Annotated in this window: 55 protein-coding genes (2 of these 55 cut by a window edge); 35 read left to right on the top strand and 20 right to left on the bottom strand. The window is 60.3% G+C overall.

All coding sequences use genetic code 11. From position 1 onward, the window contains the following. The 6 genes from KBY08_RS04065 to KBY08_RS04040 all read left to right on the top strand — a co-directional run. A protein-coding gene (locus tag KBY08_RS04065; protein WP_104652587.1) for an FUSC family protein crosses the window boundary here: on the top strand, positions 1-1,328 show its 3' portion. Its footprint begins 760 nt before the window's first position; the window shows 1,328 of its 2,088 coding nt (coding positions 761-2,088); the start codon falls outside the window, past its left edge; its stop codon occupies positions 1,326-1,328. Further along, entirely contained in the window at positions 1,325-1,534 is a 210-nt protein-coding gene (locus tag KBY08_RS04060) for a DUF1656 domain-containing protein (RefSeq protein ID WP_003315925.1), read from the top strand. Before KBY08_RS04065 ends, KBY08_RS04060 begins: the two co-directional genes overlap by 4 nt. Beyond that, positions 1,531-2,415: an HlyD family secretion protein gene (locus KBY08_RS04055; RefSeq protein WP_054091964.1), complete on the top strand. Its 885-nt coding sequence runs from the start codon at positions 1,531-1,533 to the stop codon at positions 2,413-2,415. The genes KBY08_RS04060 and KBY08_RS04055 overlap by 4 nt, the downstream gene beginning before the upstream one ends. Next, a complete protein-coding gene (locus tag KBY08_RS04050; protein WP_024641168.1) occupies positions 2,412-3,845 on the top strand; it encodes an efflux transporter outer membrane subunit in 1,434 nt (477 codons plus the stop codon). The genes KBY08_RS04055 and KBY08_RS04050 overlap by 4 nt, the downstream gene beginning before the upstream one ends. A 756-nt stretch (positions 3,846-4,601) precedes the next feature. Beyond that, entirely contained in the window at positions 4,602-5,435 is an 834-nt protein-coding gene (locus KBY08_RS04045; protein WP_004408189.1) for an ion transporter, read from the top strand. 76 nt (positions 5,436-5,511) lie between these two features. After that, positions 5,512-6,537, top strand: coding sequence for a sulfate ABC transporter substrate-binding protein (locus KBY08_RS04040; protein WP_004408188.1), 1,026 nt, complete (start codon positions 5,512-5,514; stop codon positions 6,535-6,537). Positions 6,538-6,596: 59 nt separating this feature from the next. Here KBY08_RS04040 and KBY08_RS04035 read toward each other — a convergent pair whose 3' ends face one another. The 10 genes from KBY08_RS04035 to ccmA are packed head-to-tail and all read right to left on the bottom strand — an operon-like array spanning position 6,597 to position 13,992. Continuing rightward, complete coding sequence (locus KBY08_RS04035) at positions 6,597-7,004, bottom strand: hypothetical protein (RefSeq protein WP_004408187.1); 408 nt, start codon at positions 7,002-7,004, stop codon at positions 6,597-6,599. An 11-nt stretch (positions 7,005-7,015) separates the two neighbouring features. Further along, on the bottom strand, positions 7,016-8,209 hold the full coding sequence (ccmI, locus tag KBY08_RS04030) for a c-type cytochrome biogenesis protein CcmI (RefSeq protein WP_225651083.1): 1,194 nt from the start codon (positions 8,207-8,209) through the stop codon (positions 7,016-7,018). After that, positions 8,206-8,676, bottom strand: a complete 471-nt coding sequence (locus KBY08_RS04025) for a cytochrome c-type biogenesis protein (RefSeq protein ID WP_225651082.1) — start codon at positions 8,674-8,676, stop codon at positions 8,206-8,208. The genes ccmI and KBY08_RS04025 overlap by 4 nt, the downstream gene beginning before the upstream one ends. After that, on the bottom strand, positions 8,673-9,209 hold the full coding sequence (locus KBY08_RS04020) for a DsbE family thiol:disulfide interchange protein (protein WP_058399243.1): 537 nt from the start codon (positions 9,207-9,209) through the stop codon (positions 8,673-8,675). Before KBY08_RS04020 ends, KBY08_RS04025 begins: the two co-directional genes overlap by 4 nt. Further along, entirely contained in the window at positions 9,206-11,179 is a 1,974-nt protein-coding gene (locus KBY08_RS04015) for a heme lyase CcmF/NrfE family subunit (protein ID WP_096126909.1), read from the bottom strand. Before KBY08_RS04015 ends, KBY08_RS04020 begins: the two co-directional genes overlap by 4 nt. 3 nt (positions 11,180-11,182) lie before the next feature. Beyond that, positions 11,183-11,650, bottom strand: a complete 468-nt coding sequence (gene ccmE, locus KBY08_RS04010; RefSeq protein ID WP_011268403.1) for a cytochrome c maturation protein CcmE — start codon at positions 11,648-11,650, stop codon at positions 11,183-11,185. Continuing rightward, positions 11,647-11,823, bottom strand: a complete 177-nt coding sequence (gene ccmD, locus KBY08_RS04005) for a heme exporter protein CcmD (protein ID WP_011268404.1) — start codon at positions 11,821-11,823, stop codon at positions 11,647-11,649. The genes ccmE and ccmD overlap by 4 nt, the downstream gene beginning before the upstream one ends. Then, positions 11,820-12,623: a heme ABC transporter permease gene (locus tag KBY08_RS04000; protein ID WP_111522250.1), complete on the bottom strand. Its 804-nt coding sequence runs from the start codon at positions 12,621-12,623 to the stop codon at positions 11,820-11,822. Before KBY08_RS04000 ends, ccmD begins: the two co-directional genes overlap by 4 nt. A gap of 53 nt (positions 12,624-12,676) precedes the next feature. Continuing rightward, the gene (gene ccmB, locus KBY08_RS03995) at positions 12,677-13,348 is read right to left on the bottom strand and encodes a heme exporter protein CcmB (RefSeq protein WP_011268405.1); all 672 of its coding nucleotides are present in this window, start codon (positions 13,346-13,348) and stop codon (positions 12,677-12,679) included. Continuing rightward, positions 13,345-13,992 carry a cytochrome c biogenesis heme-transporting ATPase CcmA gene (gene ccmA, locus KBY08_RS03990; protein WP_060400328.1) on the bottom strand — a complete coding sequence of 216 codons (648 nt, stop codon included), beginning with the start codon at positions 13,990-13,992 and terminating at the stop codon, positions 13,345-13,347. The genes ccmB and ccmA overlap by 4 nt, the downstream gene beginning before the upstream one ends. Positions 13,993-14,181: 189 nt before the next feature. On the opposite strand from ccmA, the gene KBY08_RS03985 reads away from it, so the two are divergent. Both KBY08_RS03985 and KBY08_RS03980 read left to right on the top strand, forming a co-directional pair. Continuing rightward, entirely contained in the window at positions 14,182-15,807 is a 1,626-nt protein-coding gene (locus KBY08_RS03985; protein ID WP_111522249.1) for a flagellar hook-length control protein FliK, read from the top strand. Further along, positions 15,807-16,130 (top strand): EscU/YscU/HrcU family type III secretion system export apparatus switch protein, encoded by a 324-nt coding sequence (locus tag KBY08_RS03980; protein ID WP_003370273.1) that lies wholly within the window; start codon positions 15,807-15,809, stop codon positions 16,128-16,130. Before KBY08_RS03985 ends, KBY08_RS03980 begins: the two co-directional genes overlap by 1 nt. 21 nt (positions 16,131-16,151) lie before the next feature. Here the strand turns inward: KBY08_RS03980 and recR are convergent, their stop codons facing one another. Next, positions 16,152-16,754, bottom strand: coding sequence for a recombination mediator RecR (gene recR, locus KBY08_RS03975; RefSeq protein ID WP_004408165.1), 603 nt, complete (start codon positions 16,752-16,754; stop codon positions 16,152-16,154). Positions 16,755-16,864: 110 nt separating this feature from the next. Next, positions 16,865-17,749: a LysR family transcriptional regulator gene (locus tag KBY08_RS03970; protein WP_004408163.1), complete on the bottom strand. Its 885-nt coding sequence runs from the start codon at positions 17,747-17,749 to the stop codon at positions 16,865-16,867. Between the two features lie 96 nt (positions 17,750-17,845). On the opposite strand from KBY08_RS03970, the gene KBY08_RS03965 reads away from it, so the two are divergent. The 5 genes from KBY08_RS03965 to KBY08_RS03945 all read left to right on the top strand — a co-directional run bounded on the left by KBY08_RS03965 (position 17,846) and on the right by KBY08_RS03945 (position 23,109). After that, positions 17,846-18,982 carry a DSD1 family PLP-dependent enzyme gene (locus tag KBY08_RS03965; protein WP_011268408.1) on the top strand — a complete coding sequence of 379 codons (1,137 nt, stop codon included), beginning with the start codon at positions 17,846-17,848 and terminating at the stop codon, positions 18,980-18,982. Beyond that, positions 18,972-19,370, top strand: coding sequence for a RidA family protein (locus tag KBY08_RS03960; protein ID WP_011268409.1), 399 nt, complete (start codon positions 18,972-18,974; stop codon positions 19,368-19,370). Before KBY08_RS03965 ends, KBY08_RS03960 begins: the two co-directional genes overlap by 11 nt. Positions 19,371-19,383: 13 nt before the next feature. Then, the gene (locus KBY08_RS03955; RefSeq protein WP_058823352.1) at positions 19,384-20,568 is read left to right on the top strand and encodes an NAD(P)/FAD-dependent oxidoreductase; all 1,185 of its coding nucleotides are present in this window, start codon (positions 19,384-19,386) and stop codon (positions 20,566-20,568) included. Positions 20,569-20,606: 38 nt separating this feature from the next. Then, positions 20,607-21,464 (top strand): GNAT family N-acetyltransferase, encoded by an 858-nt coding sequence (locus KBY08_RS03950; RefSeq protein WP_024641647.1) that lies wholly within the window; start codon positions 20,607-20,609, stop codon positions 21,462-21,464. Between the two features lie 184 nt (positions 21,465-21,648). Then, positions 21,649-23,109 (top strand): aldehyde dehydrogenase family protein, encoded by a 1,461-nt coding sequence (locus KBY08_RS03945; RefSeq protein WP_111522248.1) that lies wholly within the window; start codon positions 21,649-21,651, stop codon positions 23,107-23,109. Positions 23,110-23,628: 519 nt separating this feature from the next. Here KBY08_RS03945 and rlmM read toward each other — a convergent pair. Then, positions 23,629-24,702 (bottom strand): 23S rRNA (cytidine(2498)-2'-O)-methyltransferase RlmM, encoded by a 1,074-nt coding sequence (rlmM, locus tag KBY08_RS03940; RefSeq protein ID WP_011268413.1) that lies wholly within the window; start codon positions 24,700-24,702, stop codon positions 23,629-23,631. Between the two features lie 192 nt (positions 24,703-24,894). Between rlmM and acnA the strand changes: the two genes are divergently transcribed. From acnA to KBY08_RS03915, 5 genes are all read left to right on the top strand, one after another. Then, entirely contained in the window at positions 24,895-27,639 is a 2,745-nt protein-coding gene (gene acnA / locus KBY08_RS03935; RefSeq protein ID WP_024652082.1) for an aconitate hydratase AcnA, read from the top strand. Between the two features lie 124 nt (positions 27,640-27,763). Continuing rightward, positions 27,764-28,561 carry a CPBP family intramembrane glutamic endopeptidase gene (locus KBY08_RS03930; protein ID WP_004408145.1) on the top strand — a complete coding sequence of 266 codons (798 nt, stop codon included), beginning with the start codon at positions 27,764-27,766 and terminating at the stop codon, positions 28,559-28,561. A gap of 91 nt (positions 28,562-28,652) precedes the next feature. Further along, the gene (locus KBY08_RS03925; RefSeq protein WP_011268416.1) at positions 28,653-30,218 is read left to right on the top strand and encodes a PAS domain-containing methyl-accepting chemotaxis protein; all 1,566 of its coding nucleotides are present in this window, start codon (positions 28,653-28,655) and stop codon (positions 30,216-30,218) included. A gap of 323 nt (positions 30,219-30,541) precedes the next feature. Then, positions 30,542-31,207: a hypothetical protein gene (locus KBY08_RS03920; RefSeq protein WP_024652080.1), complete on the top strand. Its 666-nt coding sequence runs from the start codon at positions 30,542-30,544 to the stop codon at positions 31,205-31,207. A 426-nt stretch (positions 31,208-31,633) separates the two neighbouring features. Further along, positions 31,634-32,158: a hypothetical protein gene (locus tag KBY08_RS03915; RefSeq protein ID WP_024640083.1), complete on the top strand. Its 525-nt coding sequence runs from the start codon at positions 31,634-31,636 to the stop codon at positions 32,156-32,158. A gap of 64 nt (positions 32,159-32,222) precedes the next feature. Here the strand turns inward: KBY08_RS03915 and KBY08_RS03910 are convergent, their stop codons facing one another. After that, entirely contained in the window at positions 32,223-34,166 is a 1,944-nt protein-coding gene (locus KBY08_RS03910; RefSeq protein ID WP_177410932.1) for an autotransporter outer membrane beta-barrel domain-containing protein, read from the bottom strand. 603 nt (positions 34,167-34,769) lie between these two features. Here KBY08_RS03910 and KBY08_RS03905 point away from each other — a divergent pair. From KBY08_RS03905 to KBY08_RS03895, 3 genes are all read left to right on the top strand, one after another. Continuing rightward, positions 34,770-36,599 (top strand): hypothetical protein, encoded by a 1,830-nt coding sequence (locus KBY08_RS03905; RefSeq protein WP_024660956.1) that lies wholly within the window; start codon positions 34,770-34,772, stop codon positions 36,597-36,599. A gap of 50 nt (positions 36,600-36,649) precedes the next feature. Next, the gene (locus tag KBY08_RS03900) at positions 36,650-39,283 is read left to right on the top strand and encodes a hypothetical protein (protein ID WP_111522246.1); all 2,634 of its coding nucleotides are present in this window, start codon (positions 36,650-36,652) and stop codon (positions 39,281-39,283) included. 93 nt (positions 39,284-39,376) lie between these two features. After that, the gene (locus KBY08_RS03895; protein WP_024640086.1) at positions 39,377-39,835 is read left to right on the top strand and encodes a hypothetical protein; all 459 of its coding nucleotides are present in this window, start codon (positions 39,377-39,379) and stop codon (positions 39,833-39,835) included. A 1-nt stretch (position 39,836) separates the two neighbouring features. Here KBY08_RS03895 and KBY08_RS03890 read toward each other — a convergent pair whose 3' ends face one another. Further along, positions 39,837-40,526, bottom strand: coding sequence for an alpha/beta family hydrolase (locus KBY08_RS03890; protein ID WP_225651081.1), 690 nt, complete (start codon positions 40,524-40,526; stop codon positions 39,837-39,839). Positions 40,527-41,195: 669 nt separating this feature from the next. Here KBY08_RS03890 and ccoN point away from each other — a divergent pair. The 12 genes from ccoN to hemN all read left to right on the top strand — a co-directional run bounded on the left by ccoN (position 41,196) and on the right by hemN (position 52,083). After that, positions 41,196-42,638: a cytochrome-c oxidase, cbb3-type subunit I gene (ccoN, locus tag KBY08_RS03885; protein ID WP_011268422.1), complete on the top strand. Its 1,443-nt coding sequence runs from the start codon at positions 41,196-41,198 to the stop codon at positions 42,636-42,638. Next, the gene (gene ccoO / locus KBY08_RS03880; RefSeq protein ID WP_004408121.1) at positions 42,638-43,246 is read left to right on the top strand and encodes a cytochrome-c oxidase, cbb3-type subunit II; all 609 of its coding nucleotides are present in this window, start codon (positions 42,638-42,640) and stop codon (positions 43,244-43,246) included. The genes ccoN and ccoO overlap by 1 nt, the downstream gene beginning before the upstream one ends. Positions 43,247-43,251: 5 nt before the next feature. Beyond that, the gene (locus KBY08_RS03875; protein ID WP_004408120.1) at positions 43,252-43,443 is read left to right on the top strand and encodes a CcoQ/FixQ family Cbb3-type cytochrome c oxidase assembly chaperone; all 192 of its coding nucleotides are present in this window, start codon (positions 43,252-43,254) and stop codon (positions 43,441-43,443) included. Then, positions 43,440-44,417 carry a cytochrome-c oxidase, cbb3-type subunit III gene (gene ccoP / locus KBY08_RS03870; RefSeq protein ID WP_024642994.1) on the top strand — a complete coding sequence of 326 codons (978 nt, stop codon included), beginning with the start codon at positions 43,440-43,442 and terminating at the stop codon, positions 44,415-44,417. The genes KBY08_RS03875 and ccoP overlap by 4 nt, the downstream gene beginning before the upstream one ends. Positions 44,418-44,542: 125 nt before the next feature. Next, a complete protein-coding gene (locus tag KBY08_RS03865) occupies positions 44,543-44,794 on the top strand; it encodes a type II toxin-antitoxin system prevent-host-death family antitoxin (protein ID WP_003370228.1) in 252 nt (83 codons plus the stop codon). Further along, positions 44,794-45,246, top strand: coding sequence for a type II toxin-antitoxin system VapC family toxin (locus KBY08_RS03860; protein ID WP_004408118.1), 453 nt, complete (start codon positions 44,794-44,796; stop codon positions 45,244-45,246). Before KBY08_RS03865 ends, KBY08_RS03860 begins: the two co-directional genes overlap by 1 nt. A 64-nt stretch (positions 45,247-45,310) precedes the next feature. Then, positions 45,311-46,723, top strand: coding sequence for a cytochrome c oxidase accessory protein CcoG (gene ccoG, locus KBY08_RS03855; RefSeq protein ID WP_111522244.1), 1,413 nt, complete (start codon positions 45,311-45,313; stop codon positions 46,721-46,723). Between the two features lie 10 nt (positions 46,724-46,733). After that, positions 46,734-47,270, top strand: coding sequence for a FixH family protein (locus KBY08_RS03850; protein ID WP_011268427.1), 537 nt, complete (start codon positions 46,734-46,736; stop codon positions 47,268-47,270). Between the two features lie 2 nt (positions 47,271-47,272). Next, positions 47,273-49,747 (top strand): heavy metal translocating P-type ATPase, encoded by a 2,475-nt coding sequence (locus KBY08_RS03845; RefSeq protein ID WP_111522243.1) that lies wholly within the window; start codon positions 47,273-47,275, stop codon positions 49,745-49,747. Then, the gene (ccoS, locus tag KBY08_RS03840) at positions 49,726-49,929 is read left to right on the top strand and encodes a cbb3-type cytochrome oxidase assembly protein CcoS (RefSeq protein WP_004408106.1); all 204 of its coding nucleotides are present in this window, start codon (positions 49,726-49,728) and stop codon (positions 49,927-49,929) included. The genes KBY08_RS03845 and ccoS overlap by 22 nt, the downstream gene beginning before the upstream one ends. Further along, positions 49,922-50,605, top strand: coding sequence for a sulfite exporter TauE/SafE family protein (locus tag KBY08_RS03835; RefSeq protein ID WP_004408104.1), 684 nt, complete (start codon positions 49,922-49,924; stop codon positions 50,603-50,605). The genes ccoS and KBY08_RS03835 overlap by 8 nt, the downstream gene beginning before the upstream one ends. A gap of 95 nt (positions 50,606-50,700) precedes the next feature. Then, a complete protein-coding gene (gene hemN / locus KBY08_RS03830; RefSeq protein ID WP_024660949.1) occupies positions 50,701-52,083 on the top strand; it encodes an oxygen-independent coproporphyrinogen III oxidase in 1,383 nt (460 codons plus the stop codon). Between the two features lie 14 nt (positions 52,084-52,097). On the opposite strand, the gene KBY08_RS03825 is transcribed toward hemN, so the two are convergent. Further along, positions 52,098-52,565, bottom strand: a complete 468-nt coding sequence (locus tag KBY08_RS03825; RefSeq protein ID WP_004408101.1) for a chemotaxis protein — start codon at positions 52,563-52,565, stop codon at positions 52,098-52,100. Between the two features lie 152 nt (positions 52,566-52,717). On the opposite strand from KBY08_RS03825, the gene fnr reads away from it, so the two are divergent. Further along, the gene (gene fnr, locus KBY08_RS03820) at positions 52,718-53,452 is read left to right on the top strand and encodes a fumarate/nitrate reduction transcriptional regulator Fnr (RefSeq protein WP_004408100.1); all 735 of its coding nucleotides are present in this window, start codon (positions 52,718-52,720) and stop codon (positions 53,450-53,452) included. 61 nt (positions 53,453-53,513) lie between these two features. Next, positions 53,514-54,062, top strand: coding sequence for an adenine phosphoribosyltransferase (locus KBY08_RS03815; RefSeq protein ID WP_024652073.1), 549 nt, complete (start codon positions 53,514-53,516; stop codon positions 54,060-54,062). A gap of 420 nt (positions 54,063-54,482) precedes the next feature. Here KBY08_RS03815 and KBY08_RS03810 read toward each other — a convergent pair whose 3' ends face one another. The 4 genes from KBY08_RS03810 to KBY08_RS03795 all read right to left on the bottom strand — a co-directional run. Further along, complete coding sequence (locus KBY08_RS03810; RefSeq protein WP_003316837.1) at positions 54,483-54,884, bottom strand: DUF2802 domain-containing protein; 402 nt, start codon at positions 54,882-54,884, stop codon at positions 54,483-54,485. Next, positions 54,885-55,364 (bottom strand): chemotaxis protein CheW, encoded by a 480-nt coding sequence (locus KBY08_RS03805; RefSeq protein ID WP_003370201.1) that lies wholly within the window; start codon positions 55,362-55,364, stop codon positions 54,885-54,887. It abuts the gene before it with no gap. A gap of 57 nt (positions 55,365-55,421) precedes the next feature. Beyond that, on the bottom strand, positions 55,422-56,324 hold the full coding sequence (locus KBY08_RS03800; RefSeq protein WP_024640968.1) for a CheW domain-containing protein: 903 nt from the start codon (positions 56,322-56,324) through the stop codon (positions 55,422-55,424). Between the two features lie 75 nt (positions 56,325-56,399). Next, a protein-coding gene (locus KBY08_RS03795) for a ParA family protein (RefSeq protein ID WP_003316833.1) crosses the window boundary here: on the bottom strand, positions 56,400-57,130 show its 3' portion. Its footprint extends 58 nt past the window's final position; 731 of the gene's 789 nt are visible here — the last part of the coding sequence; the start codon falls outside the window, past its right edge; its stop codon occupies positions 56,400-56,402.

Genomic DNA, 57,130 nt, shown 5'->3' with positions numbered 1-57,130 from the left:
GGGCGCTGGAGCGACGCACACCCGAGCTGCTGGCCAGCGTCAGACCCTTATTGCACAAGACTTGCGACTGGCTCGAAAGCACTGCCGACGGGCCGCAGGTGGAGCAATGGCAGCAGCTGCATCGTGATCTGCAGAGCCTGCAACCGGACTCCGCGCAACTGGACGATCGCGATCAACTGCTGCTCTCCAATACGCTGTTCAGGCTGGGCGAATGGATCGACCTGTGGCTGGATTGCCGAACCCTGCAATACGCGATCAAGACCGACGACCAGTCACAGTGGCGCGCGGTCTACCGCCATTGGCGCCTGGGCCGTCTGACCCCGTTTCTCGACCGCGGTCTGATGCTCTATTCGGTGACTTCGACGGTGCTGGCGATCATCGCCGCGTCGGTGTTGTGGATTCTGCTCGGCTGGAAAGATGGCGCAAGTGCCGTGGCACTGGCGGCGGTGTCGTGCAGCTTCTTCGCCGCCATGGACGACCCTGCTCCGCAAATCTACCGGTTCTTTTTCTGGACCCTGCTCTCGGTGGTGTTCGCCAGCCTGTACCTGTTTGTGGTGCTGCCCAACCTGCATGACTTCCCGATGCTGGTGCTGGCCTTTGCCGTGCCGTTCATTTGCGTCGGCACCCTGACCGTGCAGCCGCGCTTCTTTCTCGGCACGCTGCTGACCATCGTCAACACCTCGTCGTTCATCAGTATCCAGAGCGCTTATGACGCGGACTTCATGAACTTCCTCAACGCCAACCTGGCGGGTCCTGTCGGACTGCTGTTCGCCTTCATCTGGACCCTGGTGTTCCGCCCGTTCGGCGTCGAACTGGCGGTCAAGCGCCTGACCCGGTTCAGCTGGCGTGACATCGCCAGTCTCAGTGATAACGCGTCTCTGGCCGAGCATCGGCGCATGGGCGTGCAAATGCTCGACCGCCTGATGCAACAACTGCCGCGCCTGACGCTCACCGCCCAGGACACCGGGATTGCCCTGCGTGAACTGCGCGTCGCGCTGAACATGCTCGACCTGCTGGCCTACACCCGCCGTGCCACGCCTGCGGCCCAGGTGCTGTTGCGTCAGGTGATCGACGAAGTCAGCGGCTATTTCAAACTGTGCCGCAAGGCCGGTGAACGGCTACCCGCGCCCAGAGGCCTGCTGATGGCCATGGACCGCGCACGCCGTTCACTGACCGATCAGGAGATGGGCGACAACCCGGCCCGGCTGCACCTGCTGCATGCCCTGAGTGGCCTGCGCCTGGCTCTGCTGCCGGGGGTCGAGATCGTCACCGTGGGCGGGGAACTGACCGAGCAACTGCCGCATAACATCGATGGAGCGCCCCTGTGATCGGTGATCTGGACATCAGCGGGATCTTCATCCCCACGTTCCTGGCGATGATGGGCATCGCCTATCTGCTGTTTCTGGTCGTGCACGCGGTGCTGTCGCGTGCCCACTTCTACCGTCTGGTCTGGCACCGGGCTTTGTTCAACGTAGGTCTATACGCTTTGTTGCTCGGCGCCGTGGATACTCTAAGTCGATACCTGATGACATGAAAAAACCGATACTGACACTGGGCCGCGTGGTCCTGACTCTGCTGGTTGTCACCCTGGCCGCCGTGGTCGTATGGCGCATGGTGATGTATTACATGTATGCGCCGTGGACGCGGGACGGGCATATCCGCGCCGATGTCGTGCAGATCGCTCCGGACGTGTCCGGACTGATCCAGAAGGTTGAAGTCACTGACAACCAGCCCGTGCACAAGGGCCAGATCCTGTTCACCATCGATCAGGACCGTTTCCGTCTGGCACTGCGCCAGGCGCAGGCGACGGTCGCCGAACGTCAGGAAACCTGGGAACAGGCGCGCCGCGAGAACAAGCGTAACCGTGGTCTGGGCAATCTGGTCGCCCGCGAGCAACTGGAAGAAAGCCAGTCACGCGAAGCTCGGGCCCTTTCGGCGCTGGGCGAATCAAAGGTTGCAGTGGATGCCGCACAGTTGAACCTGGATCGCTCGGTGATCCGCAGTCCGGTGGACGGCTACCTCAACGACCGCGCGCCCCGCGAACATGAGTTCGTCACTGCCGGGCGCCCGGTGCTTTCGGTGGTCGATTCGACGTCGTTCCACATCGATGGCTATTTCGAGGAAACCAAGCTCGATGGGATTCATGTCGGCCAGGGCGTCGACATCCGCGTCATCGGCGACACAGCGCGGCTGACCGGCCATGTGGTGAGCATCGTTGCCGGTATCGAAGACCGCGACCGCAGCAGCGGCTCGAACCTGCTGCCCAACGTCAATCCGGCCTTCAGCTGGGTGCGTCTGGCGCAGCGGATTCCGGTGCGGATCGCCTTCGATGATGTGCCTGCCGACTTCCGCATGATTGCCGGGCGTACCGCGACGGTGTCGATCATCGACGACACCCAGGAGCGCAGCCGATGAAACGTGCTTTACGCGTGGCTGCTCTCGGCTTTACCGCCGTGCTGTCAGCCTGCCAGATGGTCGGCCCGGATTACCAGGTGCCCAAAGACGGCGCGATCAACCGTCCGGACCTGCAGGGTGAACTGGCTGGCCGCTCGGTCAACACGGTTTCGGCCCCGGTGCCTGCGCACTGGTGGCGCCTGTATCAGGATGCGCGTCTGGATGAGCTGGTGCGCCAGGCTATCGCGTCCAATACCGACCTGCGCATTGCCGCGGCCAACCTGCAGCGTGCCCGCTATCAGACCTCGGAAGCCGAGGCGGCTGGCGGTTTTACCAACGGCGCGAAGATCGGCGCGCAGCGCGTGCAGGAGTCAGGCGAGGCGTTTCTGCTGACCGACAAGGTGCCGGTGGCCAATGTCGGCGATGTGGGTCTGACCACTTCATACCAGTTCGATCTGTTCGGCACCTTGCAGCGTGGCATCGAAGCGGCGCAGGCCAATGTCGATGCCAATCAGGCGGCGGTGGATACGGCACGCATCACGGTGGTCGCCGATGTGGTGCGCGCCTACACGCAGATTTGTGCGGCCAACGAAGAACTCGACATCGCCCGCGCATCGCTGGACTTGCAAAAACAGAGTGTGTCCCTCAACCAGCGCCTGCGTGATGCCGGGCGTGGCGATGAAACGCAGGTCACTCGTTCACAGACACAGTTCAAGTCGTTACGCGCCGAAATGCCCCGTTACGAGGCGCGCCGTCAGGCTGCAATCTTCCGCCTGTCGATGCTGCTGGCCAAACCTGTCGAGCAACTGCCCGCCGGGGTAAGCACCTGCAACCAGCTGCCGCAGATTGCGCAGGTCATGCCTGTTGGTGACGGCGCAGCGCTGCTCAAACGCCGCCCGGATGTGCGTCAGGCTGAACGCCATCTGGCGATGTCGACTGCCGAGATCGGTGTTGCCACCGGCGAGCTGTATCCGGACATCAGCATCGGCGCGAGCATTGGCACCACCGGCCTGATCGAGAACCTTGGCAAGCCGGCGGCCAATCGCTGGGGCTTCGGGCCGCTGTTGAACTGGACCATCCCGTCCAATGGCTCACGCGCCCGCATCCATCAGGCCGAAGCCTCGGCGCAGGCGGCACTGGCGCGCTTTGACGGTGTGGTGCTCAATGCCATCCGTGAAACCCAGACCGGTCTGGCGCAATACACCGCCCTGCTCGACCGCCGCGACGCCCTCAAAGAAGCCGAGCAATCCGCCAGGGAAGCGGCTGACCAGACGCACCGCTTCTATCAGGCCGGACGCGCTTCGTTTCTCGCCGATCTGCAGGCCACACGCACTTACACTGACGTGCGCGCGCAAATGGCGGAGGCCAACACGCAGGTGGCCATGGGGCAGATCAATCTGTTTCTGGCACTCGGCGGCGGCTGGGAGAAGGATGACGTGGCGCAGAAATAGGATGGGCGTTCGCCCCGCCATCAAGCCTCGTTCGGATGGATTACGTCGCAATTTGCTTTGTCAGTGCCACTGTGATCGAAAAGCGCTTTAGAGTAGTCGGGCTAGAGGCACGGCCCGGAACCTGATGACTATCGTTCCTCACGCTCCGCGTGGGAATGCAGTTCGTGACGCTCTGCGTCACACAGCGGTTTTTCGTTGTCAGGTGGATAGGGTTCGGCTCAGGTCACCTTTTCGCCCCTCGGCGACCTACTTTGATGGGGCCAAAGTAGGCAACCCCCCTCGCTCCGGTTTCCGGCCCGACTTCGTCGGGTTCCTTCGCCCTGTCACTGATCCGGGGGTCGCCGCAACGGGCCCTCCATGGCCCGGTGCGGCTAGCCTGGCGTCCTGCCAGGCTACCCCCGGATCAGAGCCAGGACTCAGCCGTCACTAACGTCGCATTCTGCGTTGTCAGTGCCATCGTGTTCGAAAAGCATTTCGGTGGCAGTGACTGCGATTTTGAATCTCGTCCCCACGCTCCAGCTTGACTATCGTTCCAACGCTCCGCGTTGGAATGCAGTTCGTGACGCTCTGCGTCACACGGTGGTTTTTCGTTGTCAGGTGGATTGGGGGCTCGACTCAGGTCACCTTTACGCGGGCTATAACGACCTTTTCGCGAGCAGGCGAAGCGTCGTCCGGCTCGCTCACGCAGGTCTTGTGTGCTTGCACTCAACCACCCAATGCTCCTAGGCTCACCCGATCTTTGATTCGGGAAGCACCATGGACAGCTCTCTCAGCCGCCGCGAGCGGCTGCATATTGTTATTTTCGAGGCCAATACGCCTGCTGGGCGGATGTTTGACAAGGCGGTGCTGGTCGCGATTCTGCTCAGTCTGCTGGTCACTATCATCGACAGCATCGAGAGTATTCATCGTGATTACGCGATGCTTTTCGCGTGGATCGAATGGGGCTTCACGCTGATGTTTGCCATCGAATACATGCTGCGCCTCTATTGCTCGCCACGGCCGCTGAAGTACGCCTTCAGTTTCTACGGGTTGGTGGACCTGCTGGCGATCGTGCCGGGCGTGCTGTCGATCTATTACAGCGATGCGCAATACCTGCTGATCGTGCGGATCATCCGTATGCTGCGGATCTTCAGGGTGCTCAAGCTCGGCACCTACCTGCGCCAGGCCAATTACCTGCTGGCGGCGCTGCGTGGCAGCAAGCAGAAGATCATCGTGTTTCTGGTCACGGTGTCTACGCTGGTCACGGTGTTCGGCACACTGATGTATGTGATCGAAGGTCCGGAGCATGGTTTCACCAGCATTCCCAAGGGCATTTACTGGGCCATCGTGACCCTGACGACGGTGGGCTTTGGCGATATAGTGCCCAAGACCCCGCTCGGCCAGATGCTCTCCTCGCTGGTGATGATCACCGGTTACTCGATCATCGCCGTGCCCACCGGGATATTCACCGCCGAGCTGGCCAACGCCATGCGCGGCGAGCAGCTGAAACACGATTGTCCGGTGTGCTCGAAAAACCTTCACGAGCATGGCGCGGCGTTCTGCTCACGCTGCGGCAATCAATTGTTTACAAAAACAGAGCACAAGGCATAAGCAAAGATCTTTTCGGTCTTTAAACCGCAGGCACGATGCTGATAGTGTCGCGGCATTACGCCATCAGGCTTGTCACATGACGCTTCATCTCAAGGACCTTGCAGTGATTAAACTCTTCGCCGCCTCGCTACTGGCCGCCGGCCTGGCTTTTGCCAACGCTGCCCAGGCAGCTCCGCCGCTGCTCAACGTCTCCTATGACGTGATGCGTGATTTCTACAAGGACTACAACAGCGCCTTCCAGAAGCACTGGAAAGCCGAGAAGAATGAAGAGGTGACCGTGCAGATGTCCTTCGGCGGGTCGAGCAAGCAAGCGCGTTCGGTCATCGACGGGCTGCCGGCTGACGTGATCACCATGAACATGGCCACTGACATCAACGCCCTGGCCGACAATGGCAAGCTGGTGCCGGAAGACTGGGTCAGCCGCCTGCCAAACAACAGCGCGCCCTTCACCTCGGCCACGGTGTTCATCGTGCGCAAAGGCAACCCGAAGGCGATCAAAGACTGGCCGGACCTGATCAAGGATGGCGTCGAAGTCATCGTGCCCAACCCGAAAACCTCGGGCAACGGCCGCTACACCTACCTGTCGGCCTGGGGCTACACCCTGAAAAAAGGCGGCGATGAAGCGGCGGCGAAGAAATTCGTCGGTGATCTGTTCAGCCATGTGCCAGTGCTTGATACCGGCGGCCGTGGTGCGACCACTACGTTCATGACCAACCAGATCGGCGACGTGCTGGTCACCTTCGAGAACGAAGCGGAAATGATCGCCCGTGAATTCGGTCGCGACCAGTTCGAAGTGGTCTACCCGTCCGTGTCGGCAGAAGCCGAGCCACCGGTCAGTGAGGTCGACAAGGTCGTGGACAGGAAAGGATCCCGCCCCCTGGCTGAGGAATACCTGAAATACCTGTGGTCACCGGAAGGCCAGGAAATCGCGGCCAAAAACTACCTGCGCCCGCGTGACCCGCAGGTGCTGGCCAAGTATACGGATCGCTTCCCGAAAGTGGACTTCCTCTCGGTGGAGAAAACCTTCGGTGACTGGCGCACAGTGCAGAAGACCCACTTCATCGACGGCGGTGTGTTCGACCAGATCTATCCGGGCAAATAAGCCGCTCAGGCAATGCAAAACGGCGACCTGCAAGGTCGCCGTTTTTATTCAAGCCTGAATCATTTACTGAACTGTTTGCCCAGCCCTGCCGGCACGCCACTGACATCAGTCGCCTGCCACGGACCGTTGGGGCTGGTTGCCCAGCTCCAGCCGTCATTCCACTGATAGTAGGTGCGCTGGCGATAGAAGGTATTGGGCTGATCGTCCATCACGTACACGCCCAGGCGCGGGTCCCAGTGGCTACCGCCGCCCGGTGGCGGCGCGAAGCTGGCCGAGGATTTCGGCGCTGCGGCAGGCGCCTTGGCAGGCTCCGAAGGCGCGCTACTCGGACGCGGCGCGCCGGGCTGCTGGCCACCCGGCAGGTTGAGGATCGGCTCCTGGCTATGTGGCGGTGCCGGATGCTGGACAGCACAGGCACTCAGGCCAACGACCAGACCCAACAAGGTGATGCGTGCGGTACGGTACATAAGCGAATTCTCTAGTTATCCGGACTGTCAATGGTCAACGCCTGCTGAACCCCGGAATCACTGGCCAGTGGCTGACTGCGGCCGATCCACTCACCGGTGGTTGGCTGCCCTGCGCGAGACACTCGCGCAACCAGTTGGACTTGCGCAAAGTTCGACAGGTTCAGTTGCGGCATCATTGCGTCGGCATCGCTCAGTTCCACCTCGGCAGGCAAGTCCGCCACGGTAATGCGTTTGACCGCCAAAGGCGCCGCCGGGCCATTGATGGCGCGGGCGAAGATGAACACGCTGTCGTTCGGCCTTACCTTGCCTTGAAGTGCCGCAGCCAGCTCGACATGAATTTTTATCGACTTCGCCTTAACTGCCGGCGCCGCGTCTGCCGCGCGTTTGGCGAGGTTATCTCTGGCGCGGGCAATGCCGCCTTCCAGTGCCGAACGCGATGCGTCATCTGCGGGCAGTGCTGCGAGCAACCGGGTCCAGTAATCCACCGCCGCCTGATAGCGCTGTGTTTCGAACGCGGCAATCCCCAGCAGACCAAGGCTGGTGACTTCCCTGGGGTCAGCCTGCAGCGCTTCGTCGGTCAGCGCCTGCACCTGGGGTGTGAAGTGCTTGTCGCTGGCGAAATACAGCGCCTGAGCCCATTGCCCGAGCAACTCGGGCTGCCGTCCGGCCAGCGCTACCGAACGCTCGAACATCTGCGCGGCATCACCCGGGCGGTTCTGCGCCATGTAGCTGCGCGCCAGAAAATACAGGTTTTCGGCTGAGTCCGGTTGAGCCTGCACGCTGCGCTCCAGACGCTGGGTCATGTCTGCCAGCGAGGTCGGTGGACGAGCGAATTCGCGACTCAGTTCAACCCGGTCGCTGGCCCCCAGCTGGAGATAGCCCGCCAGCCCCAACACCGGGACCAGCAGCGCAGCAAGCAGCAGCAAGGGCTTGCCCAGGCGCGAAGTCCGGTCGGGCTCCGCACCTTCGGTGTCGGCAAGCAGCTCGCGCGCTGCTTCGGCACGTGCAGCCTGCAGTTGCACCACCGACAACACGCCCTGCTCCTGCTGAACCTGCAATTCGTTCAGTCGCTCCTGATACAACGCCACGTTCAGAGCCGTGCGGTCTTCTTCCCGTTGCGCGCGATGGCCGCGCAGCAGCGGAATCAGCAAGAAGCTCAGCGCAACCAGCAGCAACAGCCCGGTTGCCATCCAGAAATCGATCATGGGCGGTGCTCATCCAGCAAGGTGGCAAGACGCTGCCTTTCATCTTCGGAAAGCTCATCGGGCTGTGCGGATTGCGCCTTGCGGCGTCGGCTGACGATAAAGCCGATCACCGCCAGCCCGCCGACCAGCAGAGCGGCGGGCCCGAACCACAGCAACCAGGTACGCGCATTGAGGCTCGGCTTGTAGCGAACGAAATCACCATAGCGATCGACCATGAAATCGATGATCTGCTGGTTGCTCTGCCCTTCGCCCAGCATGCGGTAGATTTCCTTGCGCAAATCAGCGGCAATCGGCGCATTGGAGTCGGCGATGTCCTGGTTCTGGCATTTCGGGCAACGCAGTTCTCTGGTCAGTTCGCTGTAGCGCGCGCGCTCGGCGTCGTCGCGAAAGGCATAAGCGTCGATGGCCGCGTGAGCAATGCCTGAGCACAGCACGCTGAGCAGGACGATCAGCAGACGGCGCTTCATGGCCGTGCCTCATCAACCAGTTGCTGATAGCGCGCGGCAAGCTTTTCGCGCCAAACTGCGTCGTCGATGACCCCGACGTGTTTGTAACGAATGATGCCTTGAGCGTCGATCAGGAAGGTTTCCGGCGCACCGTACACCCCCAGATTGAGCCCCAGAGAGCCGTCCTGATCACGAATATTCAACTGATACGGATCATGAAATTCCTTGAGCCATTTCAGCGCGTCGGCGTTGACGTCCTTGTAATTCACGCCATAGATCAGCACGCCCTGCTGCGCCAGCCGGGTGAGCACCGGATGCTCCACCCGGCAGGCCACGCACCAGGTGCCCCAAACGTTGATTAGCGCAGGTTTGCCGAGCAGATCGGCACGGCTCAACATCCGCTCGCCCTGCACCGCCGGTAGCGAAAATGCCGGAAAAGGCTTGCCGATCAGTGCCGAGGGCAGCTCGGCGGGGTCCAGATACAAACCGCGATACAAGAACGCCGCGACGCCCAGAAACAGCACCAGTGGCAGTACCATGACCCAACGTTTCATTGTGCAGCTCCCGACATACCCAACGCCTCGCGCACCTTGTTCTTCACCCGGGTGCGATAACGCCGGTCCAGCGCCGCCAGCACCCCGCCCAGACCGGTCAGCAGGCCGCCAAGCCAGATCCAGCGCACAAACGGTTTGACATGAACCCGAACGGCCCACGCGCCATCGCCCAGCGGTTCACCCAGGGCGACATACAGGTCACGGCTGAAACCGGCATCAATGCCCGCTTCGGTCATCATCGACTGCTGCACGGTGTAGAAGCGCTTCTCCGGGTGCAGTTCGGTCAGTTGAACGTCGTTGCGCAGCACGCGAACGGTGCCCCGATCCGAGGTGAAGTTCGGCCCTTCATAATGCCGGGCGCCCTCGAAGACAAAGGTATACCCACCCAGTTCGGTGGACTCGCCGGGGGCCATACGCAAATCGCGCTCGGCGCTGTTCTGGCTCGACAGCACCACACCCAGCGCGCACACGACAATGCCAAGGTGCGCCAGCTGCATGCCCCAGTAGCTGCGGGTCAGACTGCGTGCGCCGCTGAGCAGCCCCTTGTGGCGAGTCTTGTCGAGCAGGTCGCGAACCCCGGCCAGCAGCACCCAGGCGGCGAGCATCAGGGTCGCCAGCACCGCCCACTGGAAATCGCCCAGCAGCAGACCGGCAAGCACCGCCAGAACAACGCTGCCAATCAGTACCGGGGCCAGCATGCCGAGCAGCCATTTCAGCGGCGTGTCCTTCCAGCGCACCAGTACGCCGACCGCCATCACCACCAGCAGCAAGCCCATCAATGGCACGAACAGTGTATTGAAGTACGGCGGCCCGACCGACATCTTGGCGCCGCTCATGGCATCGATCACCAGCGGATAAAGGGTGCCCAGCAGAATCATGGACGCGGCAACCACCAGCAACAGGTTATTGCCCAGCAGCAGGGTTTCCCGCGACCACAGGCCGAATCCGACCTGGCTTTTGACCACCGGTGCGCGAATCGCGAACAGGGTCAGCGAGCCACCCACCACGACCAGCAGGAACATCAGGATGAACACGCCGCGCGCCGGGTCCGAGGCAAAGGCGTGCACGGAGGTCAGCACCCCGGAACGGACCAGGAACGTGCCCAGCAGGCTCAGTGAAAACGCAGCAATGGCCAGCAATACCGTCCAGCTCTTGAACACGCCACGTTTTTCCGTGACCGCCAGCGAGTGAATCAGCGCAGTGCCGACCAGCCAAGGCATGAACGAGGCGTTTTCCACCGGGTCCCAGAACCACCAGCCGCCCCAGCCCAGCTCGTAATACGCCCACCATGAGCCCAGGCTGATGCCGATGCCGAGAAAGGCCCAGGCCACCAGCGTCCACGGCCTGGACCAGCGCGCCCAGGCAGCGTCGAGTCGACCGCCGAGCAAGGCGGCGATGGCGAATGCAAACGCCACGGAGAAGCCGACATAGCCCATGTACAGCATCGGCGGATGCACGATAAGGCCAATATCCTGCAACAACGGGTTCAGATCACGTCCATTCGCGGGCATCTGCGGCAACAGACGCGCGAACGGATTTGAGGTGAGGATCAGAAACGACAGGAAACCCAGGCTGATCATGCCCATCACGGCGAGGACCCGCGCCAGCATCACCTGCGGCAGTTGCCGGGAAAACACCGACACGGCGAAGGTCCAGCCACCGAGAATCAATGCCCAAAGCAGCAACGAACCTTCATGCGCGCCCCACACGGCGCTGAACTTGTAGTACCAGGGCAGCGCGGTGTTGGAGTTCTGTGCAACGTAGGCGACAGAGAAGTCGTCGACCATGAACGCGTAGGTCAGGCAACCGAAGGCGAAGATCAGAAAGCTGAACTGGCCCCAGGCTGCCGGACGGGCCAGGCTCATCCACAAGCGGTCACCGCGCCACGCGCCGATCAGCGGAATGATGGCCTGCACCAGCGCAAAGCCGAGTGCCATAATCATGGCCAGATGGCCGAGTTCGGGAATCATCGATCAACCCTGTTTGACGGGTGTGGGAGACGCAGCCGGTGCCGCCCGACCGCTGTCACGCAGGGCCTTGGTGACCTCGGGGGGCATGTACTTCTCGTCATGCTTGGCCAGTACCTCGTCGGCCACCACTACGCCCTGTGCATTGAGTTTGCCCAGCGCCACGATGCCCTGCCCTTCGCGAAACAGATCGGGAAGAATGCCTCGATAGGTGATGGTTACCGACTTGTTGAAATCGGTGACCACAAAACGCACGTCCAGCGAATCGGCCGAGCGCTGCAATGAGCCCTTTTCGACCATGCCGCCGGCCCGAATGCGGGTATCCAGTGGTGCCTCGCCATTGGCGATCTGGCTGGGGGTGTAGAACAGGTTGATGTTTTCCTGCAAGGCGCTGAGAGCCAGGGTCACGGCCAGACCAACACCGGCCAGCAGCGCGACAATGATCAACAAGCGTTTTTTGCGTAGCGGGTTCACGGGCGATTCCCCCGCTTCAGGCGACGCGCCTGCTGTTTCAGAAAGCGCTGCCGCGCCCATAGCGGCAGCGCCACGTTGATCAGCAGCACCACAAGGCACAGGCCGTAGGCCGACCAGACAAATACCCCGTGGCGGCCCATGGCAAGAAAATCGCTGAACGATGCAAAACTCAAAGCGTGTTCTCCGACTGCGCTGCTGTGTGCCCCAGGCTGCGCAGAATCTCGGCCTTGACCCACTGGGTACGCGCTTCGCGACGCAACACTTCAAGACGCATGCGCATCATCAACAGCACGCCGAACAAGCAGTAGAAGCCCAGCGTGGTGAACAGCAGCGGCAACCACATTTCAGCCGGCATGGCGGGTTTCTCCGTGAGGCTGAACGTCGACCCCTGATGCAGGGTGTTCCACCACTCGACCGAATACTTGATGATCGGAATGTTCACCACGCCGACGATCGCCAGCACCGCGCAGGCCTTGGCGGCGCTGTCGCGGTTACTGATGGCATTGCCCAGCGCGATCAGGCCGAAATACAGGAACAGCAGAATCAGCATCGAGGTCAGTCGCGCGTCCCAGACCCACCATGCCCCCCAGGTGGGCTTGCCCCAGATCGCGCCGGTCGCCAGCGCCAGCGCGGTCATCCACGCGCCGATGGGTGCAGCGCAGTGCAGCGCGACATCGGCCAGCTTGATTCTCCAGACCAGCCCGACCAGCCCGCACACGGCCAGCATCACGTAACAGGACTGGGCGAGCATCGCGGCAGGTACGTGGATATAAATGATCCGGAAGCTATTGCCCTGCTGGTAATCCGGCGGCGCGAACGCCAGGCCCCAGACCATGCCGATGACCAGCAACAGCACAGCGACAACACTCATCCAGGGCTGCAGGCGTGCGCTGACGCGATAAAACCCTTTCGGCGAGCCGAGCGTGTGCAGCCAGGCCCAACCGATGCTGCTTTTCATGGCGTTGCTTTTCATCAGGGTACATCCAGGGTGTTGACCGGCATCGAAGTCTCGATCCCGGACCTCAATTATTCGCCGATGCTGATTTTCAGGCCAGCGGCTATCGCAAAGGGTGTCAGGGTGATCGCCAGCGCCGCCAGGCTGGCCAGCCACAGCAGATAGCCAGTCGCCGGCATGCCCTGCAGCGCGGCTTGCAATGCACCGCTGCCCAGAATCAGTACCGGGATGTACAGCGGCAGAATCAACAATGCCAGCAGCAGGCCGCCACGCTTCAAACCCACGGTCAACGCTGCACCCAATGCGCCCAGCAGGCTGAGCACCGGGGTGCCCAGCAGCAGCGAAACCATCAACACCGGCAGGCACTGCACCGGCAGCCCGAGCATCAATGCCAGCAAAGGTGACAACAGTACCAGTGCCAGCCCGGAAAAAACCCAGTGTGCCAGCACTTTGATCAGCACCAGAAGGGCCAGCGGGTGCGGCGAAAGGACCCACTGCTCCAGCGAGCCATCCTCGAAATCACTGCGCAACAGCCCGTCCAGCGACAGCAGCACGGCCAGCAGTGCCGCCACCCAGACCAGCCCCGGCGACAAGGTTTGCAACAATTGCGTCTGCGGTCCCAGCGCCAGCGGGAACAGGGCGACCACGATCGCAAAGAACACCAGCGGGTTGGTCAGCTCTGCCGGACGCCTCGCCAGCAGCCGCACCTCACGAAGCATCAGCAGGACAAACACATTGCTCATGCTGACCATTGCCCCAGGTCGAGGTCCCGATAGCCCGCAGGCAGGCGGTTCAGGCTGTGGTGAGTGGTCATGACAATCATACCGCCGTGTTCACAGTGCCGGGCGAGGTGGTTTTCCAGTTGCTCGATGCCTTGGCGGTCGAGCGCGGTAAACGGCTCGTCGAGCAGCCAGAGTGGCGGGCCCGGTAGATACAGACGTGCCAGCGCGACGCGACGCTGCTGCCCGGCCGACAAGGTGTGACAGGGCACATCCTCGAAACCTGCCAGCCCGACCGCATCGAGCGCGGTGGCAATGGTATCGGCATCGGCACCGTCCGGCTGGTGAAGTGCACTGAGCCAGGACAGGTTTTCCAGTGGCGTCAGCACATCCTTGATCGCTGGCGCATGACCGATCCACAACGGTTTGCGGCCCGGTGCGGCGGGCTGCCGGCCCAGTGGCTGCGCGTCGAGCAGGATTTGCCCGGCCGTTGGCTGCATCAGCCCGCACAGCAGGCGCAGCAGGCTGGTCTTGCCGCAGCCGTTGGGACCGCTGATCTGCAGCATGTCGCCTGTGTGCAGGTGAAGATCGAGGTTTTCGAACAGCATCCGCCCGTCCCGCTCACACGCCAGAGCCGTCGCTTGCAAAAATGGGGTGACTGGGATCATCGGGCGTTTCCAGTGTTTTGCGTCGCGAAATGTGCCAAAACAGACACATACGGAGTAAAACGCGGTTCAAGTCGGGGTTGATACGGCCGTTACATGAAGAGAAGTTAATGGCGGCTGGTCCGGTTTTGGCCGGTATTATACATGCGAGTCCTGTTATCAAAGGGGCAATTTCCTCGGGTCGATAGTTCAATGACAGGCGACATCACCAGCGTTCCGGCAACAAACGCCACCCTGACACTGTTGCGCGCCGGCATCTCCCCCGCGCAAGTGCTGACCATGCTGCAATCGGCGGAAAATCTGATCCCCGAAGGCGAAACCGCCAACGCCGAAGTGCTGACCCTCAAGCAGGTCAACCAGAACTTCCAACTGCTGTTGCGGCTGGTGCTCGCCAACGGCAGCCTGACCAATTTACCGGTCACCAGCAGCGTCCCGTTCACGCCCGGCAGCCTGCTGCAAGTGTCGCAGGCGTCGGCCAACGAGCTGACCTTGACGCTGCAGCAACTCAACAGCGCGCTGAAAAACTCGATGACCAGCATAGATACCCGACAATTACCGGTCGGCACGCTGCTGCAGGGCAAAGTCATGACCAGCCAGGTGATCGCTCAGGCGGTCAATCAACTGGCCGGCCAGAACCCGGCCGCTGCGACGCCCACCTACCGCTCCATCGTGATGCTGCTCAACACGGCGCTGGCGGGTTCCAGTCTGACCATCGAGAGCCCGCAGCCGCTGACGGTCGGCAGCCTCTTGAGCGCTCAGGTACAAGGCAATCAGGCACTCAACTTCGTGGCCCTGCCCGGTCGCTTCGACCAACTGGCCTTGGCGCAGCAACTGTCCGCACAGCAAAATCGCCAAGGCTCGCTGGACACCCTGATCAACGCCCTGCAAAACCTGCAGTCCGGCAGCCCGACCAGTAATAACTCGCCCATCAGCGCACCGCTGCAGGCCAGTATCAACCAGTTGCTCGCCGACCTGCCCGACGTCGAGCAGATGACCACGCCCAAAGGCGTGGCCCAGGCGTTCAACGCCAGCGGCGCTTTTCTGGAAGCCAGGCTGCTGGCCGGCTTGAACCCGGCGCAAATGCCGGACATGAAGGCCAACCTGATGCGCCTGATCGCCCAGATCCTTCCCGGCCTGCCGGACAACATGTCTTACGGCGCAGCGGCGGCCTCCAATACCCTGGCGCGCACGATGCCCAATGCAATCCGCAATGCGCTGGGTACCCTGGGCCTGGTTGCGGCACGCACTCAGCCCAGCATTTTTCCGTTGCCATCGCGCACGGTCGGCGGTGGCGAGAAGGAGGATGATCTGGAAATCCTCCTCAAGCTCGCGGCGGCTGCTGTCTCACGCCTGCAAAGCCATCAACTGGGCGGGCTGGAACAGACGCGTAGCAACGCCGACGGCACCCAGGTGACCACCTGGCAGCTGGAAGTGCCGATGCGCAACGCCCACGACATTGTGCCCTTGCAGGTCAAGGTGCAGCGTGAAGACAAGCCGGATCAGGAAGCGGCCGAAGACCGTGATGGTATCGAGATCAAGGACACCCGGGAAAAGCTCTGGAAAGTCGACCTGGCGTTCGACCTCGAGCCGTTGGGCCCCTTGCAGGTGCATGCGCAACTATTGCGCGGCACACTGTCCAGCCAGCTATGGGCCGAGCGCCCCGACAGCGCGGCATTGATTGAACATGAACTGGGGTACTTGCGCGAACGGCTGATAGCCTGCGGTCTGGAGGTGGGCGAACTGGCCTGCAGCCACGGCGCACCGCCGAGCGGTCCGCGCACCGCGCTCGAACAACGCTGGATTGATGAGAACGCCTGATGAGCCTACCCGATCACACTCCGCGCCAGGCTATCGCCCTCAGCTATGACGGCCAGCACGCCCCGACGCTCAGCGCCAAGGGCGACGACCAGTTGGCCGAGGCCATCCTGGCCATCGCCCGCGAATACGAAGTGCCGATCTATGAGAACGCCGAACTGGTCAAGCTGTTGGCACGCATGGAGCTAGGCGACAGTATTCCAGAGCCGCTGTACCGCACGATTGCCGAAATCATCGCGTTCGCCTGGCACCTGAAAGGCAAATTTCCAGCAGGTCAGGACCCGGACGCGCCGCCTGTCGAACGCGATATCACGCCGCGCTACTGACAGCCGAGGCGCTGGCCGGCATCACATTGCAATCGGCTTGCGCCCTGCAAACGAATGCGCCAGCGTGCCACCGTCGACCAGGTCCAGCTCGCCACCCAACGGAACGCCGTGAGCAATGCGCGACGCGACCAGGCCCTTGTCGTGGAGCAGTTGGGCGATGTAATGCGCCGTCGCCTCACCTTCCACCGTCGGATTGGTGGCGAGGATCACCTCGGTGAAGGTGCCCTGCTGGCTGATGCGCTCCATCAATTGCGGAATGCCGATGGCCTCCGGTCCCAGGCCGTCGAGTGGCGACAGATGGCCCTTGAGCACGAAGTAACGACCGCGGTAGCCAGTCTGCTCCACCGCATAGACATCCGTCGGGCCTTCGACTACACACAGCAGCGTGTCATCACGCCGCGGGTCTGCGCATTGCGGGCAGAGCTCCTCTTCGGTCAGCGTGCGGCACGAGCGGCAGTGACCCACGCCGTCCATCGCCTGCCCCAGTGCCTGCGCCAGCCGCGAACCGCCGCTGCGGTCGCGCTCCAGCAACTGCAACGCCATGCGCTGAGCGGTTTTCTGACCGACGCCCGGCAGCACGCGGAAGGCATCGATCAACTGGCGAATCAGGGGGCTGAAGCTCATGGAGAAAAATCCGACAAAAACACAAGACGCGGTTTATACCCGCGCGTTGCCGTGAGCGTCAATTAAGGTGTTCAACCCAGCGACCAACAGCGTGCCGGTACTGTGCCGAATCAGGCTTTCAGGGCTGTCTCGAGAAACTCGGTCAACGCCTGTACCCGTGCGCTGCGATGCTTGCGTACAGGCACCAGCAGGTTGATCGGCGCACTGGCCAGCTGCCAATCGGCAAGCACCCGCACCAGCCTGCCACTGGCAATGGCGTCGCTGACGTCCCACTGCGAGCGCAACACGATGCCCAGCCCCTGCTCGGCCCAGCGCCGGGCGACCGAGCCGTCGTTACTGAGCAGCGCGGGCTCGATGCGCAGGGTCTTTTTCGTCTGGCCCTTGCTCAGGTGCCAGAGGGTGACGTCTTCATCGTTTTCGCGAATGCAGATGCAGCGATGGCCGGCCAGCTGCTCGGGCGTCGAGGGCACACCATGCTGCTCGATATACGCCGGGCTGGCGCACAACCAGCGATGATTCTGTGCCAACGGCATGGCGATCCACTGGCTGTCATTGAGGCTGCCGATGTGTATCACCGCATCGCTGTCATGACGGTCCGGCCAGGGTGTTTCGCGCAGGTCCAGTTGCAGGCACAACTGCGGGTGCAGCCTGGCGAAGCGCGCCAGCAGCGGCGCAATGCGCTGGCGTCCATAACCGAACGGCGCTGCCAGGCGCAGCGTGCCCACCAGTCGTTCATCTCGCTGCCTGAAGGACTCCGGGAGTGCCTCCAGTTGCTCCAGCAACTGTGCGCTTTCGCGGGCGAAACGCTCGCCATCAGCGGTCAGACTCAGGCGTCTGGCGTCGCGACTGGCCAGGGTGATGCCCAGTTGCGTCTCCAGTTTGCGCAAGCGCATCGACAATGCGGGCGGCGAAACATTGAGGATTCTGGCGGCAGCACTGAGCGATTCGCAGCGCGACAGGGTCACGGCCAGACGCAGGTCTTCGATGGCGATCATTCACTTCAGCTTAAGGATTGATGATCACACATTGAACCACAGCTTCATCATCGCTGCGTAGAGTGGCTGCCGTACCTAGTCACACGAGCGCTTTCCATGTCAGCCTCCCTGTCTTCTCTCGATACGCCTGTCGCGCTGCTCGACGTGTCGCGCATGCAGCACAATATCCAGCGCATGCAACAACGCATGAATGAACTGGGCGTGCGCTTGCGCCCACACGTCAAGACCAGCAAATGCCTGCCGGTCATTCAGGCGCAGATTGCAGCGGGCGCCAGCGGCGTCACGGTGTCGACATTAAAGGAGGCCGAGCACTGCTTTGCCGAAGGCATCGACGACGTGTTCTATGCCGTCGCCATTGCACCCGGCAAGCTGGAGCAGGCACTCAGACTGCGGCGCAAGGGCTGCCGCCTGAGCATCCTGACCGATAGCGTAGCGGCGGCCCGGGCGATTGCGGTTTTCGGCCAGGCGCATGACGAACGTTTCGACGTGTGGATTGAAATCGATTGCGACGGTCATCGCTCCGGGCTGACCGTCGAAGACCCCTCGCTGGTCGAGGTCGCGAGCACGCTGGTCAACGGCGGCATGCAACTGCGTGGGGTAATGACCCATGCCGGGTCCAGTTATGACCTCGACACCCCCGCAGCCCTGCAAGCGCTCGCCGAACAGGAACGCAGGCTGTGCGTCAGCGCCGCCGAGCGGATTCGCCAGGCAGGGCTGCCCTGTGCGGACGTCAGCATCGGTTCGACCCCGACGGCACTGTCGGCGCAGAGCCTGCACGGCGTGACCGAAGTTCGCGCCGGGGTGTATGTGTTCTTCGATCTGGTGATGCACAACATTGGCGTATGCCGGGCAGATGAGCTGGCCCTGAGCGTGTTGACCACGGTCATCGGCCATCAGCAGGACAAGGGCTGGATCATCGTTGACGCAGGCTGGATGGCCATGAGTCGCGACCGTGGCACTCAGCGCCAGCGTGAGGATTTCGGCTATGGCCAGGTGTGCAACGAAACTGGCGAGTGGATCGACGGTGCACGGGTCACCGGTGCCAATCAGGAGCACGGCATCATCACGCTTGCTGCGGGCAGCGAGACCGACATCAGCGAGCGTTTTCCCATCGGTAGCCGGCTGCGCATTCTGCCCAATCACGCCTGTGCCACCGGCGCGCAATTCCCCGACTACCACGCCTGCGACAGCGAAGGCGCAATCCATACCTGGAGTCGTCTGCATGGCTGGTGAGATGAAACCGATCAGTACGCCCGGGGCTGCAGCACCCGGCGGGCATTATTCGCAGGCGATGCTGCATCAAGGCACGCTGCATGTTTCCGGACAACTGCCGGTGCGCGCCGATGGCAGTCACAGCGTCGGCGAGCCGTTCGAGGTCCAGGCCGCCGTGGCGCTGGACAATCTGCTGGCCATCCTTGGCGCAGCGGGATGCAGCACGGATGACCTGCTTAAAGTGACCATTTACATCGCAGGCGTCCAGCACTGGCCTGCCTTCGACCGCCTCTACGCGGGCTATCTGGGCGAGCATCGCCCTGCGCGCGCGGTGGTGCCGGTCCCGGAATTGCACCACGGTTACCTGATCGAGATCGAAGCCCTGGCGCGTTGTAGCCAATCAACATGACCGGGAGCCCCTCATGACCCCACAAAAAAGCGATGTCCTGATTATCGGCGGCGGCTTCATGGGCGCATCCTCCGCGTTTTTTCTGCGCCAGCACGGCCGTTCGGTCACCCTGCTGGAGCGCGACCAGATCGGCCAATATGCCAGCGGCGTGAATTTCGGCAACGTGCGCCGTCAGGGACGGTTTCTCGGCCAACTGGAACTGTCCAATCGCTCCTGGGCACTGTGGAAGCGCCTGCCGGAGCTGATCGGCGAAGACCTGGAATTCATTCCCAGCGGGCACATGCGCGTTTGCTATCGCGAAGACGAAATCGCCGAACTGGAAGCCTATGCCGCCGCCCCGGAAGCCCGCGAGCTGGACTTGCAGATCCTTTCCGGCAAGGCGCTGCACGACCGTTTTCCGTTTCTCGGTGCACAAGTCAAAGGCGGTTCCTATGCGCCCCATGACGGGCACGCCAACCCAAGGCTGGCAGCCCCCGCGTTCGCCCGTGCGGCGATTCGTGCAGGTGCAAGAATCGAAGAACGCACTGAAGTGACCGAGGTGCAAAAGGTGGGCGGCGAGTTTCAGGTCACCACCGCCGATGGACAGCTATTCGTCGCCGAACAGTTGCTCATCACTGCCGGTGCCTGGGGCGCCAGGCTCGCCGAGCAGTTCGGCGAGTCTGTCCCTCTTGAGCCCAACGGACCGCAGATGTCGGTGACAGAACCGGTGCCTTACGCGCTGCCGACGGTGATCGGGGTGTTTACCAGGATCAAGGAAGAAGTGATCTATTTCCGGCAGATCCCGCGCGGCAACATCATCATCGGGGGTGGCAATCGCAATAAGCCGGACATGCTCAACCGCCGCGCCTACTTCAAGCCGGAGAGCCTGATCAACCAGATGAAACAGATGAAACGCCTGCTACCGGGCGCAGAAAAGCTGAACATCATCCGCGTCTGGAGCGGCATCGAGAGTTACACACCGGACTCGCTGCCGATCATGGGCCGCAGCGGCAAGGTCGACGGCCTGTTCTATGCGTTTGGCTTTTGCGGCCACGGTTTTCAGCTTGGCCCCGGCGTCGGTGACGTCATGGCCGAGCTGATCAGCACCGGCAGCACGCGCACGTTGATCAGCCCGTTCGATATTCGCCGCTTCACCGATCCGACCGCCATCGAAATGCCGCTCATGTCCAGCCTGATGAGCACCGGAAAGCTGGTATGAGCCCAACCACTCACCCACCTCATCGCAACGGAGGCGCCATGCCTGCAACCCCAGACGCTCACTACCAGTATCGCCCGGTGACTGCGGCGGATATCCCGGCAGCCCATGCCCTTTCAGTGAGCCTCAAGTGGCCACACCGCGAACAGGACTGGGCAATGGTGCAACGTACTTCCGAGGGTTTTGTCGCCGAGCATGATGGCCAGCTGGTTGGTGTGGCATTTACCTGCCATCAGGGCGACTGGTCCTCGATCGGGCTGGTGATCGTCCGCGATGATCATCAGGGCAAAGGTATCGGTCGCCGCTTGATGAAGCTGTGTCTCGACGCGACAGCACCGCGCACGCCGATCCTCAACGCCACAGAACTGGGCGCGCCGCTTTACCAGAGCCTGGGCTTCGTTGACTTCGCACGCATCCAGCAGCATCAGGGCGTTGCCGACCTGTCAGGTCTGGCGCCAGCGAAAGACGACCTGCCGATACGTACGCTGGGCGCGACCGACCACGCAGAACTGATCCGCCTGGCCAACGCGGGCAGCGGCCTGGATCGCACTGCCGTGTTGACTGATCTGTTGCACGATGCAGAACAGGCGGTCGGCATTGAACACGCAGGCCAGTTGCAAGGCATCGCCCTGCTGCGTCGCTTCGGCCGCGGTCATATCATCGGCCCGGTGGTTGCCGGTGATGTAAATCAGGCACAACGATTGATTGAACACCTGCTGCAACAGATACCCGGCCTGTTCGTGCGCTTCGACATTCTGGCCGACTGCGGGCTGGCGGCGTGGCTTGAAAGCCTGAGTCTGCCGTGTGTCGACAGGGCACCGCGCATGGTGCTCGGGACGCCGCCTGCCGCGAACCCGGATGTGCAGCAATTCGCGCTGGTGACTCAGGCGATCGGCTGAAAACAGCGCGGATAAACGGCCGAAACAGGTCCGCCATGTTAGCGGGTTGCATACAGCAGATTATTCTTTGCAACCCGGCAGATCGGCGCTTTTTATCCAGACTGCTTTGTTAGCTTATGGGTATCGAACGGCCCGACAGCAAACGGCCCGGCCTTGACCATTATCGCTCCAGGGAGCCCGCTGGATGACCTCACAGTCCTTGAACAGCCATCACGTTGATCCGGACACCGCGCTGAAACTGTATATCGATGGTCGTTGGTCCGCCCCGCTCGACCCGGTCAGTATCGCGGTGATCAACCCAGCGACCGAAGAAGTGGTGGCGCATGTCGCCAGTGGCTCGGCCGACGATGTCGACCGTGCGGTCGCAGCAGCGCGGGCAGCCTTTGCCGGCTGGTCCGGCACCTTGCCACACGCCCGGGCCCAGGTAATCGGCCGGATCCACGAGCTGATTATCGAGCGCAAGGAACAACTGGCGCAGGCGATCTCGCTGGAGATGGGCGCATCCATCAGTTCGGCGCGGGCCATGCAGGTGCCGCTGGCCGCAGAACACGTGCGTGTCGCACGTGACCTGCTGGCGACTTACCGCTTCCACACCGTCGAAGGCAGCACGGCGATCGACCGCGAGCCCATCGGTGTGTGCGGGCTGATCACGCCGTGGAACTGGCCGCTGTATCAAATCACCGCCAAGGTCGCCCCGGCCATCGCGGCCGGCTGCACGGTGGTGCTCAAGCCCAGCGAACTGTCGCCCCTGAGCGCCCTGCTGTTCGCGCAACTGGTGCATGACGCCGGTCTGCCGCCGGGGGTGTTCAACCTGGTCAATGGCAGCGGCCCCGAGGTCGGTGGTGCGATGGCGGCCCACCCTGATATCGACATGATCTCGATCACCGGCTCCAACCGGGCAGGCGCATTGGTGGCGCAGGCCGCCGCGCCGACGGTCAAACGAGTGACTCAGGAACTGGGCGGCAAATCGCCGAATATCCTGCTGCCCGACGCCGACTTCGCCAAAGCCGTGCCGCCCGGCGTGATGGCCGCGTTCCGCAATGTGGGTCAGTCGTGCAGCGCACCGACGCGAATGATCGTGCCCAGGAACCGACTGGCAGAAGTCGAAGCGCTGGCTGCCGAAACGGCCGCAGCAATTGTTGTGGGTGATCCGCAACTGGAGGAAACGGTACTCGGTCCGATCGCCAACGAGGCGCAGTTTCAGCGTGTCCAGGCGATGATCGATGCCGGGCTGAGTGAAGGCGCGAAGCTGATCTGCGGCGGGCCGGGACGCGTACAGGGCCATGAGCGAGGCTTCTATACCCGGCCTACGGTGTTTTCCGAAGTGGACTCGTCGATGCGTATTGCCCGGGAAGAAATTTTCGGCCCGGTGCTGTGTCTGATTGCCTACGACACGGTCGAGGAGGCCATCGCAATTGCCAACGATACGGTCTATGGCCTGGGCGCGCATGTACAGGGGCAGGACCTCGAGCAGGCGCGCGCAGTGGCTTCGCGCATTCGTGCCGGGCAGGTGCACCTGAACTACCCAGCCTGGAATCCGATGGCCCCGTTTGGCGGCTACAAGCGCTCGGGCAACGGTCGCGAGTACGGTGTGCAGGGGTTCGAAGAGTATCTGGAGACCAAGGCTATTGTAGGGTTTGCCTGAGTGGCGTTTGTGCTACGCACTGATTCTTGCCGATTGTGACTATCGTTCCCACGCTCCGCGTGGTAATGCCTTTCGTGACGCTCCGCGTCACACAGCGGTTCTGCGATATCAGGTGGATTGAGGTTCGACTCAGGTCACCTTTTCGCCCCTCGGCGACTCACTTTGAGGGACCAAAGTGAGCAAAGTCCTTCGCTTCTGTTTCCGGCCCGACTTCGTCGGGTTCCTTCGCCCTGTCACTGATCCGGGGGTCGCCGCAACGCGCCATCCATGGCGCGGTGCGGCTAGCCTGGCGTCCTGCCAGGCTACCCCCGGATCAGCGCCAGGACTCAGCCGTCACTAACGTCGCACTCTGCGTCGTCAGTGCCATCGCGGTTGAAAAGCACTGCGGTAGCCGCGACTGCGTGTAAGGCATAACATTGTTTCGCATCGACGATTTGTGACGCGGAGCACCAAGAACTCCATGCCTGCACGGAGCATTGGCACGATAGTCACTGGAGCGTGCGAAACGAGAGTAAGGAATCACTTTCTCGCCGCTTTGGCCACGTCCAGCCTGCGCAGGTGGCAGGTGACTTCTTCGCGGTCGTGGTAGAGCTGTTTGCAGCCGATGGACACCCGCACCCCTCGCGCCTGAAAGCCCTCTTCGATACGGTCGAGCAGTCGGCGCACTTCAGCGTAGCGCTGTTTCATAGGCAACTTGAGGTTGACCACCGCTTCGCGGCACAGGCCTTCGCCCAGCCAGGTTTCCAGCAGCGCCGCGTTGCGCGCAGGCTTTTCGACGATGTCGCAGACCATCCAGTCCACAGGCTGTCGAGGCTTGTAGGTAAAACCGTCCGCCATCAGATGCTGCACCAGCCCGGTGTCCATCAGGCTTTCCGCCATCGGCCCGTTATCGATGGCGGTCACCAGCATGCCGCGGCGCACCAGTTGATACGTCCAGCCGCCCGGCGCGGCACCCAGGTCCACGCTGGTCATGTCGCCGGAAAGGCGCTCGTCCCACTGGTCTCTGGGAATGAAGTGGTGCCAGGCCTCTTCAAGCTTCAGGGTCGAGCGGCTTGGCGCTTCGCGGGGAAACTTGAGGCGCGGGATGCCCATCGGCCACATGGCGGAGTTGTCCGCATCGGCCAGACCGAGAAACACCTCGCGACCACTCTTGAAGGTCAGCAGCAGACGCGGCTTGCGCGGATCATCCACCAGTTTGCCTGCCTGAGTCAGGGCCTTGCGCAGCGGCGCCTCGAACTTCTTGCAGAAATTCGACAGCTCCTTGCCGTCGTTGGTATCCACGACCTCCAGCCACAGACTGCCGCAAATCGGGAACGCCGCCAGCTGCGCGAGAATCACGCTGATGCGATCGGTTTCCGGCAACTCGAGAAACAGCCCCCGCGCCCACTGCCGGGGAAATATCAGCTTGTCGAAGCGCTGACCGTTCATCAACCGTTCGGCGCCATCCGCCTCGGTGCAGATGAATTCGGCGCAAGCCGTGTCGGGACGGGCCTTGGCATACCCGGCCACGTCCAGGCGCGCGGCGTGATCGGCTATTTCCGAGCAGACTTCGCCCTCAAAACCGGGTCGGCAGTGCATAAACAGTGTATTCATGGGTTACTCCTGGGCAGTGGGCACTCGGGCGTAACCCCGCAGACTTGAAAGCCGCGCATGATAGCCCAATCCAGGAACCACTGGTGCGGCCGAACAGTCCACACAACTTGAAGCCTGATGCGGCGCTCCCGACCTGATGCACATGGAGCCCGTGAACCGATGTTCGGAGAACATTCCTCAAAGGAGACATTCATGCCCTCCCTCGATAGCCTGAAAAGCCTGAAAACCCTCGAAATCGATAACAAGACCTACCACTACTTCAGCCTGCCGGAAGCCGCCCGATCGCTGGGCGATCTGGACAAGCTGCCCATGTCACTCAAGGTGCTGCTGGAAAACCTGCTGCGCTGGGAAGACAACAAGACGGTAACCGGCAACGACCTCAAGGCCCTCGCCGACTGGCTGACCGAGCGTCGTTCAGACCGGGAAATTCAATACCGCCCTGCGCGCGTCCTGATGCAGGACTTCACCGGTGTACCGGCGGTGGTCGATCTGGCCGCAATGCGCGCAGCCGTAGCCAAGGCCGGCGGCGATCCGCAGCGGATCAATCCCCTTTCCCCGGTGGACCTGGTGATTGACCACTCGGTGATGGTCGACAAGTTTGGCAACGCCGAAGCCTTCGGCGAGAACGTCGATATCGAGATGCAGCGTAACGGTGAGCGCTACGCGTTCCTGCGCTGGGGCCAGAGTGCTTTCGATAATTTCAGCGTGGTGCCGCCCGGCACCGGCATTTGCCATCAGGTGAACCTCGAATACCTGGGGCGCACGGTATGGACCAAGGAAGAGGATGGCCGCACCTACGCGTTCCCCGACACGCTGGTCGGTACCGACTCGCATACCACGATGATCAATGGCCTGGGCGTGCTGGGCTGGGGCGTGGGCGGTATCGAAGCCGAAGCGGCGATGCTCGGCCAGCCGGTGTCGATGCTGATCCCGGAAGTCATCGGTTTCCGGCTGACCGGCAAACTGAAGGAAGGCATCACCGCCACCGACCTGGTGCTCACCGTCACCCAGATGCTGCGCAAGAAAGGGGTGGTCGGCAAGTTTGTCGAGTTCTACGGCGACGGCCTGGCTGACTTGCCGTTGGCCGACCGCGCGACCATTGCCAACATGGCGCCCGAGTATGGCGCGACCTGTGGTTTCTTCCCGGTCGATGATGTAACGCTGGACTACCTGCGTCTGTCAGGTCGCCCCGACGAAACCGTCAAGCTGGTCGAAGCGTATTGCAAGGCTCAGGGGCTGTGGCGCCTGGCAGGCCAGGAACCGGTGTTCACCGACAGCCTGGAACTGGACATGAGTACGGTCGAAGCCAGCCTTGCTGGCCCCAAGCGCCCTCAGGATCGTGTAGCACTGCCAAATGTGTCCAAGGCCTTCAGCGATTTTCTCGGTCTGCAGGTCAAGCCTGCCAAGGTCGATGAAGGTCGCCTGGAGAGTGAAGGCGGCGGCGGTGTCGCGGTTGGCAACGAGGCCCAGGTCAGTGGCGAAAGCCAATATGAATACAACGGCCAGACCTATCATCTGAAAGACGGCGCCGTGGTGATCGCGGCGATCACGTCCTGCACCAACACCTCCAACCCCAGCGTCATGATGGCAGCCGGGCTGGTCGCGAAAAAAGCCGTCGAGAAAGGCCTGAAGCGCAAGCCGTGGGTGAAAAGCTCGCTGGCTCCCGGTTCCAAGGTGGTGACCGATTATTACAACGCAGCAGGTCTGACCCAATACCTCGACGCCCTGGGCTTCGATCTGGTCGGTTACGGCTGCACCACCTGCATCGGTAACTCCGGTCCGCTGCTGGAGCCTATCGAGAAAGCCATTCAGCAGTCCGACCTGACCGTTGCGTCCGTGCTGTCGGGCAACCGTAACTTCGAGGGCCGCGTCCATCCGCTGGTCAAGACCAACTGGCTGGCATCGCCCCCCCTGGTAGTTGCCTATGCACTCGCAGGCTCGGTGCGCATCGACATCAGCAGCGAACCGCTGGGCGAAGGTGCTGACGGCAAGCCGGTTTACCTGCGTGATATCTGGCCGAGTCAGCAGGAAATCGCCGACGCCGTGGCCAGCGTCAACACCGGCATGTTCCACAAGGAATACGCCGAAGTGTTTGCCGGCGACGAACAATGGCAAGCCATCGAGGTGCCGCAAGCTGCCACCTACGTCTGGCAGGACGATTCCACCTACATTCAGCACCCGCCATTCTTCGACGGCATCGACGGTCCGCTGCCGGTTATCGAAGACGTGGAAAACGCGCGCATCCTGGCCCTGCTGGGCGACTCGGTGACTACCGACCACATCTCCCCTGCCGGTAATATCAAGGCCGACAGCCCTGCCGGGCGCTACCTTCAGGAGAAAGGCGTCAAGTATCAGGACTTCAACTCGTACGGCTCGCGCCGTGGCAACCATGAAGTGATGATGCGCGGGACCTTTGCCAATATCCGCATCCGTAACGAAATGCTCGGCGGCGAAGAAGGTGGCAACACGGTGCATGTGCCCTCCGGCGAGAAGCTGGCGATCTACGACGCGGCCATGCGTTATCAGACAGAACGCACGCCACTGGTGATCATTGCCGGTCTGGAATACGGCACGGGTTCCAGCCGTGACTGGGCTGCAAAAGGTACCAACCTGCTGGGCGTCAAGGCGGTCATCGCCGAAAGCTTCGAGCGCATTCACCGCTCGAACCTGGTGGGCATGGGTGTGCTGCCCTTGCAGTTCAAGAACGGCCAGACGCGCAAGACCCTCGGCCTGACCGGCAAGGAGACGCTGAAGATCACCGGGCTGACCAACGCAGACGTGCAGCCGGGCATGAGCCTGACCCTGCATATCGAACGCGAAGACGGCAGCAGGGAAACCGTCGACGTGCTGTGCCGCATCGATACGCTTAACGAAGTGGAGTACTTCAAGTCGGGCGGCATTCTGCATTACGTGCTGCGCCAGCTGATCGCGTCCTGATCACCTCTGAATGGGGCCTGCACCCTGCTTCAGGGTCAGGCCCCAGCATGAAAATTTCTATAATCTCGCCCCTGCCCTGCTGAACGCCGGATAGAATTCCCCGTTCTCAAGGCAGGACTTACTCATGACCACAAGGCACTGGCTGACTTTCTGCCTGCTGAGCAGCGGCTACGCGCTGGCGTTGTTTCACGGCAACCTTGACCCTTCGGCGGCGCTAAGCTTTGGCGCATTGTTCATTGCCTGGTTGTGCGTGGCTCGATCCTCTTATTCCTCCATCCGCCTGTGTGGCCACGGATTGTTCATCGTGACCGGTCTGGCGCTGGCCTTTCACCTGGCGCCCGGCTTCAATAACGCCAACGTCATCGAAGCAACGCGATTCAGTGCCGATGCCGCGCTGTTCTCCATGGACCTGAGTCTGGACAAGCCGCTGATCGGCTTCTGGCTGATAGTGGCCTGCCCCTGGATTCTGCCGAAAGTCGACGTTGCCCATTCACTGCAAACCGGGGTTCTGGCGCTGATTGTGACGTCGGCGTTCTGCATGACTGCCGCGGTCATGTTAAACGTCGTCGGCTGGACACCTAAATGGCCTGCCCAGGGCCTGATATGGCTGCTCAACAACCTGTTGCTGGTGACCCTGACCGAAGAGCTGTTTTTCCGCGCTTATCTGCAAGGCGGCCTGCTGCGCCTGTTCAAGGGCTCAAGGTATGCGACGGCATTATCAATCACCCTCGCTGCCGGCCTGTTCGGACTTGCGCACGCAGGTGCCGGCCCGCAGTGGGTGGCATTGGCGGGCATGGCTGGCGTGGGGTACGGCCTCGCATTTCGTTTCGGCGGGCTGCAGGCCGCCGTCATCAGTCACCTGGGCCTGAACCTCGTGCATTTCGGGCTGTTCACCTACCCCATGCTGGCCCGACAGGGCTGACTCTCCAGTCACTTGTCGCACGCCGCTCAATTTATCGACGTGCCCGCCGATAACCACGCCATAGTCTTCCGGATCGAAGGATCGAAATCCCATGCGCAACAACCAACCCATCACTCAACATGAGCGGACATTTCCTGCCGAACAACGACTGATTTCCACCACCGACACCCGAGGCACCATCACCTATTGCAATGATGCCTTCGTCGACATCAGTGGTTACAGCGAGGCTGAATTGCTGGGTGCGGCGCACAACACCGTGCGTCATCCGGATGTACCGCCTGCGGTATTCGAGCACATGTGGACCACGCTCAAGTCCGGGCAGCCGTGGATGGGCATCGTCAAGAACCGCTGCAAGAACGGCGATCATTATTGGGTCAATGCCTACGTGACGCCGGTGCTGGAAAACCGCCAGGTAGTGGGTTTCGAGTCGGTGCGCATCAAGCCGACCGCCGAACAGGTCCGCCGTGCCGAGGCGCTTTATACCCGGCTCAACAAGGGCAAGAGCGCGGTACCAGGCCGCGACAAGTGGCTGCCGGTACTTCAGGACTGGTTGCCGTTCATTCTGGTCAGCCAGCTGAGCTTTCTGATCGGCGTGTGGCTCAATTCACACTGGGGGTTTGCACTGGCTGCGGCATTGTCGGTACCGCTGGGCCTGCTGGGGCTCTCCTGGCAGCAGCGTGGCACCAAACGCTTGTTGCGCCTGGCCGAACAAACCACTTCCGACCCGTTGATCGCGCAGATGTACACCGACAGCCGTGGCCCGCAAGCGCGCCTGGAAATGTCGATCCTCAGCCAGGAAGCGCGCATGAAAACCTGCCTGACGCGTTTGCAGGACACGGCCGAACACCTGAACAGTCAGGCCCGCCAGTCCAACTCGCTGGCCAATGCCAGTTCGATCGGGCTGGAACGTCAGCGTGTGGAAACCGAGCAGGTTGCCGCCGCCATCAACCAGATGGCCGCCACCACGCAGGAAGTCGCCAGCCACGTTAACCGTGCCGCTGATGCCACCCAGCAGGCCAACGAACTGACGCGTCGCGGGCGCGATATCGCCGGTGAAACCCGCGAAGCCATTCAGCGCCTGTCCACCTCGGTGGGTGAAACCGGCCTGACCGTGACCCGCCTGGCCAAGGACAGCGATGAAATCGGCGGCGTGGTCGATGTGATCAAAGGCATCGCCGACCAGACCAACCTGCTGGCCCTCAACGCCGCGATCGAAGCGGCGCGCGCCGGTGAGATGGGTCGCGGCTTTGCCGTCGTGGCAGATGAAGTACGCCAGCTGGCACAACGCACCGCCGAGTCCACCGGGCAGATTCATGGCCTGATCGCCAAACTGCAGCAGACCGCAACCGACGCGGTACACACCATGGACACCGGTCGCCGTCAGGCCGAAGAAGGCGTTGCCCGGGTACTGGAGGCAGATCAGGCGCTGGTGGGCATCAGCGAGGCTGTCGCCAATATCACCGACATGACCACGCAAATCGCCACCGCCACGGAAGAGCAAAGCGCCGTGGCCGAGGAAATCAATCGCAACATCGCCACCATCGCCAGCCTGGCAGACCAGACCTCTGACGAAGCGCGTCGCTCTGCCGTATTGAGTGGCGAACTGACCGACACGGCCAACTCACAGTATTCGCTGGTAGAGCGGTTTAATCGCTAAGGCCTGAAGCTGTTTACCAAGCCTCGACGAACTTCGGTTGGTCGGGGCTTTTTTATGAGTGTTAACAGTGTGCCCTGTTAGCGCTCTCTTCAAATCTGACAAAACTTAAGAAGCCATCTGAAGAATGTGTAGGATATTTCCTTAGCATCTTCAATGACAGCAATGCAGTAGTTCTGACCATTGACAGCGAACGCATACTCCGATTAGTTGAAATTCAGGTGATGCGGTAGTTATCTATTACCCCTGCAACCACCGACTATCACCCGAGTAAGAACTTTAGAGCTACGCCATGTGGCGTTTGGCTTTTTAATTGGAGAGAAAAAATGAAAGATTCCACCCAGTACTATAAATTTTCCGCACCACGTGTTCCAGCAGCCAGCCCTATTGATGGAATGATGCCAGTTGACAGCCTGAACCGGCCGGTAGGCGTTGAGGTTGTTCTTTGGAGCGAGATGCGTCCGGGCTATGACATCCAACTGAACCTGGACGGTCATTTGGTAGGGGAACGAAAAATCCTGACTCACGATAACAAGCCTGGCGAAGTAGTTCACTTGGAGCTGGACAAAAAGTACTTGAGAGAAGAGCGTTCATACACCTTGCGCTGTATGGCCACGAACAATATCAACCAAACTGTAATGGATTCACCGTCTACCTCCTTGATTATCGACCGCACCGCCCCAGGCGCAGCACTGCTTGCGCCTATCATCTTCCATCAGGTCAATTTCGGCGAAGCGCTGAAAGGCATGCTCCCCGGCTACGCCGACATGCAGGCCGGCGATTGCATCCAGACCTTCTGCAATAACAGAGAAGGCCCAGTTCATGTGGTGGAGCCTGAAAACCTTGCCACCGTTCCCATGCAGATCGTTTTCAGCAAAGCATTCCTGCTTGGTCTGGACAGCCAACACGCTACCATCAACTATCAGGTCATCGACCGTGCGGGCAACGTTTCACTGCTCTCGCACTCTGTGACCCTGTCAATGCAGTTTTAAGCACAGCAGCCTACATTTCTGCCCATAACCTTGACGGCCTCGTACGCTAACGCGTGCGAGACCCTAATGATAAAGTTGAGTGAATATTCCTACGCAGGAGTGGGAATTTAGTCAAAACTTACTTTTTTACCTTTTGTAAGACTTATCTGTAGTTAATGTCCTACAGGTATTTCACGCATAAAAACCCCTGGAAAAACACCCACATCAAGCCACACCCTTTATTTACAGCATCTCCGGCACTAACGAGCGATAATTCACTACGAACATGATACCAAATGTAACTGCACAACCTCACACAACCCTGGCTTGGCTTTGACATCCGCAGACGCTTGACCTGAACACTTATGTGCCTTGTAATATTTCCGTTGCCGACAACTGCCGGCACGCACATAACAACTCAACTTAATGTCAATAAAAGAGTTTACGATGGATAAAGAACAATCCACGGATGTAGCGGCGCGCACCCAAAAAGAACAAAACAATCCCGACAGCGCGAGCACTGTTCAAGAAGCCCCACCCCACCAGAGCCTCTACCGACACGCGAGCCCCCTCCATCTTCCATCCGATATTTCCGACACGCTGAAAGCACCTGTGCTGCCTGACATCGATCCTGATTCCATCAGTCACGAACAGGCACATGCGGGCATTACCATTCATATCCCAGGGTCAGTCAAAATGTGCTGGGGTGACGAAATCCGTTTTTATTGGGGAAAAAACCTGTCATCGACCACGCTTTTCCATCGGGTGGGCGAAAACAGCGTGATACGTGTGCTGTGTATTTCCTACACTTTCACGCCCTATGTTCAGTACGGTCTGGTTGACCTGTATTACGAGCTTTATCGTGATCATCGACGGATCGGCACATCGCCAGTGCTGCGGGTAAACGTCAACTACGCGGTGCCTGTCACCTCTCGACAGAGACAACGCAAACGCAGGTTTACCGATCAATAACTGAAAAGCCCCCGGTGATCACTCACTGGGGGCTCTGGTGTTGCTCAGTCACTGGCCTCAAGAATCAGAATGCCAGGCGCAGCCCCACATTCGCTCCCCAGGGTTGCTCGATATGCTGACCTTTCATGTAATCGAAGTCCGCGTGCAGTTTCAGACGCTCGGACAGCGACACCGATACCCCGGCTCCCAGTTCGCCGCGCGAACCGAACAGGCTGTTATCGAATTTCACATCGTTGGCTTTCACCTCGTTGCGGCGCGAAAACTCCTGTGCAATGGCGACACGTACATAAGGCTGCAATACTCCGCCATCCTTGAGCGCAACACTGCGGCCCAGCGAGGTGCCCACCTTGCCCAATACGGATTGGGTCTGGTCGTTCTTCGCTTTCATGCCGTTGTCCAGGCGCAGCTCCTGCCCCTGAACGACGACACTGGACAACTGAGCGAACGGTTCGAGAAAGTAATCGTCCGCCAGTTTGATGTGGCGGCCGAACTCGACCCAGCCCCCTATCCCGTTGTTGGTGTAGTCACCCTTGGCCTTGCTTGCATCGCTCATGGCAACATCTGCCTTGTTGCGAAAGCGGTTGAGTTTGAGCACGCCGTCAACGTAGTAGCCATCGTCCGACAGCCAGGTGGCATAGGCGCCTGCATAGTAGCTGTCGACTTTACCCGTGGTGCCACGGCTCAAATCGATATCGGAGGTGCTGTACCCTCCCAGCACACCCACCACCAGCTGACCATTGCTGACCTCGACGGGCGCATCGGCACCCAGCGACAGGCCACTTTGTTTCTGCCGGTAGTCGACACCGTCACTGGTCGTGGCATTCAGCCTGTTGCCATAGGCACGCATCCAGCCGCCCGCCCTGCCGCTTGCACGAACCTCACCCATGCGCGAACGCAAGGTAGAGAGCTCACTCATCCAGATCGCAGGTGCCGCGCTGTAAAGGGCAAGCGCGCTCTGGGTCGAAGGGCTTATGACCTTGTCTTTACCGACGATGAACCAGTCATTGCCCTGCTGCTCCAGCAAATACGAATAGGCCCCCAGGTCAACCCGCCCGCCCAGCAGGCTGAATTGCGCGTCGCCACCTTCGGTATGCACCACCTTGAGCGGTGCCATGTCGGCAGACACAACCTCCACCCCCGTATTGCGCACGCGCAAGCCGAACTGCCCACTGGCCTGGCCGTTGACGTCGATGAGGTCTCCGACGCCGTTGTCCAGATCCACGCGCAAGCCGAACGTGCCAGCGCCTGACAACTCATTCAGCGAAAGGGTATGAAACCCTTCGCCAGCAAACGAAACCCTGCCACCCTGCAGGGAAAGCGACCTGACGGCATTGTCGCCCTGCATCTGCCAGTGACTGCCCGAGGTAATCGCCAGACGGTTGCCATTGACGATGTCGCCGTTCAATTGCGCGCCGTTTTGCAGCGTGATGTTCAGGGTGCTGGTGTCATCGGCGACAAGGTTGCCATTGAGGGTGCTGTTGTCGACGTTGAAGTTGGCGGTGCTCTGGTTCAGAACCTCAAGAAGCATGCCATTGCCGGACAGCAGGAGGGTGTTGTTCTTGATCTCAATATCCGCAAGGTGGCTTATACCCTCACGCCCTTCCACCCTTATGGCGGCTCCTGTCAGCCCTTCGACGGTAGAGTTGTCGATGCTCAGTTGACCGTAATTGAACTGCGTTCCATCACCCACTGTGAGGCGTGGATGAGTGAACCATACCCCGTGAGACAAGCCTTTTATGTAGCTTCGGGAAGTGATGTCAGCGCGAGCGCCAAAAATGCCAACGCCCCAGCCAGTGTGTCTACCAACTTCACCCTGCAGCGAGCTGACCTGTGTATTGCTGATCAGGGCGAAGGCGTCCTCGGCAACGGTAATGCCGCCCCCTTTTCCCTCAACGACACTGTGTTCAAGTGTCACGTTCGAGTTGCCCTGCACCACGAGCGCTATCGTGCTATCGCTGAGGATGGTGGAGTCTTTAACTGAAACTCGAGCGTCGCCGTCAGACAACATTCCATCCTTGACCAGGGTATTGCCCGTTAATTCGGTCCTTCCGCCATAAGAAGAGATACGTTTGATCGCAGCCCCATCGGAATGAAGGTATCCAGTACCGTATACAGAGTAATTATGAAATGCGCTGGCCGCATCCACATACTCTGTCCGGTCGCTGACAATCTCCCTAAGCGGAGAGTCAGCCATCACGTGAGTCGATGCGAGGCACGCAATAGCGCCCAGCCCTGCCCTGTAAAGCCCACACTTCCCAATAAAACACTCAGCCACAATAAGAAACCCTCAACATTCATAGGAGTTTTATTGTGGCTGCAACGCTAGCGGATACAATTAATTTCCACTAACAAACAAGTAATCCAATTCCGAAATTTTAGTAGTACCTTTCCCACAAAACATTAAGCTCACCGGATTGGACAGCCAGCCTACCCCAATAAAAATATTTACCTAAAGAGCATTGACAGCTGCTCAAAAAGCCTATTACTTAAAAATCCAGATGAAGCCAAGAACTTCTCTCTGACGGCCAAGCGCCCTTGGAATTATCGTTATCGACTGACGGCGTCAGGACACTCCTGCTCGTCAATAAAAATCAAATAGAGGAATTTCGACATGCGTCAAAAAAACAATTTTTACACACGCAGCCCCAATCAAGAACTGACGCTCATACCACCGTTTGTTCCTGTCGCCGATGAAGCGGACGGACTTATAAAAACTGCCGACCTTGTCAATGACATCATCGTCGAATTTCCGGTCTGGGAAGGTGCCAGGCTTCAAGACTCTTACCAGTTGCAATTGAATGGCGATAAAGTTGGTTTAGCAGGTCAACTGGTACCTCTTCCACCGGTCGGAACGTTACTACGCTTGACCATCCCCGTCGACACCGAACTGAAAGACGATGGCGCGTACAAACTTGACTACTTGACGATCGGTTATCCCAGTGGTACCGAGCAATCGTCCCAAATCAAAACGATTATTGTCGACCGCACCGCTCCGGGCGCCCATCAACTGGGTTATATGGATTTTCCAGCCGGGGCCAAAGATGGTCTGACACTTGAAGAGCTTCAGTCCATGGGCGGTGTATTGACCGGTAGCATTTTCGGGTATTCGGGACTGAATCGCGGCGACGTTATCAAAACCTATTGGGGAAACGTGCCCGGTCCAGAGCTTGAACTGAACGGCCTGGAAGATGAAAGTCAAGCGATCGAAATCCTGTTTACCCAAGAGTTTCTTACTGCTCTCGGCAGCCCTGCAGGCGCAACCTATTACACGGTGACAGACCGGGCCGGAAACACGTCTGCCGAGTCTCAGAAGATTACCATCCCTCTGTTTCTGACCGACGTGACACCAGGACTGCCTGCTCCGGTTATCGATAATAACGACGGCGTGATTGATTACGCAGAGGCCATGGCCAGCGTCGAGGTGAAAATTCCTTTCTCGTCTTTTTTGATGGAAGGCGATCAGATTCTCCTGCACTGGGGTTCTGAAGAGTTAGGGCCTGCTTCTATTGCCGTGGAGGACCTCGACGAACCTTTCATTCTGTTTTTTGATGTCCCGTATCTGATCATTGAACAGGCTCAGAGTGGTCTGCGCGATATCAAGTATTACGTCATTAGAAATGGACAGATTACCGGTACTTCAGACCCTCTTGAGGTGCTTGTCAACATCGAGCTGCCCGTACCCGGCGTTCTCGACAAACCGACGATCAAAGGTAGCAGCAGCACGCCCAGCAACGAAGACAACTTTATTGATGAGAACGACTTTGAACTTGACGCCACCGTCTTGATTAACTGGAACCCTCTCTTTAAGGCCAATCAGATCTTGACGGTCTTTTGGGGCGGCCAAGAAGTATTGGAACAACCCTACACGCTCACCAACAGCGACGTCGTCGCCGGCCGTACGCTGTTGCTCACTGCACTGAACAGTAAGTTCACCGCCGTGGGCACAGGTAACGACATCAGAGTTTATTACACCGTCAAAACCGAGGGTAATCCCAATCTCTCCACGTCATCAGAGCAGGGCTTGATCGTGCGTTCAAAAAATGAATTACCGGGTGGCCCGGACGGACCAGAAGCGCCGCAATTTATGTCGCTGTCTGCCAACGGCACGCTCACTTTTGAAAACAGTGCGCAAGGCGCCCCCATTTTTATCCAACCCTATTTAAATATGGCCCCAGGACACGTCATTGTCTTCACCTATGAAGCCTACAACGAGCTGGTGGGCGATGATAAAAAATTCGAATGGTCAGTCACGTCACCGGCCCTCACTCAGGAAGAAGTCCAGAACGGCGTTAATATTCTGGTGCCCCGCACTGTATTGAACCAGCACTGTTACGGGCATGCCGAGATCAGCTTCCAGGTAAGAAGCAGTATGGGCCAAGGTAACTCGAAACGCGCCAGCGCCTACGTCGATATGCGTGTCGGTGGACTCTGCAGAATTTGACCTCGCCTAAACTTCGCCATTTATCTTTAAACAAGAAAAAGAGAACATCGATGAATACAATACAGACCTTACCTGCACTGCCTGTCCCACTGCCCTTGAGCTATAACCCTCAAGGCATTGGCGATGTTGACGTAGCAGATCCGGCCAAGCCGATAGAAATACTGATCGGCCCTATCAACCTCAAGCCAAAAGATCGGATCGACCTGTTCTGGGGCACACACAATGAGGTTATTGATACCTACACACACTCTTCAGACTCACCGAACACCAATGGCTTTTTTTCATTGTATGTGGATACCCGCTGGGTCCAGTCAGGCCTTACTGATGTCAACTATCTCTATACACCGTTCCCCTCCAATATCCAGGAACATTCGCCTGTTAACAAAATAGTCGTCAAACTGGAAATCCCCGGTGGTCGGGATCCCGACCCAGCCACACCCTACGAAAATGAAAAGCTCGACATCCCGACCGTCAACCCGTCTGGCGTGATCACCTCACCTGAGGGGGTAAGCGTTACCCTCGACGCTTACGAAAATATGGCTGCAGGGGATTCGATTTTCATCTATTGGCACGGCATCAGAGTCGAACACCCTCCTCTGACAGCAGACCAGCTTGGTAAACCGGTCACTGTGAGTATCGACAAGCAGATTATTATCGAAGCAGGGGACTCGGAAAATATTGTTGTCCGGTACGATGTCAGGGATATCGTCAATAACTGGTCACGCTTCTCTTTCCCAGCCTATGTTGCAGTCGAGGCTGGCAACTCCAGCCTGCAGGCCCCTATCGCCCCACAGGCGCCCAACATGGAGCTTGATCTCGATAAGCTGGCCGGCGCAGATGTTCAAGCGCTCGTGCTGTCACATGCCAGTATCGCCACTGGTGACATCATAAACTTCGTGATGGAGCGTAACACTGCAGAAGGCATTCAGCTGGAGTCCTTCACCGCATCAAAAGTGGTTCAGATACCTGGCAGCTTCGTGGAGTTTCTCATCCCCAATGAACAGTTCCATCCCATCGCACAGGGCCGGGCACGTTTGAAATACACAGTGATCAAAGGCACTGGCGAGGCATTGCGTTCAAAGAGTCTGACTCTCGCAGTACTCGGTCAACCGCAGCAACTGTCATTGCCACATGTCCAAGGCGTCACCAATGGAATTCTGAACCCTGATAGTCACAATGTGATCACTCAGGTGCCGCCTTATTACTTTATGGCGGACGGCCACGACATCAATCTGGTATGGATTGGCAAGGCTGCCAACGGTGAGACGGTCATGCATCAGGAGGTTAAAAACCTGAATGCTGATGATATCGGCAAGGGCATCGAGTATTTGATCCCGGATGAAAAGGTGAGTGCATTGGCAGGCGGTTCACTTGAGGTTTACTACACCGTAACCACCTACGCGAGAGCGTTCTTCAAATCGCCCATACTACGGTTGCTCGTGGACGTGGATAACAGCAGTCCGCTGGAAGCTCCTGCCGTAGACAAGCTGAGTGCGGACGGCATTCTCGACCCGGCCGATATACCACTCGAAGCCATTGTTCGCGTGTTGCCTTATCGCGCAATGGCTGAGGGAGACAAAGTCACCATTCACTGGGAAGGCGGTGATGCAGGGGGCACCTACAGCACATACACCGTTATCAATACAGGAACCGTCAACAGGGAAACCGTATTCCGCATTCCCAAACGGTACATCGATGCCAATCTAAACGGGCAGGTACAGGTCTGGTATACGGCGCAACATGGAGACAGAATTGCTGAATCGCAGAGATTGGCAATTACTATCCGTGAGATGGTGGCACTGCCCCTCCCCACCCCCACCCTAAAAGAAGCCACCGGCACCACGCTCGACCCGGCCAACGCTTCATCCGGCGCAACCGTGGTGATCGACGCCACCGCCAATCTGCAAGCCGGCGACCAGGTGATCGCACAGTGGCAAGGGCCCAACGGCAATGACACCCGGGAAAAGACCCTGACCGGCGCAGACGCGGGCAAGACGCTGGAGGTAGTGTTTGCTGCGGCGCTGGTCACGGCAAACGCCGGGCAGACGGTGGCGATTTCCTATGTCGTCAATCGCGTCAACGGTCTGGTGCAGGTATCCGGCACGCTGGCCCTGCAGATTCTGGCGGCGCAGCCCGCGCTGGTGCTGGACACTTCGCCGGTCACGCTGGCTGGCAAGGTGTATCTGCTTCCGGGCTCGCCGGACCTGCTGCCGAACTTCCCGGCCGACACCACCGTTCAGCGTCAGGCCAGTGGCGGACAGGCCCCCTATCAGTACACCTCGAGCGACCCGCTGGTCGCGAAAGTGGACAGCAACGGCCTGACCTCGGTTCGAGGCAAAGGCACGGCCATCATTACTGCGACCGATGCGCTGGGCGCGAGCAAGCAGTACACGGTCACCGTCACCGGCGTCATCCATTGCATCGGCCTGGGCAGCGGCAGCTTTTCTCAGATCAGCAAAAACGCGGGCAACAACGGCGCGAGGATTCCAACCATTCACGAGCTGGTGGATATCCACGCCCTGTATGGCAATCGCTGGCCGATGGGCAACGGCAACTATTGGTCGTCGACTGTCTCAAGCGCCGGCATCGGCGGATGGAACTGGTATTACGTGAAAAACATGGTCACTGGCGGCAACTTCAAACTGAAGAGCCACAACTCCAGCCTTGGCGTAGGCATCAGATGATCGATTGCTGAAACCCATTGATCATCCGGCAGGGCGTTGCGCTAAAGGTGTAACGCCCTGTCGCCGTTTTCAGGAGCTTCTCAGGTTCAGTCCATGCATCGTCCGCCTCCCTCACCCCAGCGTTGCGTTCACACTGCTGTCCATGAAGGCCGTTTTGCCGCCAGCATCAACACGCAGCCCTTCAAGACCTCCTCTCTGACAGGCAGACTGACCCTGCGATCGGAACTGGAACGGGCCCCTGCTCAATGGATATGGCAGGTTATCGCCGACGGCAAGGTGGGCAACAGGCGAGCCACCCTCGGCTTGTTTCTGGATCGCGATCTCGAGCCCGGCGACCACGACCTGATCGATCATGAGCAGATCAAGGTGATCTACAACGAAACGCTGCACCGGAAGAACACCGTCTACCACTCGGCGCATTTCCAGGGCGGTCGGCTGGTTCTGCTTGAAGGCAGTCCCTGCACACTGCGGATAAGAGGCTTATTCAGTTTCAATATGTCATCAATCAACCTGGATGTGACCGACGGCGCCTTCGACCTGTATTGCCGGTGACTCAGGTGCGCAGGAACCCGGCAATCTCTCTCGCGGAGTCAGCCAGGCATTGCTCGTGGCTGATGCCCGAGACCTTCAATGGTTTGAGGTCATGATTGGCAGTCGGCAACAAGTGCAGCCGGATGGCACTCGACAATGCATAGCCTTCCACCGCTTCGCGATTACCCAGCGCGTCGCGTTCGCCCTGCACGATCAGCGTGGGTGTCTTCAGTTCGGCCAGATGAGCCACGCGTGGTTTTTCAGGCTTGCCCACGGCGTAGAACGGATACCCCAGACACACCAGCGCATCGACCTCAAGCTCATCGGCGATCAGGCTGGCCATCCGCCCGCCCATCGATTTGCCGCCGACCGCCAGACGTCCAGAGATGTGAGCACGCGCGCAGGCGAACACTTCTCTCCAGCATTCCAGCAGTTGCGCCTGTGGATTGGGTGGACGCTTGCTGCCGCCCTGACGCCGCTGCGCCATATAGGGAAACTCGAAGCGCAGGACGCTGATACCTTGCGCCGCCAGATCAGCCGCCATGCGGTTCATGAAGTCGCTGTCCATCGGTGCGCCTGCACCGTGCGCCAGCAGCAAGGTCGGCGCTTCCAGCGCATCCGCAGGCCGAGCGGGCGTCCATAGCCAGCCTCTGTCACTGATCAGGTGCAGCCATTGATTCGTACCGATAACAGGCTTCAAGCCGTTGCTCATGGTTGCCTCATTCAGGTGAGTCGCCGAGTGGCCCGCTACTATAGCGGCGAACAGGGTTGCGAATCCTGCACGAATCGCGAGCGCGAGGCGCATCGGCATGCCTCGTCCCGTCGGACAGCCACCATTCAGGTCTGCCCGAGTACTCTGTCAAGGTGCAAAAGGTAAAGTACCGAGGCGATGAGCGCCCCAAACCTGACACCCCGGGCGGTTTCATTGACGGCACTGGCCTCGCACAACTGCAACAACACCGCTGAGTCGGTCACCAGAGTCATATACCTGCTCAGGCCAATTTGCGGGGCAATGACAGGTGTCACTGCCGACTGAATAGACGTGACGGTCTTTGCGCGAGTCCTGATCAACTCTTCTGTACGCGAAGGTCGCCACCGCTGTGTTCCAGTCCAGCGGCGATGCGTGAACTCCGCACCCTGCAACGGGGTGCGGAATACCCACTCACACATAGCGCTGCCCTCTGCGCCTTGCTACGACTTCCCACACCCCTGTTTCAAAGCTAAACTCGCGAAACGCGTCTGCCGCAACCCTTTGACACTCTTTGATGTGCCTGTCTGTTCCTGCCCCTGCCTTTTCGGTGTGCTTCGATGCCATTTCCAGCGCTGCATCGCCCTGGCCCGATTACGTCTGCGGTAACCCTCTGAATCGTGGAAGTCTGCAATGAGCACAACAATCAGTCCGACAACCTACAACTACACCGTGGTGCGCCAGTTTGCCATCATGACCGTGGTCTGGGGTGTGGTCGGCATGAGCCTGGGCGTGTTCATTGCTTCGCAGCTGGTCTGGCCAGGGCTGAACCTGGAACTTGAATGGACCACCTTCGGGCGCCTGCGCCCGCTGCACACCAATCTGGTGATCTTCGCTTTCGGCGGCTGCGCGCTGTTCGCCACCTCCTATTACGTGGTGCAACGCACTTGCCAGACGCGGCTGATTTCCGATGGTCTGGCGGCCTTCACCTTCTGGGGCTGGCAGGCCGTGATCGTCGGCGCCATCGTCACGCTGCCGATGGGCTACACCACCACCAAGGAATATGCCGAGCTCGAATGGCCGGTGGCGATTCTGCTGGCCATTGTCTGGGCCGCCTACGCTGCGGTGTTTTTCGGCACCATCGTCAAACGCCGGACCCGGCATATCTATGTCGCCAACTGGTTCTACGGCGCGTTCATCGTGGTGACCGGCATGCTGCACATCGTCAACCATATCTCGTTGCCGGTCAGCCTGTTCAAATCCTATTCGGCGTATGCCGGCGCCACCGACGCCATGATCCAGTGGTGGTACGGACACAATGCCGTCGGTTTTTTCCTGACCACCGGTTTTCTCGGCATGATGTATTACTTCGTGCCCAAGCAGGCCGAGCGCCCGGTCTACTCCTATCGTTTGTCCATCGTGCACTTCTGGGCATTGATCACCCTGTATATCTGGGCCGGTCCGCACCATCTGCACTACACCGCCCTGCCAGACTGGGCGCAGTCGCTGGGCATGGTGATGTCGATCATTCTGCTGGTGCCCAGCTGGGGCGGGATGATCAACGGCATGATGACGCTGTCAGGCGCGTGGCATAAGTTGCGGACCGATTCGGTACTGCGCTTTCTGGTGGTCTCGCTGGCGTTCTATGGCATGTCGACCTTCGAAGGTCCGATGATGGCAATCAAGACCGTCAACTCGCTTTCGCACTACACGGACTGGACCATCGGCCATGTCCACGCCGGGGCACTGGGCTGGGTCGCGATGATTACCATCGGGTCGGTCTACCACATGATTCCGAAACTCTATGCCCGCCCGCATATGTACAGCGTCAGCCTGATCAACACGCACTTCTGGCTCGCGACCGTCGGCACCGTGCTGTACATCACCTCGATGTGGGTCAATGGCATCACCCAGGGCCTGATGTGGCGCGCAGTGAACGACGACGGCACGCTGACCTACTCCTTCATCGAAACCATGCAGGCCAGCCACCTGGGCTATATAGTGCGGGCTATCGGCGGCGCGATTTTCACCAGCGGCATGTTGCTGATGGCCTACAACGTGGTGCGTACGATACGTGCCTCGGACCCGCAGGCAGCCGAATCAGCCACCCGTATCGCCGTCGCGGGAGCGCATTGATGAAGCATGATGCGCTCGAAAAAAACATCGGCCTGCTGGCCTTCTTCATGGTGATTGCCGTGAGCATCGGCGGGCTGACGCAGATCGTCCCGCTGTTCTTTCAGGACGTCACCAACCAGCCTGTCGAGGGCATGAAGCCGCGCAGCGCGCTTGAGGTGGAAGGCCGTGATGTGTTCATCGCCAACGGCTGCGTCGGTTGCCACTCGCAGATGATCCGCCCGTTGCGAGCCGAAACCGAGCGCTACGGGCATTACTCGGTGGCGGGCGAAAGCGTCTGGGACCACCCCTTCCTGTGGGGCTCCAAACGCACCGGGCCGGACCTGGCAAGGATCGGCGGTCGCTACTCGGACGAGTGGCACCGGGTACACCTGAACAACCCGCGCGACCTGGTCCCGACCTCGATCATGCCGGCCTACCCGTTTCTGGCCGAGAAGACCATCGACAGCACGCAGACTGCGAAAAAGCTGCAGGTGCTGCGCACCCTCGGCACCCCGTACACCGACGCGGATATCGCCGGTGCAGCGGCTGCGGTGCAGGGCAAGACCGAAATGGACGCGCTGGTGGCCTATCTGCAAGGCCTTGGCACGCTCATCAAGAGCAAACGGTGATCATGATGGACATCGGAATGATTCGAGGCCTTGGCACACTGGTCGTGATGGTGGCGTTCATCGGCCTGATGCTGTGGGTGTTCAGCCCTGCCCGCAAGGCAGACTTCGACGACGCGACCCTGCTGCCTTTCGCGGATGACCCCGAGGCCATCGGCAAGGTCGAAACTGCCAGGGCTGAACGGGAAGGCCGGTCATGAGTACGTTCTGGAGCCTGTACATCGCGGTCCTGACCCTGGGCACCATCATCGCCATGCTCTGGCTGCTGCTGTCCACACGCAAAGGTCAGCCCGACGAACCGACAGATGAAACCGTCGGCCATACGTTCGACGGTATCGAGGAATACGACAACCCGCTGCCCAGATGGTGGTTCTATCTGTTCCTGGCGACCATCGTCTTTGCGCTGGGCTATCTGCTCCTGTACCCGGGGCTGGGCAACTGGCAGGGGTTGCTGCCCGGTTATGAATACCGGGACCAGGACAGCAAGACGCAATTCTCCGACGGCCAGCAAGGCTGGACCAGTGTCCATGAATGGGAGCGGGAAGTCGCAAACGCCGAGGCCCGTTATGGGCCGCTGTTTGCCAGGTACGCGGCCATGCCCGTCGAGGAAGTGGCCAAAGACCCGCAGGCGTTGAAAATCGGTGCACGTCTGTTCGCGTCCAACTGCTCGGTCTGCCACGGCTCTGACGCGAAAGGCGCCTATGGCTTTCCCAACCTGACCGATGCCGACTGGCGCTGGGGCGGCGATGCCCAGTCGATCAAGACCTCCATTCTTGCAGGCCGTATGGGCGTGATGCCAGCCCTGGGCGGCGTGCTCGGCGAACAGGGTGTTCGCGATGTGGCGGCCTACGTGCTGACGCAGCTGGACGCGCGCGCACTACCGGAGGATGCCAAGGCTGACCCGGTGGCCGGACAGAAGACCTTCACCAGCCTGTGCGTGGCCTGTCATGGTCCAGAGGGCAAGGGAATGCCGATTCTCGGCGCACCGGATCTGACCCACCCCAACGCGTTTATCTACGGTTCCAGCTACGCTCAGTTGCAGCAGACCATACGTGATGGCCGCCAGGGCCAGATGCCTGCTCAGCAAGCACTGCAAGGCAATGACCGGGTTCACATTCTGGCTGCCTATGTTTACAGCCTGTCCCGCCAAGAGCAGCCTGCTGAATCCAGATGACAGGGCTCCGCTCAGTCCATGGTTGTTGCAGTCTGAAACAACAAATTCGTTGTAGTTACATCTCTACATAACTAGACTCGTTCACGACCACAATACGCTGTCTACTCATTCCGGAAGTCGCGCACATGCCCACTACCCTCTCCAGCCGTGAATTCAATCAGGACACCAGCGGGGCCAAGAAGGCGGCTAATGAAGGCCCGGTGTTCATTACCGACCGAGGCCGCCCGGCCCATGTGCTGCTTTGCATCGAGGATTACCTGAAGCTGACCGGCAGTGCGGCAAGCATCGCCGACATGCTGATAATGCCCACTGACATCGATATCGAGTTCGAGCCTCAGCGCGCCGTGATCACGCCCCGACAGGTTGATCTGTCCTGATGTTCCTGCTCGACACCAACGTGGTTTCAGAGCTCAGAAAGCGCACTGCAGACGCCAATGTGCTGCGCTGGTCGCGAACACAAATGGCCTCCAGCCTGTTCATCTCGTCCATCACGATTCTTGAACTCGAAACAGGTATCCTGCGCATCGAACGCCGCGACCCGACACAAGGCGCAATATTGCGAATGTGGCTCGACCAGCATGTATTGAAGGCGTTCGCCGGGCGTATCCTGACCGTCGACACTCAAGTCGCTAGGCGCTGCGCTCAACTGCACGTTCCCGACTCGCGCAGCGAATGCGATGCGTTGATCGCCGCCACTGCGCTGGTGCATGGCATGACCGTGGTCACACGCAACACAATGGACTTTCAGTCGTGCGGGGTCGCACTGCTCAATCCCTGGGTCAGCCAGTTGAATGAAGAAGCGGCCATTTATTCACGTGCAGCACGTTGAACGCGTATGTGAACCTGCCTGACCGGTATCAGCCGGGGTCAGGCTACCGCCACTGGACTCATCGATGACCAAGCAGATTCCAGTACACGACATCACCCCGGCATCCGAAACAGGCGGCGAATTCACCGACCTCTATGCTTCGCGCGAGAAGATCCAGACCCGCGCGTTCAAAGGCCTGTTTCGAAACGTGCGGATGCTCGGCGGCGCCCTGTTGCTGCTGATCTTTTTCGGCACGGTCTGGCTGAATCGCAGCGGGCATCAGGCGGTCTGGTGGAATCTGCCGGAACGCAAGTTCTACATCTTCGGTGCAACGTTCTGGCCGCAGGATTTCATCCTCTTGTCCGGCATTCTGATCGTTGCAGCGTTCGGGCTGTTCTTCATCACCGTCTATGCCGGACGGGTCTGGTGTGGCTATACCTGCCCGCAGAGTGTCTGGACCTGGATCTTCATGTGGTGCGAGAAAGTGACTGAAGGCGACCGCAACCAGCGCATCAGGCTCGACCACGCCTCGATGAGTGCCGGCAAACTGCTGCGCAAGTTCGCCAAACACAGCCTGTGGCTGCTGATCGGGTTTGCCACCGGTATGACCTTCGTGGGGTATTTCTCACCCATCCGCGCGCTGTGCGTGGATCTGTTCACGGGCCAGGCGGATGGCTGGGCCTATTTCTGGGTCGGTTTCTTTACCTTGGCCACTTACCTTAATGCCGGCTGGCTGCGCGAGCAGGTATGCATTTACATGTGTCCCTATGCGCGGTTCCAGAGCGTGATGTTCGACAAGGACACGCTGATCATCTCCTACGACCAGAATCGTGGCGAAGCCCGAGGTCCGCGCAAGAAGGAGGCCGATCCTCAGGCACTGGGGCTGGGTGACTGCATCGACTGCACGATGTGCGTGCAGGTCTGCCCGACCGGCATCGACATTCGTGACGGCCTGCAGGTGGAGTGCATCAGCTGTGCGGCGTGCGTCGATGCCTGCGATACGGTCATGGACAAGATGGATTACCCTCGCGGCCTGATTCGCTACACCACCGAACACAATCTGTCCGGGCAACGCACCCGCACCCTGCGCCCGCGTCTGATCGGTTATGCGCTGGTCCTGCTGCTGATGATTGCGCTGTTGACCGCGGCGTTCTGCATGCGCACGCTGGTGGGTCTGGAGGTCAGCAAGGACCGCATGCTGTTCCGGGAAAACGCCGAAGGCCGGATCGAGAACGTCTACAGCCTGAAAGTGATGAACAAGGATCAGGTGGACCACGCCTATGTGCTGCAGGCAAGCGGCCTGCCCGACCTGAAACTCCAGGGCCGTCGTGAAATCAGCGTTCCGGCGGGCGAAATCATCAGCCTGCCGGTGGAGCTGTCCAGTGCGCCGGAAAAACTGCCGTCGCACAGCAACGAGGTCACCTTTACCCTCAAGGACATCGACAGCGATACACAGGTCGAGACCCAAAGCCGCTTCCTTGGCCCACCTATTCGTTAAGAGCCCCGTCATGCCCGCTGCGACTGCTGCAAGCCCCTGGTACCGGCACCTCTGGCCATGGATCATCATCGCCATCCTCACCGGTTCGGTGACCTTGAGCCTGTCGATGGTGTTCATCGCCGTGACCCACCCGGACCCGCTGGTTACCGACAACTATTACGAGGCCGGCAAAGGCATCAATCGCTCGTTGAATCGCGAAGTGCTCGCCCAGACCCTCAAACTGCATGCGCGTCTGCACATGGATGAGCTGACCGGCGAAGTCGAACTGCGCCTGAGCGGCAACAGCAACCCGGAGCGTCTGGAACTCAACCTGATTTCACCCACGCGCCCTGACAGTGATCGCCGGGTGTTCCTGACCCGAAGCCCGTCCGAACCAGGCCGTTACATCGGTCAGTTGCAGGACAAGGTCAACGGTCGGCGTTTTGTGGAACTGCTGGGTGTCGAAGGCGAGCAGACCTGGCGCCTGTTCGAGGAAGAACAGATTGGCACTGACGACGTGACCCTCGGTGACGAACCCCTGCAAGCCGCGCAACGCCGGAAAGACTGAACGTGGCCAGGCCCTCCTCTCCCACGCCGCTGCACTGCTACCACTGCGGTTTGCCGGTTCCGGCGGGCAGCCATTTCAACGCGGTGGTGCTCGGTGCAACCCGACAGCTGTGCTGCCCCGGTTGTCAGGCAGTGACCGAGGCCATCGTTGCCAGCGGTCTGGACAACTACTACCGCCATCGCAGTGAAACCTCGGCCAACCCGGGAAGCCTGCCCAGCCAATTGCTCGATGAACTGGCGCTCTACGATCGCCCCGACGTACAGGCGCCATTCGTGCGCCACGACGGCGACCTCTCAGAGGCCACCCTGCTTGTCGAAGGCATCAGTTGCGCGGCCTGCGGCTGGCTGATCGAGCAACGCCTGGGGCGATTACCCGGGGTGACCGAAGCGCGGCTGAACCTGTCCACTCATCGCCTGCTGGTGCGCTGGAACGCCGACCAGCTTGCCCTCAGCCAATTGCTCAACGAACTGCACGCGATTGGCTATGTCGCCCATCCATGGCAGGCCGATCGCGCTGCCGAACGCCTGGCGAGTGATAATCGCCTGGCGTTGCGACAACTGGGCGTCGCCGGCCTGCTGTGGTTCCAGGCCATGATGGCAACCATGGCCACCTGGCCGGAGTTCAATATCGACCTCAGCCCGCAGATGCACACCATACTGCGCTGGGTGGCGCTGTTTCTGACCACGCCGATCGTCTTCTACAGTTGCGCACCGTTCTTTCGCGGTGCCTTGCGCGACCTGCGCAGCCGCCACCTGACAATGGATGTGTCGGTGTCGCTGGCAATAGGCGCGGCCTACGCCGCAGGGATCTGGACCGCTGTCACCGGCGCTGGCGAACTGTATGTCGATGCCGTCGGCATGTTTGCACTGTTCCTGTTGGCTGGCCGCTACCTGGAGCGCCGGGCCCGCGAGCGCACGGCGGCGGCCACCGCCCACTTGGTAAACGTGCTGCCCGCCTCATGCCTGCGCCTCAGCGATGACGGCCAGAGCCAGCGCATCATGCTCAGCGAGCTGCACCTGGCTGACCGGGTGCTGGTGCAGCCCGGTGCAGTGATACCGGCTGATGGCAAAATCCTCGAAGGCCGCTCCAGTGTCGACGAGTCGTTGTTGACCGGCGAATACCTGCCACAAATGCGCAGTGTAGGCGATGCGGTCACCGCAGGAACGCTGAATGTCGAAAGCCCGCTGACCATCGGCGTGACGGCGCTGGGTCACGAAACCCGCCTTTCGGCCATTGTCCGACTGCTCGAACGTGCTCAGGCAGAAAAACCCCGACTCGCGCAGATCGCCGACCGGGCGGCACAGACCTTTCTGCTGTTATCGCTGATCGCAGCTGCGCTGATCGGGGTGATCTGGTGGCAGCTGGACGCATCGCGCGCGGTCTGGATCGTGCTGGCCATGCTCGTCGCCACCTGCCCTTGCGCACTGTCGCTGGCGACGCCGACCGCCTTGACTGCGGCGACCGGCACTCTGCACAGACTCGGCCTGCTGCTGACCCGAGGTCACGTGCTCGAAGGCCTCAACCAGATCGACACGGTCATCTTCGACAAGACCGGCACCCTGACCGAAGGACGCCTGACGCTGCGCAGCATTCACCCATTGCGCGAGCTGGACGCCAATCGCTGCCTGGAGCTGGCGGCCGCCCTGGAAAACCGCTCCGAGCACCCCATCGCCCGCGCCTTCGGTCGAGCGCCGAGAGCTGCCGAGGAGGTGCTCAGCACACCGGGGATGGGTCTGCAAGGTCGTGTCGACGGGCATCTGCTGCGCATCGGCGAGGCGGCTTTCGTCTGTGCGCTGAGCGGCGCTGAAACGCCCTTGCCAACTGAAATATCCGGCCAATGGCTGTTGCTGGGCGATGCGCAGGGCCCACTCGCATGGCTGGTGCTGGACGACCGGCTGCGCGAGGATGCAGCCATCCTGTTACACGCATGCCGGGCGCGAGGCTGGAAAACGCTGCTGTTGTCCGGTGACAGCTCGCCGATGGTTGGCAGTGTCGCGCAGGCGCTGGGCATCGACGATGCGCGTGGCGGCATGCGCCCGGACGATAAGCTGGAGGTGCTGCGCCAGCTTCAGGCTCAGGGGCGCAAAGTGCTGATGATCGGTGACGGGGTGAACGACGTACCGGTCATGGCAGCAGCCGACATCAGTGTGGCGATGGGCTCGGCCACCGACCTCGCCAAAACCAGCGCTGACGCCGTGCTGCTGTGCAACCGCTTGCCGGTGCTGATCGACGCCTTGAATCTGGCGCGACGCACGCGGAGGGTCATTATCGAAAACCTGCTCTGGGCCGGTCTGTACAATGGCCTCATGCTGCCCTTCGCGGCGCTGGGCTGGATCACTCCGGTGTGGGCGGCGATCGGCATGTCGCTCAGTTCGCTGACTGTGGTGCTCAACGCCTTGCGCCTGACCCGCCTGTCGCGTCGTGCGCCTGTCTCCCCATCTGCCCCGGAGGTTTCATGCCCGCGCTTTACATCATGATCCCTGCCGCTCTGCTGCTGGTGGGCGTGGCGATCTACGTGTTCTTCTGGGCAGTGGACAGCGGCCAGTACGACGACATGGAAGGTCCGGCACACAGCATATTGTTCGATGACACGCCGCCTGTGGAACATGTCCCGCCTGAGCCTCCCCAGTCGGGCGCGGACGAGAAACGCGATGTTTGAACTTGCTTCGATGCTGTTCTCGGCATTCATTCTCGGGCTGCTGGGCGGTGGTCACTGCCTGGGTATGTGTGGCGGCCTGATGGGTGCCCTGACGCTGGCCATCCCCAAAGAACAGCGCAGCCGCCGGTTTCGTCTGCTGCTGGCCTACAACCTGGGGCGCATTCTCAGCTACGGCGTTGCCGGCGTGTGTTCCGGACTGGTCGGCTGGGCGGTCGCGCAAAGTCCGCTGGCGACAGGCCTGCGCATCGTCGCCGCCGTGTTGCTGATCATGATGGGGTTGTACCTGGCCGGCTGGTGGAGCGGACTGACCTATATAGAACGCCTTGGCCGAGGCCTGTGGCGTTATTTGCAACCCCTGGCCAGTCGCCTGTTGCCGGTGTCCAGTGTGCCGCGCGCCTTGTTGCTCGGCGCCCTGTGGGGCTGGCTGCCCTGCGGGCTGGTCTACAGCGCCCTGCTGTGGGCCGCCAGCCAGGGCAATCCTCTCGACAGCGCGCTGCTGATGCTGGCCTTCGGGCTGGGCACCTGGCCCGTTCTGCTGGCCACCGGCCTGGCTGCCGAGCGCACTACGGCCTTGCTGCGCAAACGTGGTGTGCGCATGGCGGGAGGGCTGCTGGTGATAGTCTTCGGTATCTGGACCTTGCCAGGCCCGCATCAGCATTGGCTGATGGGCCATTGAGGCCGGTAACTCTTGCCATTTGATCCACATCAAAGCCGCCCCTCGGTCTCCTGCGTATGCTCGCGACATCGCCAGCCGGACCGGGAAACGCGCGCATGCTTGACGCCATTCGTTGGGATTCAGACCTGATCCATCGCTACGATGTGGCAGGACCGCGCTACACGTCCTATCCGACAGCGGTGCAGTTTCATACCCAAGTGGGCGGCTTCGAGCTGCTGCACGCGCTACGCGAAAGCCGCAAGGCGTCACGTCCGTTGTCGCTCTACGTGCATCTGCCCTTCTGCGCGAACATTTGCTACTACTGCGCCTGCAACAAAGTCATCACCAAGGATCGCGGACGCGCTCAGGCCTACCTGCAACGGCTCGAGCACGAGATACAAATGCTCGCCTGTCACCTGGCGCCCGGTCAGGTGGTGGAGCAACTGCACCTGGGCGGCGGTACGCCAACCTTTCTCAGCCATGATGAACTGCGCCGCTTGATGGCGCAGTTGCGCTTGCATTTCAATCTGCTGGAAGACGACTCCGGCGACTATGGCATCGAGATCGATCCTCGCGAAGCGGACTGGGCGACGATGGGACTGCTGCGCGAGCTGGGTTTCAACCGGGTCAGCCTGGGCGTTCAGGACCTCGACCCGACGGTGCAGCGGGCGATCAACCGCATGCAGAGTCTGGAAGAGACCCGCGCGATTGTTGAAGCAGCGCGCACGCTGCAATTTCGTTCGGTGAATATTGATCTGATCTACGGTCTGCCCGCGCAAAACCCGCAGACCTTCAGCCACACCGTGGACAAGGTCATCGATCTGCAGCCTGATCGGCTGTCGGTGTTCAACTATGCGCATCTGCCCGAGCGCTTCATGCCGCAGCGGCGCATCGACGCGGCGGATCTGCCGGATGCAGCGAGCAAACTGCTGATGCTGCAGCGCACCGTCGAACAATTGGGCAACGCCGGCTATCGCTACATCGGCATGGACCATTTCGCCCTGCCCGACGACGAGCTGGCCACCGCCCAGGAAGACCTGACCCTGCAGCGCAACTTTCAGGGCTATACCACTCACGGTCACTGCGATCTGATCGGGCTGGGGGTTTCGGCCATCAGCCAGGTCGGCGAGCTGTACAGCCAGAACAGCAGCGACCTGAGCGAATATTCAAGGCTGCTGGACAGCGATCAGCCCGCAACCAAACGCGGCCTGCTCTGCAACGATGACGACCGCATCAGGCGCGCGATCATTCAGCAGTTGATCTGCCACTTCACCCTGGATTTCGGCGAGATCGAAAAGAATTTTTGCATCGATTTCAGGGACTATTTCCGCGATGCGTGGCCGCAACTGCTTGGCATGGCCAGCGACGGGCTGATTACGCTGAGCGAGACGGGCATTGAAGTGAGACCGGAAGGCCGCCTTTTGGTACGCGCAGTGTGCATGGTCTTCGATGCCTACCTGACCCGACAGAACAGACAGCAGTTCTCCCGGGTGATATGAGCCGTTGCCAAGTGCTACATCTTGGCCAGAACCAGCATGCCCGCCTTGGTCTTGTCGCCGTCACTGGAGCCCAGGCTGTTCATGAGCGACGACAGATCGGCCGTGGAATTGCTCACCTGCGCCTGCAACGTACTGAGCACGGTCTGTAGCGCCGCCGCCTTGGTCCTTCGCTCCTCGGGGCTCAGGCTGGGGTCATTCAGGGCCTTCTGGATCTGCTCCATGGTCTCCTCGATCCTGCGCTGAAGTTCGCGAATCGCCTTGAGGATCTTCTGCACGGAAGCCGGCAGACCGCTCTGCTCGATATCAGCGTTTCTGGAAGACGATGACGCAGCCGCCTTGCCTTCTGCCGACAAATTGACCTGCACGCCCTTTGTCTCGCTTGCCGACGCCTCGGCAGTGCTTTGCCCGGCGCTACTGTAGGTGGTCTGAGAGGTCGCAGTGCGGATCGTAATGCTGTTGATCAACGGGAGTGTCGTTGACATGACGGGGCATCCTGGCTTGGCTGAAGGAATACGGGGTTATCGGCAGACAATCCGCAACCTTGACGACGCCGACAGGTTTGCAGGCTGGCCCCGACAAGCCTGGGTGAGTTACCCTTACGGCTTATGTGTGATTTCCCACAAGGAATTAAGTGATGTCCGAGCCAGTCAAGTTGCGCGCTCAAACCCAGGCTCACTGCAAGGATTGCAGTCTCGCGCCGTTGTGCCTGCCCCTTTCGTTAAATACCGAAGACATGGACTGCCTTGACCAGATCGTCAAACGCGGCCGGCCACTGAAGAAAGGCGAGTTTCTGTTTCGCCAGGGTGACACCTTCGAGTCGGTCTACGCGGTGCGTTCCGGGGCGTTGAAAACCTTCAATATCAGTGACAGCGGTGAAGAACAACTCACCGGCTTTCACCTGCCCAGCGAACTGGTAGGCATGTCCGGTATGGACGCCGAGGCTTACCCGGTCTCGGCGCAGGCACTGGAAACCACATCGGTCTGCGAAATCCCTTTCGAGCGCCTGGACGAGCTGTCCGTAAGACTGCCGCAACTGCGTCGGCAGTTGATGCGCGTCATGAGCCGTGAGATCCGTGACGATCAGCAAATGATGCTGCTGCTGTCGAAAAAGACCGCCGATGAGCGTATCGCCACGTTTCTGATCAATCTGTCTGCACGCTTTCGCGCCAGAGGCTTTTCGGCCAATCAGTTCCGCCTGAGCATGTCGCGCAATGAAATCGGTAATCACCTGGGTCTGGCAGTCGAGACGGTGTCCCGTGTATTTACCCGATTCCAGCAAAATCAGCTGATTTCTGCCGAGGGCAAAGAGATACACATCCTCGACCCCATCGAGCTGTGTGCGCTGGCTGGCGGGTCGATGCAAAGCTGAAACGTGCGATCTTTGGCGGGTCGGCTTAAACTGTCGGCCAAAACTGCCATGGAACCCCCTGATGACTTTCGATCAATCGAACTTCAAATCCCTCATCCGCCCGGTCGTGGACTTCCCCAAGCCGGGCGTGGTCTTCCGTGATATCACGCCCCTCTTCCAATCACCCAAGGCCACCCGCCAGGTGATTGACAGCTTCGTGCAGCGCTACATCGATGCCGAATTCAGCCACATCGGCGTGATGGACGCGCGGGGTTTTCTGATCGGTTCGGTGGTCGCGTATCAGCTGAACAAGCCGCTGGTGCTGTTTCGCAAACAAGGCAAGCTGCCCGCCGATGTACTGTCCGAGGCGTATCAGACCGAATACGGCGAAGCGTATCTGGAAGTGCATGCCGACAGTCTGTGCGAAGGCGACTCGGTCGTCATGTTCGATGACCTCATCGCGACCGGAGGCACGCTGGTCGCCGCCGCCAACCTGATCCGCCGTATGGGTGCCGAAGTGTACGAGGCCGCTGCGATTATCGACCTGCCGGAACTGGGCGGCTCCAAGCGTCTTAACGACCTGAAGATCCCGACGTTCTGCCTGACCGAGTTTGCGCTGGACGAGCAGTAACGGCACAGGCACGAGAGTTACAGGTTCCAAACGGTCCAGCGCTCACGGCTATCGTAAATGCGCTTTTTTATCGCGATGGCACTGACGACGCAGAGTGCGACGTAAGTGACGGCTGAGTCCTGGCGCTGATCCGGGGGTAGCCTGGCAGGACGCCAGGCTAGCCGCACCGCGCCATGGATGGCGCGTTGCGGCGACCCCCGGATCAGTGACAGGGCGAAGGAACCCGACGAAGTCGGGCCGGAAACAGGAGCGAGGGGCTTTGCTTACTTTGGCCCCATCAAAGTAAGTCGCCGAGGGGCGAAAAGGTGACTTGAGTCGAACCCCAATCTACCTGACATCACAGAACCACTGTGTGACGCGGAGCGTCACGAACTGCATTCCCACGCGGAGCATGGGAACGATAGCCATCCGAACGAGAAACTAGCTCGCTGTATTGCCGTGCAGTTTGGTCATCAATTGCGCTTCGGCCTGGGTCAGGCCGCAGGACTGGGTCAGCTCATCGATGCTGGCACCCATGCCGACCAGACGGGCGGCCTGGGCGAAGGACAGCGTGGAGGGATCGCGCTGCTCCAGCGCAGTGAGCTTGTCCGGTAACGGCGCAACGACGGCACGCAGCTCATGCAACGCTTCGCCCATGCGCACCGTACCGTTCTGGTAGTTGTCCAGGCGTCTGGCCAACTCCTTGATCCGCTGATCCCGCAAGGCAGCCGCCTCATCACGCTCGGCGTCGAGCTTGCGCTGACGCCTGGTATGGGCCAGGAACATAAACAGGGTGACAACCCAGAGAATGCCCAGAAAGACGACAGCTACCTCAAAGATCAATCAGATGTTCTCCAGCTCGGACCACTCTTCTTCGGACATCATTTTGTCCAGTTCAACCAGAATCAACAGCTCGCCGTTCTTGTTGCAAACGCCCTGAATGAACTTGGCCGATTCGTCGTTACCGACGTTAGGCGCAGTTTCAACTTCTGACTGACGCAAGTAAACCACTTCAGCCACGCTATCGACCAGGATACCGACCACTTGCTTGTCGGCTTCGATGATCACGATACGCGTATTGTCACTGACTTCAACCGGGGCCAGGCCAAAACGCTGACGCGTATCGATCACGGTCACGACATTGCCGCGCAGGTTGATGATGCCCAATACGTAGCTTGGCGCACCCGGCACCGGGGCGATTTCAGTGTAGCGCAGCACTTCCTGCACCTGCATTACGTTGATGCCGTAGGACTCGTTATCTAGGCGGAACGTGACCCATTGCAGAATAGGATCTTCGGAACCTTGTGCAGACGACTTATTCATAACCCCAACCCCTCACGTGTGTTCTTTGCAGGTGATGCCACTGGCATCGACCCATGATTATTTCGACTTGTTCAACTGCTTGACCGCGCCACTGGCTATCAGCTCGGCCAACTCTGCAACATCCAGCAACGCGCACATGTGCTCGATGACCGTGCCCGCCAGCCATGGACGATGACCTCGCTGCGCGCGCCATTTGATCTCGTTCGGATCAAGACGCAACGAACGGCTGACCTGATGCACCGCCAGCCCCCACTCGTACCCCTGCACCGAAATCACGTACTGCAATCCCTGGCGAAAATCGTCGCGGTAGCGATCAGGCATGATCCAGCGCGCGGTATCCAACACTTTCAGGTTGCCTGCCTGGCACGGCAGGATCCCGAGAAACCAGTCCGGCTGACCGAACAGCGGCGTCAGCTCCTGCCCCGCCAGCGGATAAATCGACCCCAGGCACACCAGCGGCACCGCCAGTGTCAGACCGGCCACATCGAACAACAGGCATTCGAACGGCTCGGCAGCCCATGCCGGACGACCATCGCTGGTCGGCGGTGGCGTCGGAGTGCGCTGGGCTGCCAGCGTCCTCAACTCGGCGACCGGTTCCACCAGCGCAACGGTGGGCACTGCCTCTTCAACCTGAGCCACGTCAACCTGCACCGCTTCGGCAACGATCACCGGAGCGACTTCAACCACTGGCGCAGGCGCTGCGACCTGTACCTCGACAGCCACCGCAGCCGGTGCGGCAACCGCGACCGCCAGCGGTTTGATCTGCGCCTGCATCCGCGCATCAAAGGCCTGCTCTTCGAGCACAGCCGCCTGAAATTCATCGATGCTGCTGACGGGCTCTTCGAGCACCTCAGTCGCGTCGTACAGCAATGCGTCCAGATAGGACTGCAATGCCAGTTTGGGTCGTGTTGCTACTTCTACAGGGCGGTTCATACCGGGGCCCAACAAAAAATGGAGCATGTGCAGCCTGATAGAGTTATCGGCCGCATTGAGGCATCACTTGAGCAAACAATGTAGAAAGAGTAGGCGTTCACGTCAGGCCACCTGCGCATTGAGCTGCTCGGCGAGCATATGCTTGAGCAATGCCCGGTAAGCGATCACACCACGACTCTTGCTGTCGTTCTGCGACGGCGTAAGACCCAGACGGCTGGCATCGCGCAGTCGGGTATCGACCGGCACATAGGCTTGCCAGACATGCTCGGGGAAGCTGTCACGCAACAGTTTCAAGGTGCCCATCGAGGCCTGGGTACGGCGGTCGAACAAGGTCGGCACGATGGTGTAAGGCAGCGGCACCTTGCGCGAACGGTTGATCATGGTCAGCGTATTGACCATGCGCTCCAGACCTTTCACGGCCAGAAACTCGGTTTGCACCGGAATCGCCAGTTGCTGGCTGGCCGCCAGTGCATTGACCATGAGAACGCCCAGCAGCGGCGGACTGTCGATCAACGCATAGTCAAAATCCTGCCACAACTGAGCCAGGCTTTTCGCGACAACCAGGCCCAGGCCGCTCTGGCCGGGTGACTGGCGTTCCAGCGTGGCGAGTGCAGTGCTGGACGGTATCAGCGAGATACGTTTGTCGCTGGTAGGCAGCAGCAACTGGCCGGGAAGACCGTCCGGCACCGCGCCTTTATGCAGGAACAGATCGAAAGCACTGTGTTCCAGCTCGTCCGGGTTATGCCCGAAATAACTGGTCATGGAGCCGTGAGGGTCCAGATCGACCACCACCACGCGCTTGCCTGAATCGGCCAGCAAACCGGCCAGGGCAA

Source organism: Pseudomonas sp. P135, from assembly GCF_020312125.1.
GTDB classification, from domain to species: domain Bacteria; phylum Pseudomonadota; class Gammaproteobacteria; order Pseudomonadales; family Pseudomonadaceae; genus Aquipseudomonas; species Aquipseudomonas fragariae.
Note: the sequence above shows the minus strand (reverse complement) of the source record. Positions and strands in the feature narration are given on the sequence as shown.

Bases quoted from the DNA above. Each gene is read 5' to 3' on its own strand.
- ccoN (WP_011268422.1), top strand. From the start codon at position 41,196: ATGAGCACAACAATCAGTCCGACAACCTACAACTACACCGTGGTGCGC.
- fnr (WP_004408100.1), top strand. From the start codon at position 52,718: ATGTCCGAGCCAGTCAAGTTGCGCGCTCAAACCCAGGCTCACTGCAAG.
- ccmA (WP_060400328.1), bottom strand. From the start codon at position 13,992: ATGATCCCAGTCACCCCATTTTTGCAAGCGACGGCTCTGGCGTGTGAG.
- KBY08_RS03930 (WP_004408145.1), top strand. From the start codon at position 27,764: ATGACCACAAGGCACTGGCTGACTTTCTGCCTGCTGAGCAGCGGCTAC.
- ccoS (WP_004408106.1), top strand. From the start codon at position 49,726: ATGCCCGCGCTTTACATCATGATCCCTGCCGCTCTGCTGCTGGTGGGC.
- KBY08_RS03980 (WP_003370273.1), top strand. From the start codon at position 15,807: ATGAGCCTACCCGATCACACTCCGCGCCAGGCTATCGCCCTCAGCTAT.
- KBY08_RS03955 (WP_058823352.1), top strand. From the start codon at position 19,384: ATGACCCCACAAAAAAGCGATGTCCTGATTATCGGCGGCGGCTTCATG.
- KBY08_RS03925 (WP_011268416.1), top strand. From the start codon at position 28,653: ATGCGCAACAACCAACCCATCACTCAACATGAGCGGACATTTCCTGCC.
- KBY08_RS03915 (WP_024640083.1), top strand. From the start codon at position 31,634: ATGGATAAAGAACAATCCACGGATGTAGCGGCGCGCACCCAAAAAGAA.
- KBY08_RS04020 (WP_058399243.1), bottom strand. From the start codon at position 9,209: ATGAAACGTTGGGTCATGGTACTGCCACTGGTGCTGTTTCTGGGCGTC.
- KBY08_RS03865 (WP_003370228.1), top strand. From the start codon at position 44,543: ATGCCCACTACCCTCTCCAGCCGTGAATTCAATCAGGACACCAGCGGG.
- ccoG (WP_111522244.1), top strand. From the start codon at position 45,311: ATGACCAAGCAGATTCCAGTACACGACATCACCCCGGCATCCGAAACA.
- KBY08_RS04025 (WP_225651082.1), bottom strand. From the start codon at position 8,676: ATGAAGCGCCGTCTGCTGATCGTCCTGCTCAGCGTGCTGTGCTCAGGC.
- KBY08_RS03910 (WP_177410932.1), bottom strand. From the start codon at position 34,166: ATGTTGTCTGACGGCGACGCTCGAGTTTCAGTTAAAGACTCCACCATC.
- KBY08_RS04000 (WP_111522250.1), bottom strand. From the start codon at position 12,623: ATGAAAAGCAACGCCATGAAAAGCAGCATCGGTTGGGCCTGGCTGCAC.
- KBY08_RS03950 (WP_024641647.1), top strand. From the start codon at position 20,607: ATGCCTGCAACCCCAGACGCTCACTACCAGTATCGCCCGGTGACTGCG.
- KBY08_RS03920 (WP_024652080.1), top strand. From the start codon at position 30,542: ATGAAAGATTCCACCCAGTACTATAAATTTTCCGCACCACGTGTTCCA.
- KBY08_RS03825 (WP_004408101.1), bottom strand. From the start codon at position 52,565: ATGTCAACGACACTCCCGTTGATCAACAGCATTACGATCCGCACTGCG.
- KBY08_RS03900 (WP_111522246.1), top strand. From the start codon at position 36,650: ATGAATACAATACAGACCTTACCTGCACTGCCTGTCCCACTGCCCTTG.
- KBY08_RS03965 (WP_011268408.1), top strand. From the start codon at position 17,846: ATGTCAGCCTCCCTGTCTTCTCTCGATACGCCTGTCGCGCTGCTCGAC.
- KBY08_RS03905 (WP_024660956.1), top strand. From the start codon at position 34,770: ATGCGTCAAAAAAACAATTTTTACACACGCAGCCCCAATCAAGAACTG.
- KBY08_RS03890 (WP_225651081.1), bottom strand. From the start codon at position 40,526: ATGAGCAACGGCTTGAAGCCTGTTATCGGTACGAATCAATGGCTGCAC.
- ccoP (WP_024642994.1), top strand. From the start codon at position 43,440: ATGAGTACGTTCTGGAGCCTGTACATCGCGGTCCTGACCCTGGGCACC.
- ccmI (WP_225651083.1), bottom strand. From the start codon at position 8,209: ATGATCGATTTCTGGATGGCAACCGGGCTGTTGCTGCTGGTTGCGCTG.
- hemN (WP_024660949.1), top strand. From the start codon at position 50,701: ATGCTTGACGCCATTCGTTGGGATTCAGACCTGATCCATCGCTACGAT.
- ccoO (WP_004408121.1), top strand. From the start codon at position 42,638: ATGAAGCATGATGCGCTCGAAAAAAACATCGGCCTGCTGGCCTTCTTC.
- KBY08_RS03835 (WP_004408104.1), top strand. From the start codon at position 49,922: ATGTTTGAACTTGCTTCGATGCTGTTCTCGGCATTCATTCTCGGGCTG.
- KBY08_RS03850 (WP_011268427.1), top strand. From the start codon at position 46,734: ATGCCCGCTGCGACTGCTGCAAGCCCCTGGTACCGGCACCTCTGGCCA.
- acnA (WP_024652082.1), top strand. From the start codon at position 24,895: ATGCCCTCCCTCGATAGCCTGAAAAGCCTGAAAACCCTCGAAATCGAT.
- rlmM (WP_011268413.1), bottom strand. From the start codon at position 24,702: ATGAATACACTGTTTATGCACTGCCGACCCGGTTTTGAGGGCGAAGTC.
- recR (WP_004408165.1), bottom strand. From the start codon at position 16,754: ATGAGCTTCAGCCCCCTGATTCGCCAGTTGATCGATGCCTTCCGCGTG.
- KBY08_RS04050 (WP_024641168.1), top strand. From the start codon at position 2,412: ATGAAACGTGCTTTACGCGTGGCTGCTCTCGGCTTTACCGCCGTGCTG.
- KBY08_RS03815 (WP_024652073.1), top strand. From the start codon at position 53,514: ATGACTTTCGATCAATCGAACTTCAAATCCCTCATCCGCCCGGTCGTG.
- KBY08_RS04015 (WP_096126909.1), bottom strand. From the start codon at position 11,179: ATGATTCCCGAACTCGGCCATCTGGCCATGATTATGGCACTCGGCTTT.
- KBY08_RS03985 (WP_111522249.1), top strand. From the start codon at position 14,182: ATGACAGGCGACATCACCAGCGTTCCGGCAACAAACGCCACCCTGACA.
- KBY08_RS03875 (WP_004408120.1), top strand. From the start codon at position 43,252: ATGGACATCGGAATGATTCGAGGCCTTGGCACACTGGTCGTGATGGTG.
- KBY08_RS03960 (WP_011268409.1), top strand. From the start codon at position 18,972: ATGGCTGGTGAGATGAAACCGATCAGTACGCCCGGGGCTGCAGCACCC.
- KBY08_RS03970 (WP_004408163.1), bottom strand. From the start codon at position 17,749: ATGATCGCCATCGAAGACCTGCGTCTGGCCGTGACCCTGTCGCGCTGC.
- KBY08_RS04040 (WP_004408188.1), top strand. From the start codon at position 5,512: ATGACGCTTCATCTCAAGGACCTTGCAGTGATTAAACTCTTCGCCGCC.
- KBY08_RS03800 (WP_024640968.1), bottom strand. From the start codon at position 56,324: ATGCTCCATTTTTTGTTGGGCCCCGGTATGAACCGCCCTGTAGAAGTA.
- KBY08_RS04035 (WP_004408187.1), bottom strand. From the start codon at position 7,004: ATGTACCGTACCGCACGCATCACCTTGTTGGGTCTGGTCGTTGGCCTG.
- KBY08_RS03860 (WP_004408118.1), top strand. From the start codon at position 44,794: ATGTTCCTGCTCGACACCAACGTGGTTTCAGAGCTCAGAAAGCGCACT.
- KBY08_RS03895 (WP_024640086.1), top strand. From the start codon at position 39,377: ATGCATCGTCCGCCTCCCTCACCCCAGCGTTGCGTTCACACTGCTGTC.
- KBY08_RS04045 (WP_004408189.1), top strand. From the start codon at position 4,602: ATGGACAGCTCTCTCAGCCGCCGCGAGCGGCTGCATATTGTTATTTTC.
- ccmB (WP_011268405.1), bottom strand. From the start codon at position 13,348: ATGAGCAATGTGTTTGTCCTGCTGATGCTTCGTGAGGTGCGGCTGCTG.
- KBY08_RS04055 (WP_054091964.1), top strand. From the start codon at position 1,531: ATGAAAAAACCGATACTGACACTGGGCCGCGTGGTCCTGACTCTGCTG.
- KBY08_RS03945 (WP_111522248.1), top strand. From the start codon at position 21,649: ATGACCTCACAGTCCTTGAACAGCCATCACGTTGATCCGGACACCGCG.
- KBY08_RS03805 (WP_003370201.1), bottom strand. From the start codon at position 55,364: ATGAATAAGTCGTCTGCACAAGGTTCCGAAGATCCTATTCTGCAATGG.